Source organism: Nocardia caishijiensis NBRC 108228 (assembly GCF_001612825.1).
GTDB classification, from domain to species: Bacteria; Actinomycetota; Actinomycetes; order Mycobacteriales; family Mycobacteriaceae; genus Nocardia; species Nocardia caishijiensis.
In genome coordinates this window covers 171844-228248 of the sequence record NZ_BDBE01000040.1, presented here as the reverse complement: position 1 = coordinate 228248, position 56405 = coordinate 171844, and the positions used below count along the sequence as shown (strand labels likewise).

General features: G+C 68.6%; 54 protein-coding genes (2 of these 54 only partly in view). 20 read left to right on the top strand and 34 right to left on the bottom strand.

The features are described from left to right. Positions 1–2 carry a 2-nt sliver of an alpha/beta fold hydrolase gene (locus NC7_RS23445; RefSeq protein WP_444980003.1) on the top strand. 973 nt of this gene lie to the left of the window's left edge, so a 2-nt sliver of its 975-nt coding sequence is all that appears in the window; its start codon lies beyond the left edge, outside the window; only part of the stop codon is in view: it crosses the left edge, with 2 bases visible at positions 1–2. A gap of 7 nt (positions 3–9) precedes the next feature. Here NC7_RS23445 and NC7_RS23440 read toward each other — a convergent pair whose 3' ends face one another. The 6 genes from NC7_RS23440 to NC7_RS23415 form a co-directional block, all read right to left on the bottom strand. Further along, a complete protein-coding gene (locus NC7_RS23440; protein ID WP_067986685.1) occupies positions 10–600 on the bottom strand; it encodes a dihydrofolate reductase family protein in 591 nt (196 codons plus the stop codon). Then, positions 597–1391 carry a metalloregulator ArsR/SmtB family transcription factor gene (locus tag NC7_RS23435; protein WP_067986684.1) on the bottom strand — a complete coding sequence of 265 codons (795 nt, stop codon included), beginning with the start codon at positions 1389–1391 and terminating at the stop codon, positions 597–599. The genes NC7_RS23440 and NC7_RS23435 overlap by 4 nt, the downstream gene beginning before the upstream one ends. Before the next feature lie 97 nt (positions 1392–1488). Continuing rightward, complete coding sequence (locus NC7_RS23430) at positions 1489–1662, bottom strand: CsbD family protein (protein ID WP_067986682.1); 174 nt, start codon at positions 1660–1662, stop codon at positions 1489–1491. Positions 1663–1761: 99 nt separating this feature from the next. Beyond that, entirely contained in the window at positions 1762–2478 is a 717-nt protein-coding gene (locus NC7_RS23425) for an HAD family hydrolase (protein WP_067986680.1), read from the bottom strand. Next, positions 2475–4802, bottom strand: coding sequence for a glycoside hydrolase family 65 protein (locus tag NC7_RS23420; protein WP_067986679.1), 2328 nt, complete (start codon positions 4800–4802; stop codon positions 2475–2477). The genes NC7_RS23425 and NC7_RS23420 overlap by 4 nt, the downstream gene beginning before the upstream one ends. Before the next feature lie 33 nt (positions 4803–4835). Continuing rightward, positions 4836–6314, bottom strand: coding sequence for a sugar porter family MFS transporter (locus NC7_RS23415; protein WP_067986677.1), 1479 nt, complete (start codon positions 6312–6314; stop codon positions 4836–4838). Between the two features lie 239 nt (positions 6315–6553). Between NC7_RS23415 and NC7_RS23405 the strand changes: the two genes are divergently transcribed. Next, positions 6554–6874 (top strand): hypothetical protein, encoded by a 321-nt coding sequence (locus NC7_RS23405; protein ID WP_067986673.1) that lies wholly within the window; start codon positions 6554–6556, stop codon positions 6872–6874. A 33-nt stretch (positions 6875–6907) separates the two neighbouring features. On the opposite strand, the gene NC7_RS23400 is transcribed toward NC7_RS23405, so the two are convergent. Together NC7_RS23400 and NC7_RS23395 are read right to left on the bottom strand one after the other, a co-directional pair. Continuing rightward, entirely contained in the window at positions 6908–7276 is a 369-nt protein-coding gene (locus NC7_RS23400; protein ID WP_067986672.1) for a DUF5313 family protein, read from the bottom strand. Beyond that, positions 7273–7734 (bottom strand): MarR family winged helix-turn-helix transcriptional regulator, encoded by a 462-nt coding sequence (locus NC7_RS23395; RefSeq protein ID WP_067986670.1) that lies wholly within the window; start codon positions 7732–7734, stop codon positions 7273–7275. The genes NC7_RS23400 and NC7_RS23395 overlap by 4 nt, the downstream gene beginning before the upstream one ends. Before the next feature lie 111 nt (positions 7735–7845). On the opposite strand from NC7_RS23395, the gene NC7_RS23390 reads away from it, so the two are divergent. Together NC7_RS23390 and NC7_RS23385 are read left to right on the top strand one after the other, a co-directional pair. Continuing rightward, positions 7846–8955: a glutamate--cysteine ligase 2 gene (locus tag NC7_RS23390; protein ID WP_236573636.1), complete on the top strand. Its 1110-nt coding sequence runs from the start codon at positions 7846–7848 to the stop codon at positions 8953–8955. Then, positions 8952–9413 (top strand): VOC family protein, encoded by a 462-nt coding sequence (locus NC7_RS23385; protein WP_067986668.1) that lies wholly within the window; start codon positions 8952–8954, stop codon positions 9411–9413. Before NC7_RS23390 ends, NC7_RS23385 begins: the two co-directional genes overlap by 4 nt. A 6-nt stretch (positions 9414–9419) precedes the next feature. Here NC7_RS23385 and NC7_RS23380 read toward each other — a convergent pair whose 3' ends face one another. Then, positions 9420–11459: a CocE/NonD family hydrolase gene (locus NC7_RS23380; protein ID WP_067986667.1), complete on the bottom strand. Its 2040-nt coding sequence runs from the start codon at positions 11457–11459 to the stop codon at positions 9420–9422. Beyond that, positions 11460–12746 (bottom strand): ATP-grasp domain-containing protein, encoded by a 1287-nt coding sequence (locus NC7_RS23375; protein WP_067986665.1) that lies wholly within the window; start codon positions 12744–12746, stop codon positions 11460–11462. A 121-nt stretch (positions 12747–12867) separates the two neighbouring features. On the opposite strand from NC7_RS23375, the gene NC7_RS23370 reads away from it, so the two are divergent. From NC7_RS23370 to NC7_RS23360, 3 genes are all read left to right on the top strand, one after another. After that, positions 12868–13575, top strand: a complete 708-nt coding sequence (locus NC7_RS23370) for a hypothetical protein (protein ID WP_067986663.1) — start codon at positions 12868–12870, stop codon at positions 13573–13575. Between the two features lie 72 nt (positions 13576–13647). Next, complete coding sequence (locus tag NC7_RS23365) at positions 13648–14733, top strand: PQQ-dependent sugar dehydrogenase (protein ID WP_067986661.1); 1086 nt, start codon at positions 13648–13650, stop codon at positions 14731–14733. A gap of 126 nt (positions 14734–14859) precedes the next feature. Further along, positions 14860–15546 (top strand): type 1 glutamine amidotransferase domain-containing protein, encoded by a 687-nt coding sequence (locus NC7_RS23360; RefSeq protein ID WP_067986659.1) that lies wholly within the window; start codon positions 14860–14862, stop codon positions 15544–15546. A 166-nt stretch (positions 15547–15712) separates the two neighbouring features. Here NC7_RS23360 and NC7_RS23355 read toward each other — a convergent pair whose 3' ends face one another. Then, positions 15713–16435 carry an alpha/beta fold hydrolase gene (locus NC7_RS23355; RefSeq protein ID WP_067986657.1) on the bottom strand — a complete coding sequence of 241 codons (723 nt, stop codon included), beginning with the start codon at positions 16433–16435 and terminating at the stop codon, positions 15713–15715. A 93-nt stretch (positions 16436–16528) separates the two neighbouring features. Here NC7_RS23355 and NC7_RS23350 point away from each other — a divergent pair, with 93 nt between their 5' ends. Further along, positions 16529–17098 (top strand): TetR/AcrR family transcriptional regulator, encoded by a 570-nt coding sequence (locus tag NC7_RS23350; RefSeq protein WP_201449924.1) that lies wholly within the window; start codon positions 16529–16531, stop codon positions 17096–17098. Between the two features lie 302 nt (positions 17099–17400). Here NC7_RS23350 and NC7_RS23345 read toward each other — a convergent pair whose 3' ends face one another. Beyond that, complete coding sequence (locus NC7_RS23345; RefSeq protein ID WP_067986656.1) at positions 17401–17589, bottom strand: hypothetical protein; 189 nt, start codon at positions 17587–17589, stop codon at positions 17401–17403. Between the two features lie 608 nt (positions 17590–18197). Between NC7_RS23345 and NC7_RS23340 the strand changes: the two genes are divergently transcribed. Beyond that, positions 18198–18458 (top strand): hypothetical protein, encoded by a 261-nt coding sequence (locus NC7_RS23340; RefSeq protein ID WP_067986654.1) that lies wholly within the window; start codon positions 18198–18200, stop codon positions 18456–18458. 32 nt (positions 18459–18490) lie between these two features. Here NC7_RS23340 and NC7_RS23335 read toward each other — a convergent pair whose 3' ends face one another. From NC7_RS23335 to NC7_RS29765, 5 genes are all read right to left on the bottom strand, one after another. After that, entirely contained in the window at positions 18491–19291 is an 801-nt protein-coding gene (locus NC7_RS23335) for an alpha/beta fold hydrolase (protein ID WP_067986652.1), read from the bottom strand. Between the two features lie 52 nt (positions 19292–19343). After that, positions 19344–21149 carry an AMP-dependent synthetase/ligase gene (locus tag NC7_RS23330; RefSeq protein ID WP_067986650.1) on the bottom strand — a complete coding sequence of 602 codons (1806 nt, stop codon included), beginning with the start codon at positions 21147–21149 and terminating at the stop codon, positions 19344–19346. Continuing rightward, entirely contained in the window at positions 21142–21597 is a 456-nt protein-coding gene (locus NC7_RS23325; protein WP_067986648.1) for a MarR family winged helix-turn-helix transcriptional regulator, read from the bottom strand. Before NC7_RS23325 ends, NC7_RS23330 begins: the two co-directional genes overlap by 8 nt. Before the next feature lie 70 nt (positions 21598–21667). Continuing rightward, positions 21668–21883: a hypothetical protein gene (locus tag NC7_RS23320; protein ID WP_067986646.1), complete on the bottom strand. Its 216-nt coding sequence runs from the start codon at positions 21881–21883 to the stop codon at positions 21668–21670. Between the two features lie 150 nt (positions 21884–22033). Beyond that, a complete protein-coding gene (locus NC7_RS29765; RefSeq protein ID WP_176579731.1) occupies positions 22034–22801 on the bottom strand; it encodes a hypothetical protein in 768 nt (255 codons plus the stop codon). Positions 22802–23023: 222 nt separating this feature from the next. Between NC7_RS29765 and NC7_RS29875 the strand changes: the two genes are divergently transcribed. Both NC7_RS29875 and NC7_RS23315 read left to right on the top strand, forming a co-directional pair. Next, positions 23024–23242 (top strand): DUF5996 family protein, encoded by a 219-nt coding sequence (locus NC7_RS29875; RefSeq protein WP_201449923.1) that lies wholly within the window; start codon positions 23024–23026, stop codon positions 23240–23242. A 10-nt stretch (positions 23243–23252) separates the two neighbouring features. Next, on the top strand, positions 23253–23927 hold the full coding sequence (locus NC7_RS23315; protein ID WP_201449922.1) for a DUF5996 family protein: 675 nt from the start codon (positions 23253–23255) through the stop codon (positions 23925–23927). Between the two features lie 36 nt (positions 23928–23963). On the opposite strand, the gene cydB is transcribed toward NC7_RS23315, so the two are convergent. The 4 genes from cydB to NC7_RS23295 form a co-directional block, all read right to left on the bottom strand. Next, entirely contained in the window at positions 23964–24989 is a 1026-nt protein-coding gene (gene cydB, locus NC7_RS23310; protein WP_067986713.1) for a cytochrome d ubiquinol oxidase subunit II, read from the bottom strand. Between the two features lie 9 nt (positions 24990–24998). Continuing rightward, positions 24999–26492 carry a cytochrome ubiquinol oxidase subunit I gene (locus NC7_RS23305; protein WP_067986644.1) on the bottom strand — a complete coding sequence of 498 codons (1494 nt, stop codon included), beginning with the start codon at positions 26490–26492 and terminating at the stop codon, positions 24999–25001. A gap of 108 nt (positions 26493–26600) precedes the next feature. Continuing rightward, the gene (locus tag NC7_RS23300; RefSeq protein WP_067986643.1) at positions 26601–27398 is read right to left on the bottom strand and encodes a family 1 encapsulin nanocompartment shell protein; all 798 of its coding nucleotides are present in this window, start codon (positions 27396–27398) and stop codon (positions 26601–26603) included. Continuing rightward, a complete protein-coding gene (locus NC7_RS23295) occupies positions 27399–28451 on the bottom strand; it encodes a Dyp-type peroxidase (protein WP_067986641.1) in 1053 nt (350 codons plus the stop codon). A gap of 97 nt (positions 28452–28548) precedes the next feature. On the opposite strand from NC7_RS23295, the gene NC7_RS23290 reads away from it, so the two are divergent. Next, positions 28549–29979: a hypothetical protein gene (locus tag NC7_RS23290; RefSeq protein ID WP_067986639.1), complete on the top strand. Its 1431-nt coding sequence runs from the start codon at positions 28549–28551 to the stop codon at positions 29977–29979. Positions 29980–30070: 91 nt separating this feature from the next. Here the strand turns inward: NC7_RS23290 and NC7_RS23285 are convergent, their stop codons facing one another. Beyond that, entirely contained in the window at positions 30071–32389 is a 2319-nt protein-coding gene (locus NC7_RS23285) for an FdhF/YdeP family oxidoreductase (protein ID WP_067986638.1), read from the bottom strand. Positions 32390–32674: 285 nt separating this feature from the next. Here NC7_RS23285 and NC7_RS23280 point away from each other — a divergent pair, with 285 nt between their 5' ends. From NC7_RS23280 to NC7_RS23270, 3 genes are read left to right on the top strand one after another with little or no spacing between them, the layout of a single operon-like run. After that, a complete protein-coding gene (locus tag NC7_RS23280) occupies positions 32675–33799 on the top strand; it encodes an FUSC family protein (RefSeq protein ID WP_236573632.1) in 1125 nt (374 codons plus the stop codon). Positions 33800–33805: 6 nt separating this feature from the next. After that, the gene (locus NC7_RS23275) at positions 33806–34732 is read left to right on the top strand and encodes a LysR family transcriptional regulator (RefSeq protein WP_067986636.1); all 927 of its coding nucleotides are present in this window, start codon (positions 33806–33808) and stop codon (positions 34730–34732) included. A gap of 48 nt (positions 34733–34780) precedes the next feature. Beyond that, the gene (locus NC7_RS23270) at positions 34781–35416 is read left to right on the top strand and encodes a DUF1345 domain-containing protein (RefSeq protein WP_067986635.1); all 636 of its coding nucleotides are present in this window, start codon (positions 34781–34783) and stop codon (positions 35414–35416) included. Between the two features lie 71 nt (positions 35417–35487). Here NC7_RS23270 and fdhD read toward each other — a convergent pair whose 3' ends face one another. Then, positions 35488–36324 (bottom strand): formate dehydrogenase accessory sulfurtransferase FdhD, encoded by an 837-nt coding sequence (fdhD, locus tag NC7_RS23265; RefSeq protein ID WP_067986633.1) that lies wholly within the window; start codon positions 36322–36324, stop codon positions 35488–35490. 129 nt (positions 36325–36453) lie between these two features. Between fdhD and NC7_RS23260 the strand changes: the two genes are divergently transcribed. Both NC7_RS23260 and NC7_RS23255 read left to right on the top strand, forming a co-directional pair. Then, a complete protein-coding gene (locus tag NC7_RS23260; RefSeq protein ID WP_084458732.1) occupies positions 36454–37242 on the top strand; it encodes an LLM class flavin-dependent oxidoreductase in 789 nt (262 codons plus the stop codon). A gap of 87 nt (positions 37243–37329) precedes the next feature. Next, complete coding sequence (locus NC7_RS23255) at positions 37330–39732, top strand: excinuclease ABC subunit UvrA (RefSeq protein ID WP_067986631.1); 2403 nt, start codon at positions 37330–37332, stop codon at positions 39730–39732. Here the strand turns inward: NC7_RS23255 and NC7_RS23250 are convergent. Then, positions 39725–40852, bottom strand: coding sequence for an NADH:flavin oxidoreductase (locus NC7_RS23250; protein ID WP_067986629.1), 1128 nt, complete (start codon positions 40850–40852; stop codon positions 39725–39727). The two genes, NC7_RS23255 and NC7_RS23250, sit on opposite strands and share 8 nt — an antisense overlap. Before the next feature lie 109 nt (positions 40853–40961). Here NC7_RS23250 and NC7_RS23245 point away from each other — a divergent pair, with 109 nt between their 5' ends. Continuing rightward, positions 40962–41426 (top strand): MarR family winged helix-turn-helix transcriptional regulator, encoded by a 465-nt coding sequence (locus NC7_RS23245; protein WP_067986627.1) that lies wholly within the window; start codon positions 40962–40964, stop codon positions 41424–41426. A gap of 105 nt (positions 41427–41531) precedes the next feature. Here NC7_RS23245 and NC7_RS23240 read toward each other — a convergent pair whose 3' ends face one another. The 6 genes from NC7_RS23240 to NC7_RS23215 all read right to left on the bottom strand — a co-directional run bounded on the left by NC7_RS23240 (position 41532) and on the right by NC7_RS23215 (position 50315). After that, complete coding sequence (locus tag NC7_RS23240; protein WP_067986625.1) at positions 41532–43808, bottom strand: ATP-binding protein; 2277 nt, start codon at positions 43806–43808, stop codon at positions 41532–41534. A gap of 121 nt (positions 43809–43929) precedes the next feature. Continuing rightward, a complete protein-coding gene (locus NC7_RS23235; RefSeq protein ID WP_157102145.1) occupies positions 43930–44742 on the bottom strand; it encodes a poly(ethylene terephthalate) hydrolase family protein in 813 nt (270 codons plus the stop codon). A gap of 28 nt (positions 44743–44770) precedes the next feature. After that, entirely contained in the window at positions 44771–45934 is a 1164-nt protein-coding gene (locus NC7_RS23230) for a PucR family transcriptional regulator (RefSeq protein ID WP_067986621.1), read from the bottom strand. A 95-nt stretch (positions 45935–46029) separates the two neighbouring features. Then, positions 46030–47955, bottom strand: coding sequence for a sensor histidine kinase (locus NC7_RS23225; RefSeq protein WP_067986620.1), 1926 nt, complete (start codon positions 47953–47955; stop codon positions 46030–46032). Positions 47956–48056: 101 nt separating this feature from the next. After that, positions 48057–49439 (bottom strand): ABC1 kinase family protein, encoded by a 1383-nt coding sequence (locus NC7_RS23220; protein ID WP_067986618.1) that lies wholly within the window; start codon positions 49437–49439, stop codon positions 48057–48059. A gap of 144 nt (positions 49440–49583) precedes the next feature. Continuing rightward, positions 49584–50315 carry a PaaX domain-containing protein, C- domain protein gene (locus NC7_RS23215; protein ID WP_201449921.1) on the bottom strand — a complete coding sequence of 244 codons (732 nt, stop codon included), beginning with the start codon at positions 50313–50315 and terminating at the stop codon, positions 49584–49586. A 61-nt stretch (positions 50316–50376) separates the two neighbouring features. On the opposite strand from NC7_RS23215, the gene NC7_RS23210 reads away from it, so the two are divergent. After that, positions 50377–51219, top strand: coding sequence for an SDR family oxidoreductase (locus tag NC7_RS23210; protein WP_067986709.1), 843 nt, complete (start codon positions 50377–50379; stop codon positions 51217–51219). Positions 51220–51228: 9 nt separating this feature from the next. Here NC7_RS23210 and NC7_RS23205 read toward each other — a convergent pair whose 3' ends face one another. The 4 genes from NC7_RS23205 to NC7_RS23190 all read right to left on the bottom strand — a co-directional run bounded on the left by NC7_RS23205 (position 51229) and on the right by NC7_RS23190 (position 56071). Continuing rightward, on the bottom strand, positions 51229–53124 hold the full coding sequence (locus NC7_RS23205) for an alkyl/aryl-sulfatase (protein WP_067986614.1): 1896 nt from the start codon (positions 53122–53124) through the stop codon (positions 51229–51231). A gap of 64 nt (positions 53125–53188) precedes the next feature. Continuing rightward, on the bottom strand, positions 53189–54940 hold the full coding sequence (locus NC7_RS23200) for a SulP family inorganic anion transporter (RefSeq protein WP_084458729.1): 1752 nt from the start codon (positions 54938–54940) through the stop codon (positions 53189–53191). Between the two features lie 12 nt (positions 54941–54952). Further along, entirely contained in the window at positions 54953–55612 is a 660-nt protein-coding gene (locus NC7_RS23195; protein WP_067986613.1) for a GAP family protein, read from the bottom strand. 84 nt (positions 55613–55696) lie between these two features. After that, positions 55697–56071 carry an SHOCT domain-containing protein gene (locus NC7_RS23190; protein WP_067986611.1) on the bottom strand — a complete coding sequence of 125 codons (375 nt, stop codon included), beginning with the start codon at positions 56069–56071 and terminating at the stop codon, positions 55697–55699. A 322-nt stretch (positions 56072–56393) separates the two neighbouring features. On the opposite strand from NC7_RS23190, the gene NC7_RS23185 reads away from it, so the two are divergent. Further along, on the top strand, positions 56394–56405 hold the beginning of the coding sequence (locus tag NC7_RS23185) for an AI-2E family transporter (RefSeq protein ID WP_067986609.1). The gene runs 1092 nt beyond the window's last position; only the first 12 of its 1104 coding nucleotides appear in the window; it begins with the start codon at positions 56394–56396; its stop codon lies off the right edge, out of view.

Below are 56405 nucleotides of genomic sequence, written 5' to 3'. Positions count from 1 at the left end.
GACCGGGCGTCAACGTGCGCGGTCGTAGACGAGGGCGAGCTCACCGGACGCACCGGCGGTATGGCTGGACAGCGTCCACCGCGAGGCGGGCAGTCCGTCGGTGAAGAACGGCGCTCCACCACCGGCGATCTCGGGAACGATCATCAGGTGCAGCCGATCGATCAGGTCGGCGGCGAGCAGATCGGCCACGATGGTCGGGCTGCTGTTGACCAGGATGTCGCCGGTGCCGGAGCTCTTCAGCTCGGTGATCACCTCGGTGGCGGGTGCGTTCACGACGCGCGTGCGTTCCCAGGGCGATTCGGTGAGTGTGCGTGACAGCACGACCTTGTCCACGTCGACGAGCCATTGCGCGTAGGCGCGGTCGCGCGGGTCGGCGTTCTCGTCGGCGGCGACGGACGGCCAGTAGCCGAGGAACCCTTCGGCATTGGTCCGGCCGAGCACCGCCGTTGTCGCCCCGGCGTGAATTCCGCCGAGATAGTCGCGGGCGGTGTCGGTGCTCGCGTAGGTGACGATGGCGCCGAGATCGGATGGTCCTGCGGCGCCGTGGTAGCGGCCGTCGAGGGTGAGGCTGATGTTGGTGGTGACGCGGCGAGTGCTCATGAGTGCAGTTTCCTGTCGAGATTGTCGAGGACCTGGGACCAGCCGGTGTCGATTCCGGCGATGAAAGAGGCTGCCGCCACTGTTGTTTCGGTGACGACGAGGTCGAGCCGCAACCGGGCGGCCCGCCCGTCGGGCTCCACGGTGAGGGCGTAGCGGCCGGTGAAGGAGACTGCTCCCGCCGCGTCGAGCACCGACAGGTCGAAGGTGAGACGGTGGCCGACGGTGACCTCGTGCACGCGTCCGGCCGACCGGTAGTGTCCGCCGTCGTCGTCGCGGTAGTCGAGCACCACTCGACCGCCCGGGATCGGTTCGATCCGGCAATCGGTGACGGTCATCGACGGCGGCACCCACCACCGGGCGAGCAGTTCGGGGTCGACCCAGTGCCGCCACAGCGCCTCGGGGGCGACGTCGAAGGTCCGCTCGAAGGTGAAGGTGCGACCGTCGGCCCAGCGATTGTGCTGTGCGGCAGCCATTTCCGCGTCGATGGCGGCCCGGTACCGTTCGACCACATCCCGCTCGTCCGCGTGCTCGGCGAGGGTGGCGAGCACCGTGCGCAACCGAGCGTCGAACTCCCGCAACGGATCAGGCTCGAGTGCGTAGACCCGTCGCTGGCCGAGTGGGAACACCGAGACCAGGCCCGCCTTCGCGAGGGTCTGCAGGTGTTTGGTGGTCTGTGGCTGGCGCAACCCGGTGTGGGTGGCGAGTTCGCCGACCGACCGAGGTCGTTCGGCGAGGAGTTCGACGATCCGCCACCGGGCGGAGTCGCCGAGTGCTGCTGCGATCTCTTCCATGGGAAGAAGTATTCTCTAAATGGAATATTCCTGTCAAGGAATATGACTGTGGCCCCCGGCTGGAAAGCCGGGGGCCACATGTCGAACGGGAGCCGGATCAGTCGCGGAACGCGTCCTTGACCTTCTCGCCCGCGTCCTTCAGGTTGGACTTGGCCTGCTCGCCGCGGCCCTCGTTCTGCAGATCGCGGTCGTCGGTCGCCTTACCGGTGGCCTCCTTGGCCTTACCGGCCAGTTCCTCGGCCTTGTTCTTCGCCTTGTCTGCCAAGCTCATGGCATTCCTTCCGGACAGATCGCTCGACCACACGTGGTCGGTGGGCCATCCTTGGGACCCACGGAGCGTCTACCCGGGGTCGTGGAAGACAAACAGGACCTAGGTGAGAAGGTCGGCCAGATCACCGATCACCTCGTCGGCGCCCGCGGCACGAAGCGCGGCGGGTCCGGTGCCGCGATCGACGCCGACCACCCGGAAACCACCGCGCCGACCTGCCTCGACGCCCGAGACGGCGTCCTCGACGACGATTGTGTGTGCCGGTGCGACACCCAGGGCGTCGGCGGCGGCGAGATACATCGCCGGATCCGGCTTGCCCGCCAGGCCGTCCCGCTCGACAGCGATGCCGTCGACGATCACCGCGAACCTGTCGAGCAGCCCGGCGGTGTCGAGCACCAGCACCGCATTGCGCGAACTCGACACCACGCCCATCGGAATCCGCAGTGCCGCAAGGGCATCCACGAGCCGTTGGGAACCGTCGAACACGTGGACACCGTCGCGGCGCACGATCTCGGTGAACCGCCCGTTCTTCCGATTGCCGAGGCCGTGCACGGTGGCCGCCTCGGGCACGTCGTCCTCGGTTCCATCGGGTAGCCGCAGCCCGCGTGAGGACAGCACCGCCCGTACCCCGTCGACCCGTGGTCGGCCGTCGACGAGGCGGTAGTAGTCGTCGTCGGTGAACGGCGCGACCTCCGGTGGCAGGAACTCGGTGAACAGGGTGGTCCACGCCCGTCGGTGGACCGCGGCGGTATCGGTCAGCACCCCGTCCAGGTCGAACAGCACGGCGGCGGCCCGCTGTAGCGGCAGTCGATCGGTCATGAGACGACGCTCTGCGGCGCGCGTACCTCGACGATCTCATTCGGCGGCACCCGCACCGGGTCGCCCCACACGGTGATGGTCTCGGCGGGACCGTCGCCGATCAACTCGAACCGGGCATCCTGGTGGCCGAGGTCGACGCGCACCCTGCGTCCGCGCCAGCACACCGAGAAGCGCAGCCGCTCCCACGACGACGGCAACACGGGGGAGAACCGCAGCCCCGCGCGGGTGGCCTGGAAACCGCCGAAGCCGTGCGTGGCGGCCTGCCAAGTGCCCGCGGCCGCCGCGATGTGGATGCCGTCCTCGGTGTTGCCCTGGTTGTCGTCGAGATCGACGAATGCCGAACGGGCGAAGTATCTTTCGGCGGCGTCCGCTTCACCCACCTGGAGGCCGACGATGGCGTGGATCGACGGGCTCAGTGAGGATTTGTGCAGGGTTCGCGCCTCGTAGAACGCGTAGTTCTGCCTGCGTGTGTCGAGTGAGTACTCCTCCGGCAGCAGATGCAGGAGCATCACCACGTCGGGCTGTTTGACCAGGGAGGTGTCCTCGCAGGTGAGGTGGTCGCGGCCTGCCGGGAATCGGGGCATGCCGTTGTCGTCCCATTCGGTGATGGGGACGACGGTGCGGTCGAAGTAGCCGTCGAATTGTTCGATCAGCCCGCAGTCGGGGTCGACGGGCACGCGGAGGCGTCGGGCCGCGTCCAGCCACTGTTCGGCTTCGGTGGCCGACAGTGCCAGCGATTCACTGTGGGCGGCGAGCAGTTCCGGCTGTTCGGTGGCCATCCGATGATGGACCGCCGCGGCCTGTTCCAGATGCCAGCGCACCAGCCGGTTGGTGTAGGCGTTGTTGTCGACGTGGGAATGGAATTCGTCGGGCCCCATCACGGTGCGCAACACCAGCGCCGCGCCCTCGGGTTCGCACCGCCGCACCCAGTAGCGGGCGGTGTCGAACAGGATCGGCGCGCCCTCGGTGAACAGGTAGGCGTCGTCGCCGGTGACCTCGGCATAGCGCATGACGGCGTAGGCGACATCGGCGGTGACGTGCAGCTCCTCTTCCCTGGTGTAGAAGCGACCCGAGCCGTCACTGGTGTACTGCGGACACTCCTCGCGGCCCGTGTCCGCCGACTCCCACGGGAAGCGTGCCCCCGGGGCACCGTTGTCGGCGGCGACCTCGCGCGCGCCGGGCAACGTGTGGTGCCGGTAGCCGAGCAGCGCACGGGCCGCGCGCGGCTGAGTGAACAGGTAGAACGGCAGCAGCATCACCTCGGTGTCCCAGAAGACGTGGCCGCGATACCCCTCGCCGGACAGGGATTTGGCGCCGATGCTCACCGTCGGGTCGTCGGGGTCGGCGGCGATCAGCAGGTGATAGACGGCGAAGCGCAACGCCTGGGCGACGCGGTCGTCGCCGACTACCTCGCAGTCCGACGCCGACCACAATCGCTGCCACGCGGCCGCGTTCGCCGCACTCGCCTGTTTCAGATCCGCGACCCGTGCCACGGTCGCTCGAGCCCGATCGGCGGGCGCGGCACCGGCTTTCGGGTCGCGACTGGTGGCGATGCCGACGAACTTGTCGACCCCGACGGTCTCGCCCGGCGCGAGGGCGAACTCCGATTCGACCGTGATCGATTCGTGCCCGCGCTGCTCGACCCGGCGCTCGGGAATCCCGGACAGCTCGACGCGCAGTGCGTAGGCCAGATCGATACCGCTGTCGATCGTTCGGCACTCGAGCGTTCCCACGCCGTCGACGAATCCTGTTCCGGTGGAACGCAAGTGCGTGGACAGTGCCCACTTGTCCCACTTGCGGTCGTACCCGAACTCGGTGCCCTCGGGGTAGGCGGGCAGTCGCTCGAGGTTGCGTCGGTGCCCGTCGATGCCGCTCCGGATCGTCACCGAGGCGGTGCGATCGAGGGCGGTCACCCGGACCCGCAGGCAACACAGATCGCGATCGGCCATACTCGCGAACCGTTCGGTGCGCAGCACGAATCTCGCACCGTCGGGCAGGGCGAATTTGGTCTCGCGCGCGAGGACGCCCCGGCGCAGGTCGAGCTCGCGGCGATGGCCGAGCACTGTCGCCGATTCGGTGTCGAGCCGGGTCCCGTCGGCGAAGACCTCGGTGACCAGCCAGTCCGGCGCGTTCACCAGGTCGACGACCGGGGCGTCGAAGGCGTCGTAGACCCCGGCCAGAAAGGTGCCGGGCAGCGAGCCGGTATGCCGTTCCTCGAGCGAACCCCTGGTGCCGAGGCGGCCGTTGCCGACGGTGAAGAGGGTCTCGAAGTAATTGGCGCGGTGCGGATCCCACTCGTTCTCGACTACGGTCCACGGGTTCATGGCGGCACTCCGGGAGCTGATCGAAGGGGTGGATCAGGCGGTCGCGGTTGGATGTTGGTAGCCGGTGGCCTCGTCCATGTCCTCGAGCGATTTGCCCTTGGTCTCGGGCACGAATCTCGCGACGAACAGCAGCGACAGCAGGGCGAAGACCGCGTACATGCCGTAGGCGAAGCCGAGAGAGAACGTCTTGAGGCTGGGGAAGCTCACCGTGATCGCCCAGTTGGCCGCCCACTGACCGGCCGCGGCGAGCGAGAGCGCAGCGCCGCGAATGCGATTGGGGAACATCTCACCCAGCAGCACCCACACCACCGGACCCCAGCTCATACCGAAGAACACCACGAACAGGTTGGCCGCGACGAGCGCCAACACGCCGGGCGCACCGGTCAGATGGGGTTCGAGCACGCCCTCGGAGTTGAGCACCTGGGGTGCGGTCCCGAAGCACACCGCCATGGTGGCCAGGGTGATCGTCATACCGATGGAACCGGTGAGCAGCAGCGGCCTGCGTCCCACCTTGTCGACCAGCATGATCGCCACGATGGTTGTGACGATGTTGACCACCGAGGTGAACACGCTGATCTGGAACGAGCTGGACTCCTCGAAGCCGACCGCCTCCCACAGCACGTTCGAGTAGTAGAAGATCACATTGATGCCGACGGCCTGCTGGAACACCGAGAGCATCAGGCCGATCCAGACGATCGGGTAGATCTTGCCCGCGGGGTTGCGCAGGTCGCGCCACGACGGCTTGGTCTCGCCCTCGAGGCTGTGCTCGATGCGTCCGATCGTGACCTCGAGGTTGCGCTCGCCGAACAGCGTCGACAGGACGCTGCGTGCTTCGGGGAGCCGGTGGGTGGCGACGAGGAAGCGCGGTGACTCGGGGATGGTCGAGGCGAGCAGGCCGTAGACCACCGCGGGCACCGCCATCGACAGGAACATCCACCGCCAGGCCTCGAGTCCGAACCACAATTGCTCACCGGCCCCGCCCGCCAGGTGCGCCAGGACGTAATCGACCAGCAGCGACAGGAAGATGCCGAGCACGATGGCGAGCTGTTGCAACGAGCCGAGCCGACCTCGGATGTGGGCGGGCGAGGTCTCGGCGATGTAGGCGGGCGCGATCACCGAGGCCACGCCGACGCCGAGCCCGCCGACGACGCGACCGAGCACCAGCACCCACAGGTCGGGGGCGAAGGCCGTGCCGATCGCGCTGATCAGGAACAGCAGGGCGGCGATCTTCATGACCTTGATACGCCCGATGCGGTCGGCGATGCGCCCCGCCGTCATGGCACCGGCCGCCGCGCCGAGCAGCGCCGAGGCGACGGCGAAGCCGAGCGCGGCGTCGGCGACGTCGAATTCGTCCTGGATCGCGGCGACCGCGCCGTTGATCACGGCACTGTCGTAGCCGAACAGCAAACCGCCGAGCGCCGCTACCGACGCGATCCGGACGACCTGCCCGTTGTTCGCGGATTCGCCGTCCGGCAGGTCCGGCTGGTTGGTTGTCGCGCCACCCTCATGCATCGGTCGATCCTCTCCGCGGCGAGGCGAGCGCCTCGCGGGCCGACCGTGACCCGGGTCAACGGAAGGCCGTCCGAATGGAACTGTGTACAGGCGGAACTCTCCGCCGATTGTCGCACCCGCGCCGACACACCGGCCGTCACGCGCGCCGGGCGAGCCGCCGTCGTATTCGACCGGCCGAATTCGGGTAAAGCGGGCAACGAGGCCCGGATCGCCGGGCCGATCGCGAAGAAAGGCGAACGATGACGCTACGGAGGAAGGCCTGCGCCACCGCGCTCGCCGCGGCCGCGCTCGGTGTGCTGGCCGCAGGATGCGGCGAGGTGGAGAAGGCGGTCAACAAGGGTGGGGACACCCCGTGCAGTGAATTCACCGGGCAGGACACGGAGAACAAGCGCACCACCGTCACCAAGTTCCTCGAACAGGAACGCGGCGAGGACGCGCAGATCGATCAGAACACCGTCGACCTGTCGATCGGCGCGATCGATTTGATGTGCAGTGCCCAGGCCAACCCGGACACGCCCATCAAGGAGGCTGATCTCACGGGCGCGCTGGTCCCGAAGTAGCCGGATGCGGTAACCCTACGGCCGCACCGTGATTCATCGACGGTGGCGCTGCTCGTAGGCTGCCCGGTCGACATCGGCGCGACGACGTTGCGCGGCGAAGGCGAGTTCGGGGTCGAACCCGTGGCTGACCAGCCGGTGCCTGCGGTAGACGTACACCAGCGCGACGGTGAAGTAGATCAGCGGCAGATACAGCAGCGCCATCATCGACAACCCGATCCACAGCGGCCCGGGGGTCAACAGGAACAGGCACAGCAGCGGCAGGACGGGAACCAGGATGCGCAGCAGATAGCGCCGGGTGGCGCCGGGGCCGGTGAGATCGGCCAGTACCCAGTCCGCCATCGTTGGTGGCAGGGTGGCGCCGCCGATGTAGCGCAGGCGCTGCCAGAGGTTCGGGGTGGTCATCGGTTCTGCCTCGATTCCTCGGCGCGGCGTGCGGCGGTGTTCACCCGGCCGAGCACGTCGCGCAGTTCTTCCAGTTCGGCCAGGCTCACGCCGAGTCGTTCCACCACCGCGGGCGGGATGCGTTCGGCCTCGGCGCGCAGTGCGCGCCCGGCCGCGGTGAGGTCGATCAGCAGGGTGCGTTCGTTGTTCGGGTCGCGGCGGCGGGTGATGAGTCCGGCCGACTCGAGTCGTTTGAGCAGCGGTGACAGCGTGGCCGAGTCGAGCTGGACGGCGTCGGCGACGGCTTTGACCGACATCGGCGTCTCGCCCCACAGGGCAAGCATCACCAGGTATTGCGGATGGGTCAGGCCCATCGGCTCGAGCAGTGGGCGGTACACGGCCAGGACCGAACGGTTGGCCACGGCAAGGGCGAAACACACCTGCCGATCCAGCCGCAGTGGGTCGTCGAAGTCGGTCACGCAGCCAGGTTAGCCCATGAACAGTTAGTGCACAAAGTGTCTGTTGTTTGGCGCACTCACCTGCGGGTACCGTCCCAGCACGCTCGTTCACGCCGGTGGAGGAGGATCGCCGTGGCCAGGTCCGAACAGATACCGACCGTCGGAGTCGAAGAGGAGTTCCTGCTCACCGACCCGGCGACCGGCGCACCCGCACCGAAGAACACCGACGTCGCCGCGACGGCCGAGAAATCAGGCATCGACCTGCAACTCGAACTGACCAGCTGTCAGGTGGAGACCAGCACCGGCGTGCACACCGACATCGGGGAACTGCTCACCGAACTGCGCACCGCACGTCGACGGGTCGCCGAGTGCGCCGCGGAGCACGACGCCCGCCTGCTCGCGGTCGCCGTGCCACCGACGGTTCCCGAGGGGTACCCGGTCACCGACACACCGCGTTATCAGCGCATCGCCCGCACCTTCGGCATGATCGCCCAGGAGCAGGGACTGTGCGGATGCCACGTGCACGTCGCGGTCCCCGACCGGGAGACGGCGGTGCAGGTGAGCAACCATGTGCGTCCGTGGCTGCCGGTCCTGCTCGCGCTCACGGCGAACTCGGCGATCTACCGTGGTCGCGAGACGGGGTACGCCAGCTGGCGCAGCATTCTGTGGCGGCGGTGGCCGAGCGCGGGCCCACCGCCGTACTTCTCCTCGCTGGACGAGTACGAGGCGATCGTGGCCATGATGCTCGCCAGCGGAAGCATCCTCGACAACAAGATGGTGTACTGGGACATCCGCCCGTCGGAATCCTTTCCCACCGTGGAGATCCGGGTGAGCGACGTGCCAGCCACCGCCGAGGAATCGGCGCTGCTCGCCGGGCTGATCCGGGGGATCGTCGGCACCGGGCTCGACGCGATCTCCCGGGGCGAACCGGCGACGGCGGTCCCGAGCGAGGTGCTGCGTGCGGCCTACTGGAACGCCGCGCACTCCGGTTTCGACGGTGACGGGCTCGATCCGATCGAAGGCCGGGTGCTGCCGCATCGCGAACTGCTCGCCGAGCTCATCGATCGCATCGGGCCCGCGTTGCGCGCGACGGGCGATCTGGAGTTCGTCACCGGAGCTGTCGCGGCCCTGGCCGAGCGCGGCAACGGCGCTCGGCGTCAGCTGCGCGCACTACGCTCACGAGACGAGATCGCCGATGTGGTCGCGGAATCGGCGAACGCCACCCTGGAGGGATGTCCATGAGTCGCCACGTGCAGATCACCTTCGACGCGCACGACCCCCGAGCACTGTCGATCTTCTGGCGTGAGGTGCTCGGTTACGTGCACCCCGGCCCGCCCGGTGTCGAACTGTCCGACGGTGCCGATCCGCTCGCCGCGTGGGACGAATTCCTCACCCGGATCGGCGTGCCTGCCGAGGAACGCGATGCGCGATCGGCGATCGAGGACCCCGCCGGGCAGGGCCCGCGCGTGTTCTTCCAGCGGGTGCCCGAGGACAAGGTCGCCAAGAACCGTGTCCACCTCGATGTGCGGGCGGCACCCGGCCTCCAGGGCGAGCAGCGCATGTCCGCCCTGGAAGCCGAATGCGAGCGCCTCGTCGCCCTCGGCGCCACCCGCCTGCGGCGTTTCGAGCCCGAACCGCCCATGAGCGCCGGGTTCATCGTGCTGGCCGATCCCGAGGGCAACGAGTTCTGCCTGGACTGAAGGGGCTCAGACGAGGTCGCGGGGGATCCGGCGGTGCCAGTTCTGTGAGTACACCCGGTTGCGCAGCGTGCGCGGGTCGGCGGGGGAGTCCTCCAGTTCGTAGGCGTCGAGCTGGGCGTCGATGACGAACTCCTCGGCGGTGCAGCGCAATACGGTGTCGGTGACCACCTCGGTCCGCCAGTCGTCGCGTTCGAGGCGGCGCACCGTTCGGGTCTGGCCACGCACCGAGGTGACGTCGTTGTCCTGGAAGCTGAACCATTCCGTGGTGGCGCGGCGCACCGAGGTACCGGTGTCGTCGAGCACCATCGTGCCCTGGTCGTTCTCGATCTCCAGGGTGGACACCCCGCTGGCCAGGTCGCGTTCGACCTTCCAATGGTGTTGTCCCGGTTCGACCTGCGTCGTGGGCGCGGGTGGCGCGGTCTCCGGTTCGCCGAAGGGGCGAAGGGCGGCGTCCTCCGGGCGCGGTGCCCGTTCCGGCAGGGTCAGCGTGCTCGCGCCGGTGTGGACGGCGAGCATCACCGGTTCCGGGGACGGCCACGCCAGCGGCCAGTACGACGACGACACCGACAGTCGGATCCGGTGGCCCGGCGGGAAGGAGTGCGCGATCCCGTTGAGCGGCAACCGCACCCGGTAGGTACGGCCCGGTTCGAGCGGCTGTGGTTCGGCGCTGCCGTCCCGGTGGGTGAGGTTGAGCAGACCGTAGGTCACCCGGGTCGCCTCGCCGTTGGGTGCCACATCCGACAGTCTGGCGGCCAGCATCGCGTTCGGACGATCGGCGGAGACCTCGAGGTCGAGCGTGGGTAGGCCGAGGATCTCGCACGGTTGCTCGAGTGCCTCGGTCTCGAAAACCAGCGAGCCGCCGTCCTCGTCGCGCTGGTCCGACGGCAGGTCGGGGGTCGCGGCATAGGACGCCCACTTGCCCGCGAACATGCCGACGCTCAACGGCGACTGCACGTGCAGGGTGTGTGCCGGTGCGGACTCCTCGGTCAGCGAATAGCGACCGAGGCCGAACCGGCGCGGCTGGATGTTCGCCGACGGCCAGCTCGGTTCACCCACCCAGCGGCCGGGGCGGTCCTCGTAGGACGGATGCGGGGAAACGCTGTCCTGCAACCACACCCGCAACATCGGTTCGTCCATGATCGCGGTGTCACGACCCTTGAGCCAGTGATCCCACCACCGCACCGTCTCCTGCAGGAATCCGATCGCGGGACCTGGCACGCCAAGGTGCGGGTACTTGTGGCCCCAGGGGCCGATCAACCCGAGACGCGGCACGTCGAGATGCTCGAGCAGGCGGAAGATCGCGTTGGTGTACCCGTCGGCCCAGCCGCCGACGGCGAGCACCGGGCACCGCACCGCGCTGTAGTCCTCGTTCACCGAGGCACGCTTCCAATAGTCGTCGCGGCGTTGGTGTTCCAGCCACGGCTCGATCCACAGGCCGCTGCCCGACAGGCGTTCGTGCCACATCTCCCGCCACCGGTCGCCGACGATGGCGGGGTCGGGCGGGAGACTGTTGAACGCGAACATCACCGTCGCCTCGGACAAGTTGTCCGACAGCAGGCAGCCACCCATGTAGTGCATGTTGTCGACGTAGAGGTCCTCGGTCGCCGACGCGCTGATGACGGCCTTGAGCGCCGGTGGCCGACGCGCGGCGACCTGCAGGCTGTTGAATCCGCCCCACGAGATGCCCATCATGCCGACATTGCCGTCGCACCAGGGTTGTTCGGCCAGCCACGCGATGACGTCGCAGGCGTCGTCGTGCTCGGCTCGCAGGTACTCGTCGTGGAGCACGCCGTCGGAGTCGCCGCTGCCGCGTAGATCCACCCGCACCGACACATACCCGTGGCCCGCCAGGTAGGGGTGGTTCAGTGCGTCACGGCCGCGGGTCAGGTCCCGCTTGCGATAGGGGATGTACTCGAACACCGCGGGCAACGGTTCCTCGGTGACCGGCCGCCAGATGCGGGCCGCCAGTCGCGCGCCGTCGCGCATCGGGATGAAAACGTTCTCGGTGACCCGCACCTCGTACGGGAACGACTCGACCGTGTGCACTCAATCGACCTCCTCGAATTCGAACGGCAATGCCGCGAGACAGTCCTGGTAGCGCTGCTCGAGCTCGTCGTGGTCGGCGGCGCCGAGGTACAGGGTGGCCAGTTTGTAGCGGTAGGGGTCCTGGTTGGGCAGCTGCGAGAGCCGATCGCCCGGCGCCACGTCGATGTTCACCACGGTGTCCGGGAACCTGCGGCGCAGCGCATCGATCCGCGACTTGTCGGGGACGCGGGTCACGACACCGTCCTCGTAGCACGGCACCATGCATTGCGCGGCGACCGCGAAATGTCCCTTCCGGTGGGGCATCTCGGGGGCGTGGCCGAGCGCGACGTCGATGGCGACGGTGTGGTTGGAGGTGCCGTCGACCTTGACGAACAGATCGCTGTGCGACTGGGAGATGCGGGTGTTGATCTCGATCAACCACAATTGCCCGGTGTCGGCGTCCCACATGAACTCGGAGTTGAAGCAACCGTTGTCGTAGCCGACGTGGCGCAGATAGCGTTCGGTGACCTCGATCATGGTGTCGCGCACCGACTCCGGCACCGTGCGCGCGGGGTAGTCCAGGTGGGCGAAGCTGTGACCGGTGGCGTCCTTGCGCATGTCGAACACGCCGTGTATCCGGTACTCGCCGTCGGCCATCGAACCCTCCGGCGCGGCCTGGGTTCCGGTGACGATCTGCTCGGCCAGGCACGTGCGGCCCCCGGCCACCCGCACTTCCTCCGGCACCGTCACGCGGGCGAGGGCCTGATCGAACGGGTCGGCGATGCGGCCGATCTCGGCGCGGATGGTCTCGACGGCCGCCGCGAATTCCGCGCGATCGCGCACCTCGAAACCCAGCTGTGACGAGTGGGCCTTCACCGGCTTGACCCAGAACGGGAAGTCCAGGTCGATGCTGTCGAGGGCGTTCGGGTCGAACGGATCGAAACCGCAGAAGTCGGGCACGCATTCGGGCACGGACTCGCGTTGCAGCACCCGGCTCCACAATTTGTGCTCCGAGCGCAGCACGCTGTCCAAGCTCGGTGCGGGCAGGCCGTGCTCCGCGGCGAGGATGGGCACGATCACGCTGGTGGGGAAGTCCCAGTGGGCGATGATGGCGTCCACCGATCCGTCGAAGGCCCGCAGTTCGGCGCGGGCCCGGTCGAGCAACTCGTCGAAATCGAACTCCTCGGCCTCCACCAGCGACTCGTAGTCGAGCAGGCCGTGCAGGCGCAGACCGCCGGAAATCTCCACCGTGCTGATCTCGGCGCGCTGCAATTCGGTCAGGCCGGGTACGAAAACATTCTTCGTCATGGGTGGCGTCTAACCGGAACGGGTGGTCCGAAACAGTGCATGACCTTGCGATCTCTGGTCGTTTCCCGGCGGCGGATGCGGGAACGCGCGGGCAGTGAGATGTTGTGCACGGCGAGGACAGGTGGTCGACGGACATCAGGTCGCGCTGCTGCGCTCGCGCGACCGGGCGGGCCTCGCGCCACCGGCTCCGCACGGGCTGCGGGTGGTGGAGCACGAGGGTGAATGGCGGATGGTGCGGTCGGGGCGGTTCGGCTCGCTGTCGCTGCTGGCGGGGATGGTGCGCGCGAACCGGCCGTGGCAGCTGGTGATGGGATTGTCCTCGGCGTTGGCCGGGGCGATGGCGGGGACAGCGTTCGGCGTGCTGTACTCGTCGATCTGGTCGCTGGCCACGGCGATGGGGCCGCTGCGGTTGGCGGGGATGACGGTAGCGGCCCTGAGCGCCCTCTCGGCGTGGATCATCGCCGGGCACGGCCTGTGGGAACAACGGACGATCGGGCGCGACGATCGCTACCTCGCCCTGCGCAACGCGGGAACGGTGACCACGGTCGCTGTCGGCACGATCGTGTTCTTCCTCGCGCTGTACGCCATCACCCTGGTGGCGGTGGCCGTCGTCGTCCCGCCGGACTACCTGAGCACCACCCTCGCTCGGCCCTGCGGCCCGTCCGACTATCTGACGATCGCGTTGGTGGCGACGGTGCTCGGCACGGTGGCGGGCGCGGTCGGCTCCGGTCTCGAAGACGACGTGACCGTGCGCAAGGCGACCTACGGTTATCGCGAGCAAGAGCGTCGCCGAGCCGTCGAAGACCAGCGCCGCGAGCGGGAGCTCTAGCGCAGTCGCCCCGGATATCCTCGATGTCGGTGGTCGGGTGAAGGGGCGCCCACCGGGACGGAGCGCTGGCTGATGGGCGGCAGAGCGGTGGCACGGCGGCTGATCGCGGTCGTCGCGGCGGTCGTTTCGGCGACGGCGTGCGCGAGCGAGCGGACGAGCCCGCCCACCTCGCCGATCGCCTCCTCGACCGCGCCGAGCCGGACCGACGGCCTGCCAGATCTCGGGGCACCCGAGGTGGTCGCGCAGGGCATCGAGGTGCCGTGGGGCCTCACCTTCCTGGCCGACGGTGCCGCACTGGTGGCCGAACGGGACTCCGGGCGGATTCTGCGGGTGGTGTCGGGGCGTCCGCCCGAGCCGTTCTTGGAGGTGCCGGGTGTGGTGGCGCGCGGGGAAGGCGGGCTGCTCGGGCTGGCGGTCCGCGAGGACTACGTGTACGCCTACTTCACCTCGGCCGACGACAATCGCGTCGTCCGGTTCCGGCCCGGCGGTCCAGTGGAGGTGGTCTTCGCCGGAATCGCCAAGGCGGGCAACCACAATGGTGGGCGTATCGCGTTCGGGCCCGACGGAATGCTGTACGTCGGCACCGGGGACGCGGGGCGGCCGTCGCTGTCGCAGGACCCGACCAGTCCGAACGGCAAGATCCTGCGGCTGACCGCCGAGGGGGCGCCCGCACCGGGAAATCCGACACCCGGTTCTCCGGTGCTGAGCACAGGGCACCGCAATGTGCAGGGGTTGGCCTGGGACGCGACCGGCGCCCTGTACGCGGCGGAGTTCGGTCAGAACCGCCTCGACGAGATCAACCGCATCGAACCCGGCCGCAACTACGGGTGGCCCGACGTGGAAGGCGGAGGCGGTGCCGACCGGGGGTTCACCGATCCGCTGCTCACCTGGTCGACCGAGGAGGCCTCGCCCTCCGGTATCGCCATCGCGGGCGACACCCTCTACGTCGCCGCCCTGCGTGGCGAAAGACTCTGGACGGCAAAGCTTTCCGGTGAGGTCCTGGTCGCGCCCCGCGACTACCTGCGCGACACCTACGGCAGGTTGCGCACTGTCGTCGTCGCTCCCGACGGTGCCCTCTGGCTCACCACCTCCAATACCGACGGTCGCGGTGACCTCCGGGACGGCGACGACCGGATCCTGCGCTTCCCCGCCCGCTGATCGACCCATCGTTGTTTCGATGTCCGGTATCGGCAAGTCTATTGGTCAACGGATGCGACCGGGCCTACCTTCGGGTGGCGGAACCGTTCGACAGGTGGTCTCCCCACTCAGCCCGAAGGAGCTTCGATGGCGAAATTTCTGTTCGTGATGACCGGCGCGGATCACTGGACCCTTGCCGACGGCACCGAACACCCCACCGGCTACTGGGCCGAGGAATTCGTCGCGCCCTACGAGGCGTTCACCGGGGCCGGTCACCAAGTGGTTGTCGCCACCCCGGGTGGCGTCGTCCCGCCCGTCGACGCGGGCAGTCTCGAGGCCGAGGTCAACGGCGGCGCCGCGGGAGCACAACGGATCAGGGACGTCGTCGACGGCGCGAAGGAACTGCGCGACCCGGTGCGCCTGGAAGACGTCGACCTGGCCGAATTCGATGCCGTCTACTACCCGGGTGGCCACGGGCCGATGGAAGACCTTGCCGTGAACAAGGATTCGGCCGAGCTCCTCACAGCCGCCCTCGCCTCGCGCAAGCCGCTCGCTGTCGTCTGCCACGCGCCCGCCGCGCTGTTGGCCACCGGCGACGCCTCGCCGTTCGCCGGTTACCGTCTCACCGGTTTCAGCAACGCCGAGGAAACCCAGGCGGGCTTCGCCGACAAGGCGAAGTGGTTGCTCGAGGACCGCCTCGTCGCCCTCGGCGCGGACTACAGCTCGGGTCAACCCTGGGCCCCGCACGTCGTCACCGACCGCAACCTGTTCACCGGCCAGAACCCCGCTTCGTCGGCCCCGCTGGCCGCCGCGGTGCTCAAAGCGCTCGCCTGAACCCGGAAGCGATCGCCGACACCGGTCGCATCCAGCGCTCGCGCCCTACCGAGTGATCCAGGTCGAGCGCCCATGCGATCAGAGTGTGCTCACACCTGCTCGACGGCAGCACCTCGACGTCGGCGCCGAACCGACTGGTAAGCGCCGCCGTCGGGGAACGAAGCGGTCAGCGGCGGACGGTGCCCTCGGCCGCCGTCGCGGCCTCGAGTACCAGCTCGGCGAACCGTTCCGTGTGGATGAGGGGCAGATAGTGTCCGGCGCGCGGGACGACGACCAGTCGGCCGTCGCGGCAATGCCGCAGGAAACGGTGCTCCTGCAGACGGAAGTGGTCGTGGCGGCCGTTCACCAGCGTCGTCGGTCCCGAGTAGGAGTCCAGGGCGGCGAGTACATCGAAGCCGCACAGCGCCTCGACGACATCGGGGATCACCTCCGTAGCGATACCCGCGTCCACGACGGCGTGGGCGACAGGCACAGGCAGCACGCGGTGAAACAGTCGTGAGCTCGCCCGGTGACCGCCGTCGGCCCGTCCGGACAGCACGCGGTGCATCAGGGTGAACGGCGTCATCCGCACGCGTGTCGGGACACAGGTCGACCCCGCGACCACGAGCCCCGCCACCTTCTCCGGAGCGCTGCCCGCACCGGCGATGCCGAGGTAGCCGCCCAGCGAGTGCCCGACAACCAAGGCCTGACCGCCCACCGAATCTATTGCCCCGCAGATCGTTTCGACCGAACCCGCGACAGTGAACCGTTCGCCGCGGCGGCTTCCGTGGCCGGGCAGGTCGACCGTGGCGACGGGGCGCACCCGGTCGACACGGTCGGTGACCGCCGTCCAAGCCGCTCCACTCATCCGTATTCCGTGGACGAACACCACCGGTAGTCGTTCCGGCATAGCTACCCCTCCTTCGATAATGCAACGCAACGTTGCGTTGCAAATGTAGCGCTGGGGGCTGTGCAACGCAACGTTGCGTTGTATCGTTGCCGAGTGACGACCTCGGGCCCGCGAAAAGCCGAAACCATCTACCTCTGTGCCCTCGAGCTGCTGGCACGCGACGGCTACGACAACCTCACGATGGAAGCGGTCGCCCGGCAGTCCGGGGTGAACAAAACAACGCTCTATCGCTGGTGGCCGTCGAAAGACGCGCTGCTGGCCGCCGCGCTCACTGTTGCCGCGCCCCTGCGCCTTTCGATCCCCGACACCGGTGGCTTCGCGGGCGACCTCGTCGCCCTCGGGCTCGAGATCGGGCGGCTGCTGAGCTCCGAGGACACCTCGCCCATCGTCAGGGCGGTGCTGTCCGCGTCGGCCGCACGCCCCGAACTCGCCTCGGTGGGGCAGCGCTTCTTCGGTGACCGTCTCGCACGTGAGCGGGTGATCTTCGACCGCGCCGTCGCCCGGGGTGAGATCTCGGCCGGGCTCGATCCGGCGTTCGTCATCGACCTGCTCGCGGGGTCGTTGTGGACACATGTCGTGTTGCGCGGCGAAACGTTCAGCGAGTCCTATGTCCGCACGGTGGTGGGGGTCATCCTGCGCGGGGTGAGTTCGCCGACGGTGTGAAGCGTGGTCGACCGGTGGCTGCCGTCCGCGAGCGTCGTGGTCTCCGGCTACGCCTGGTACCGCTACGAACTACGCGCCTCCGCCACCGAACCACCACGCTGCGCGCGAACCGAACCGCGGTGAAACGGTGCGTATCAGCCGATCGCGCGAATCGACCGCACCACCGTCGGTGTCGGTCCTTCCGAGCCGGGAGTGGACAGAATCTGTTCTTCCCACGGTGAGCAGTCGGGGTTGGGGAAGAATTCCCACGTCCGGTGCGACCGGTTGGACTCATAGCGAGCCCCGTCGATTCCGCCCTCGGGTCAGAGCAGCACGTTGCAGAGGCTGCTGTCGAGCTGCGCCCAGTATGGACCGGTCTGATCGGGGTTCGCCCACAGGCAGAGGTTGAAATCGCAAGCATTTTCGGCGGTCGCGGAGGTGGTGGCGGCGGTGAGTCCGCTGAGCGCAATCAGGGCAGCGGTCGCGGCAGCGGCGGCAGGTTTCTTCATCATGAGTCAGGCCTCCAATTCGGATGAGCGGGCCCAGAGGCGCCCTACTCCCTGAGATGTCAGCCAGGACTCCGTCGGTTCACCATTCGCAGTCGTTCGGCGGGCAATCCCCGCGCGGCACCCCTCTGCACACCCGCGCACATCTTTCGCGGCAGCCTCTCCTCACGTGTGCTCGGTTACGAGCCTGCGAACCCGTAGTGCCGATCCCGGTAGAGGCCGGAATTCTTCCAGAAGCGAGAATTGTGACCAATGACATACGCACGCGCCAATGGCGTCGAATGGTCGTCGAATAGCACACTTGATGGCACCTGGGCGGTGTCCGGATAGCGCTGAATGGTCACCGGAGGGGCGCGGAACGATCCCGGTTTTCCCGCCCGACAAGGCTGGTCACGGTCGCCAGGGGTGTCGCCTCGTGCCTCACCGGCGCCGCTCGGTGGCTGGGTGAGATGAGACACGAAAGTGGTTGGCGTGCAACGCAATTGGTACACTCCTGGCTGGTGGAGCGAGCGGCGGGGACCGCAGACCTCGACGCTCCCTCCACCTCCGATCTTGCCCGCCGCAGGCGTCGAACACGATGTTTGGGGCGAGGAATCCGTGGGCAAGCGCCCACCATGGCAACTGACGAGCACGAAGGCACCGCACCGGACCTGGTCACTGTCGACCTGCTGCGTGAACTCCTGAGCGCCGAGGACGCACAAGCCTGCCTGGTTCTCGAAGGCGGCCGAGTGCGGATCGCCGAGGACGGGCGGAACGGGATGGTCGTCGCCACCCGCGCCGACGTGGTCCAGCGACTGGGCCGCAACCCCGACCCGACCGCGCTGACCGAACAGGCGGCCCTGCTGGACAGCGAAGTCCGCCTGCTCGGGGCCTGACCACCCCGCGATGCGCGAAATCTCTCAGCGCCTCACGCGGTGAGGAACTCGATGAGGACGCGGTTCACCTCGTCGGGGCGTTCGAGGTAGCCGTAGTGGCCGCAGCGCTCGATCTCGGTGTAGCGGGCGGTCGGGATCGATTCGGCGACTTCGCGGCAGAACGTGGGCGGGACCATCTGGTCGTCGGCGAAACCGACCACCAGGCTGGGGACGGTGATATGGCGGTAGGCTTCGCGCCGATCCTGGGAACGGTCGAGACCGAGCTGGGCCCGGGTGCCGGGAGTGCCCTTGCCCGAGGTGAATTCGAAGATGTCGAGCCACTCCTGGGCCTTGGCCGGATCGGCCAGGGTGTGCGGTGACAGGTTGAGCATGGCCTTGACCGCGGCCGCGTATTCCGGCGGCAACTGAATTCCCTTGTCGAACAACGCTTGCTCGCCCCGGTTGAGCGTGCTCGACACCGGGTGCGGGCGTGCGGTCGCCGCGAACATCACGGCCTTGCCGAGCAATTCGGGACGAGCCAGCGCCAGCTCGGCGACCACCCGCGAACCCATGGACGTGCCGACCACGTGGGCAGGTGCGCCGAGATGCTCGATCAGCGCCGCGGTGTCACCGACCAGGTCGGCCATGGTGATGCCCCGCGCCGACTCCGAGGACGGCGCGATCCCACGATTGTCGACGGTGACGACTCGGAACCCGGCTCCGACGAGCGCGGGCACTTGATAGCTGCGCCAGACCCGGCCGGGGCTGCCGCTTCCCATCACGAGCAGGACGAGCGGGCCCGAGCCGGTGACGTCGTAGTTGAGCTGGATGCCGTTGAGCGAAGCGAGGGGCATCGTCGAACCTTACCGTCAGCGTGGCACGCGCCGAGCTACGGTGCCCGGCTCCTCAGGCCCCGTACATGGCATCGATGTCATCGGCGAATCGCTGCGCGACCACGTGCCGCTTCACCTTGAGGGTGGCGGTGAGTTCCCCGGATTCCTCGGTGAGGTCGCGGTCGAGGACCACGAACTTCTTGATGGATTCGGCGTGCGACACGGTGCTGTTCGCGTCGTCGATCGCCTGTTGGACCTCGGCGAGCAGCGCCGGATCCGTGCGCAGGTCGGCGACGGTCGCGTCGGCCGGTCGATCGGTGGCCGCCTTCCATGCGGTGAACGCCTCCGGGTCGACGGTGATCAGCGCCGTGATGAACGAGCGAGCGTCGCCGAGCACGACGGCCTGCGAGATCAGCGCGTGCGAGCGGATTCGGTCCTCCATCGGCCCGGGGGAGACGTTCTTGCCGCCCGCGGTGACGAGCAGGTCCTTCTTGCGCCCGGTGATCGACAGGAACCCGTCGGCATCGATGGCACCGAGATCGCCGGTGCGCAACCAACCGTCGTGCGACGCGGAGGCGGTGGCGTCCTCGCCGCGCCAGTACCCGGCGAAGACCACGCCGCCGGACACCTCGATCTCGCCGTCCTCGGCGAGCCGAACGGCGTTGCCGCCCAACGGTCGTCCCACCGAGCCGATCTTCACCGCGCCCGGCACGTTCACACAGTGCGCCGCGGTGGATTCGGTCAGGCCGTAGCCCTCGTAGACCGGCACACCGACACCACGGAAGAAATGCCCGAGCCGAGGTGTCAACGCGCCGCCACCGGAGATGACGAATTCGCAATCCCCACCCAGCGCCGCCCGCAGCGGGGCGTACACCAGCCGGTCGCACAGCGCGTACTCGGCCCGCAGCAGCGGCGAGGGCCGCCGGGCGAATCCGCCGGTGTGGTCGAGGTTCTCACTCCAGCGGACCGCCGTCCGCTCGGCGAACCGGAAGACGGCCGCCCGCACCGCGCCGCCGTCGCGTGCCTTCTTCTCCGCACCGTCGCGCACCTTCTCGAAGACGCGTGGCACACCGAGGATCGTGTGCGGGCGGAAGCGGGTGAACTGCCCGGTGATCGTCTTGAAGTCCGCCCAGTGCGCCTGCGTCATGCCCGCTTCGAACGCGGCCAGCGACACCGCCCTGGCCAGCACGTGCGCGAGCGGCAGGAAGGTGAGCATCCGTTGCCCCGGGCGGGCGACCTCGCCGATGGTCGCGGCCAGGATGCCTCGGACCTCGGCGAGAAAGTTGCGGTGGGTGAGCATGCAGCCCTTGGGGCGCCCGGTGGTGCCGGAGGTGTACACCAGCGAGGCGAGGTCGTCGGCGCGCAACCCGGCGAGCCGTTCGCGCAAGGAGTCGTCGGATCGGTCGGTGCCCTCGGCGATCAGCAGTGCTTCGGCGCCGTCATCGATGACCAACACGCGTCGTAGCGTCGCCGGTGCGTTCGCGAGCAGATCCTTGTGCCGGGCGGTCTCGACGATCGCGAGCACCGCACCGGAGTCCTCGAGGATCCACCGCACCTGCTCGGCGGAGGACGAGTCGTACACGGGGACGGTGACCGCACCCGCGGCCCAGATCGCGAAATCGAACAGCGTCCACTCGAAACGGGTCGCCGACGCGAGGACGACCCGGTCGCCCGCCCGCACACCGTTGGCGATCAGGCCCTCGGCGACCGCCGACACCAGGCGCGCGAACTCCTCGGCGGTGACGTCGACCCAGCGGTCCCCGACGGGACGGGAGAACAGCACCCGCCGCGGGAACTGTTCGGCCTGGGCGTAGACGGAGCCGACGATGGTGTCGTCATCGGCGATGGTGAACGTGGCCGGTGCGGTGAACTCACGCATGCTCGCCTCCAAGGTGCTGATCGGGTCGCTGGAATCGCCGCAGGGCGCGGGCGAAGTCGGTGATGTCGTCGACGGTCCAGTCGTTCATGCGCTGATCGAGCAGCACGAGATCCTGCTCGACCGCGGCCGCGTGGGCGCGTCGACCCGAGTCGGTCAGCGTGAGCGGATACCCCGCGCGGGAATTTCCCTCACCCGCCGTCACCCAGCCCGCCTCGATGCAGGTCCGCAGCTGCCGCGACACCGTCGATCGGTGCACACCGAATGCCTCGGCCAACTCGGTGGCACGACAGCCGGGATTCCGCTCGATGTAGGACAGCGCCGAGCGCTGCGCGAACGACGGTATCCCCTCCGACGCGGGCCGCGCCGCGATGACTTCGCGGACGATCTGCGTGAGCGCGTCGTGGACCGCGACGAGCTCGGCCGACCATCCACCCGATCGGTGTTGCATGACGCAACTATATCGCCGGGTGATCGCCGACGACGCACTGCCCCGGTGTGGTGTCGATGACCCCCGGGTCTCAGCGGCCTCGGCGTTCGCTGCCCCGGAGCAGCCGCGACACCGCTCGTTCGACGATCGCCCGACGTTGGCTGTCGGTCCCGGCCCGGGCGGCCCGGTCCAGCGCCCGGGAAATCGTCGTGCCCCCGGCGAACGCTTCGGCGACCCTCGGGTCGATGTAGGAGGCGCGGGCGACGGCGGGCGTATTGCCCAGCGCGGCGGCCACATCGGCGATCACAGCTCGCTCCGTTCGGGCGCGGGCACGCTGGGAAGCCGGGGGTCGCGCCCGCGCGAATCCCTCGGCGGCCAGCACGGTGGCCTGCCACCGGTTGCCACGGGGTACGAACGCAGCTCTACCGGCTACCGGCGGTGCCGACTGCTTCTACGCTCACGCACGGGAGCCGAAGAACTCGGCTCGGGCGGCGGTGATCCGCGCTTGGGCCTGGGCCGCGCCCTGGAAACTGACCGCGGCCGAACCGCCACCGGCTAGGCCGAGGGCCAGCAGGCCGCCGATCACCGAGAGGAGGTTCGGGTCGGGGAGGATTCCCGTGTCACTGGTGGGCGTGACGTCGTGGGCCGGAGCTCCGGGACCGCCGCCGGGTGCGGGAGCGGCGGGTGGATCGGCGGCTCCGCCGGGGGCCGGTGACGCGGGGGAGTCCGGGCCGGGAGCGGATCCGCCCGGCGGAGCGGCGGGGGCTCCGCCCGGTGCGCCCTCACCCGGTGCGCCGCCGGATTCGTCCGGGTCGGGCTGGGGTGCCTCTGGTTGTGGGGCCTCCGGTGCCGCAGGCGCGGGAGCTGCTGGAGCGGGAGCTGCTGGCGCGGGAGCGGGTTCGGGGGCGGGCGGTGCAGGTGGATTGCCGGGGTTGCTTCCTTGGTTCCCACCCCCGTTCCCCTGGTTGCCGTTTCCGTTGCCGGGGTTCGGGTTGCCGTTGTTGCCCTGGTTTCCGCCGCCGTTTCCTTGGTTGCCGTTTCCGTTGCCCGGGTCGGAGTTTCCGTTGTTGCCGCCGTTGCCGTGATCTCCTGGTTCGGCGACGAACCGGATCGTTGCGCTGTCAGGAGCACCGGGCACGGACACCGGCTGCGCCGCCGCGAGGCCGCCGTAGCCGAGGAGCCCGAGGACTCCCACGGTTCCGGCCGCCGCAGCTGTTCGTCTCATTCGGCCCGCTGCCACTTGCCCTCCGTCCTGTCGCTCGAGGCCAACCACGCACCAATGCGGTCGGATCCCGAGGCCGTGGTGTTACGCGAGTCGACGGCCGGACGCTGCGCTGAGGCGAGATCCACCGGTCGTGCGCTGAAAGGGCGCGGCGATCGCGTCCGGTGATGTTCCGGTTCTGTCACGGCCTCGGATCGCGGCCCTCCGCAGCGTTAGGTTACGACCATGTCTTGGCCGACGCTCGACTATTCCTCGTGGCACGCGACCTGCGACACTCTCCACGCCTACACGCAGATCCTCGGCAAACTCGCGGTCGCGTCGGCACCACCGCAACCACAACTCCAGCACGCCGCCCTACGGCTGACCGCACGGGGCTGGGAGACCGATCCGCTGCCCGCCTCCGACGGGGCCGGGCGCGCTCGTCGTCGCCCTCGATCTGCGTAGGCACGCCGCGGTGGTGGAGTACAGCGACGGTCGGGAGTGGTGCGTTCCGCTCACCCCGAACCGCGCCGTCGCCGACGTCACCCACGACGTCCTCGCCGCGGCGGGCAACCCCGCCTTCGATCCGACGCCGCAAGAGGTGCCATGGACCGACCCGCTCGACGAGGACCGCGAACACCACACCTACGACCGGGCCGCCGTCGCCATCTACTTCGCCGCGGCGACCAGGGCGGCGCAGGTGCTGGCGGACTACCGTGCGCCCTTTCGTGGCCGGTCGACGCCGGTCAATGCCTGGTGGGGCAGTTTCGACCTGTCGGTGAGCCTGTTCTCCGGGCGCCACGCGACCCCGCCCTCGGACGACTTCATCATGCGCAACGCCATGACGGCTCAGGAGATCGCCGTCGGTTGGTGGCCCGGCGATCCCCGCCACCCCCGAGCCGCGTTCTACGCCTACGCCTATCCCGCGAACAAGGACTTCGCCGCGGCGACTCTCGAACCGTCGCAGGCACGCTGGGTCGACACGCTCGGCGAATTCGTGCTCGACTGGAACGACGTGTGCGCCGCGTCCGATCCGCATGCCGTCGCGCTGTCGTTCGCCCGCTCGGCGTTCGCCCACGGCTGCCGCACCTGTGATTGGGACGAGACGCTGGCCGACAGCGGGTTGGGGAAGCCACCGCCGGTCTCGTGAACGGGTACCGCGCTTCACCAGCGATTCCGATGGGCGTTACGGCCGCTTGATCGGCAACCCTGTCGGCGCGGGGATCTGTTCGACGGTCAACCGCTTGCGGAACACCCAGTAGGTCCAGCCCTGGTAGATCAACACCACCGGCGTCACCAGTACCGCCGCCCAGCTCATCACCTGCAACGTGTAGTGCGACGACGAGGCGTTGTCGACGGTGAGGTCGAACGCCGGGTCGATGGTGGAGGGCATCACGTTCGGGTAGAGCGAGCCGACCAGCAGGACCGTCGCCGCCGCGATGGTGAGCGTCGTACCGACGAAGGCCCAGCCGTCGCGGCCGACTGTGGTGGCGCCACCGGCGGCGAGCAGCCCGAGCACCGCGGCGGCGACCGCACCCCAGGTCCAGCCGCTGCCGTAGGCGAGCTGCGTCCACAGGGCGAAGCCGCCCGCGATCACCGCCGCGGGAACGAACAGCACACGCACGGCCCGCCGGGCGCTGTCGCGGACCTCACCACCGGTCTTGAGCGCCAGGAAGATGGCACCGTGCAGGGCGAACAGCACCGCTGTCGTCACACCGCCCAGCAGCGCGTACGGACTGAGCAGGTCCGACACCGAACCGACGACCTGGCGGTCACCGTTCAACGGAACACCGCGCACGAGGTTGGCGAACACCCACCCCCACGCCAACGCGGGCACCCATGAACCGATCCCGATGCCCGCGTCGCACCATGCCCGCCAGCGCGGGTCGTTGATCTTGGCCCGGTATTCGATGGCGCAGATCCGCAGAATCAGGGCGACCAGCAGCAGGAGCAGGGCCAGATAGAACCCGGAGAACAGGCTGGCGTACCACTCGGGAAACGCGGCGAACATCGCACCGCCCGCGGTGATCAGCCAGACTTCGTTGCCGTCCCACACCGGCCCGATCGTGTTGAGGACGACCCGTCTACGGGTATCGGACCCCTTCCCGAGGATCGGCATCAGCATGCCGACACCGAAATCGAAACCCTCGAGCACGAAGTAGCCGGTGAACAGGATCCCGATGAGGACGAACCAGAACTGCGCGAGACTCATCATCGGCTCCTAGTAGGCGAACGACAGTTGTTCGACTGGTTCGGCCCGGTGCCTGCCGCCGCCACCGTCGTCGTCGGGGCCCGAATCATCCTGTGTCGTGGATGATTCCGGTGCCGGGCCCGCGACGGTGTACCGGTGCATCAGGTAGTACCAGACCACCGCGAGCGCACCGTAGAGCACGGTGAACACGATCAGGGAGAACAGCACGGTACTCGGCGCGTGGTCGGACACGCCCTGGTCGACGGTCATCCGGATGGTGAGGTCACCGGTGCGGTTGGGAACGACCACCCAGGGCTGGCGGCCCATCTCGGTGAACACCCAGCCCGCGCTGTTGGCCAGGAACGGGGTGGGGATGGCGAGCAGACTCAGCCAGGAGAACCAGCGCTGGTCGGGGGCCCGGCCGCGTCGGGTCACCCAGAATCCGGCGAGCAGCAACACTGCCGGGCCCGCGAGCAAGCTGACCATGGCGCGGAAGGACCAGTAGGTGACGAAGAGGTTCGGCCGATAGTTGCCCGGCCCGTACTGCTCGACATAGGAACGTTGCAGGTCCTCGACTCCCTGCAAGGTGACACCGGTGAACTGGTCCTTGGCCAGGAACGGCAGCACGTAGGGCACCTCGATCAGATGCTCGACACTGTCGCAGTTGTTGTGGGTGCCCACGGTGAGCACCGAGAACTTCGGGTCGGTCGCGGTGTGGCACAACGATTCAGCCGACGCCATCTTCATCGGCTGCTGGTCGAACATGATCTTGCCCTGGATGTCGCCGGTCAGGGCGACCACCACGATCGAGGCCGCTACGACGTACAGGGAACCGCGGGCCGCCGGCCGCCACAGCGTGACGGCGTCGGACTGTCTCGCCGGGTCACCGCTGCGCATATCGCGCACCATGAACCAGCCGCAGATGCCCGCGACGAACACCGCGGCGGTGAGGAACGCGCCACCGACCACGTGGGGAAAGGCGGCCAGCGTGGTGTTGTTGGTGAGCAGGGCCCAGATGCTCTCCAGCTCGGCCCGACCGGTCTCCGGGTTGAAACGCGCGCCGACCGGATGCTGCATGAACGAGTTGGCCGCGATGATGAAATACGCCGAGGCATTCACCCCGATCGCGACGATCCAGATCGTGGCCAGGTGAACGAGTTTGGGCAGCCGGGTCCAGCCGAAGATCCACAGCCCGAGGAACGTCGATTCCAGGAAGAAGGCGACCAGTGCCTCGAAGGCCAAGGGCGCGCCGAAGACGTCTCCGACGAAGCGGGAGTACTCGCTCCAATTCATCCCGAACTGGAATTCCTGCACGATGCCGGTGGCCACGCCGATCGCGAAATTGATCAGGAACAACCGGCCGAAGAATTTGGTGAGCCGATACCATTTCTCGTCACCGGTGACGACCCACGCTGTCTGCATTCCCGCGACGATCGGCGCGAGACCGATGGTGAGCGGCACGAAGATGAAGTGATACACCGTGGTGATACCGAATTGCCACCGCGAGATATCGACCGTGCTCATCGCCAACGTACTCATCGTCGGTCTCCTGCCGTCGTCGTGAACTGTCGCCGAACCGGGCGCGCGTGCGCCGCGTGTTCCGAGGAGCGTCGAGCCGTGGTGGTACGGGGTTCAGGACCCCAGTGAGACCGCTGCCTCGGAGGTCTCGACCAGGAAGGTGAAGGTCTCCTGGAAGTACAGCTGGACGGTCTCGGCGTCGTGGCTGAGGTAGCCGATCGACAGGTCCTGGCCGATGGCGAGTTCGAAGTCGCCGCCACGAGTGGTGAGCGCGAATCCGCCGGTGATGGCCGGTGCCCAGATGATCTGGCCCTCGATGAGCCGCTCGATGTGGGTGCGGATCGGGTAGCCGTGGTCGGAGGTCTCACTGACCTTCGTGTACAGCTCGGCGCTCAGCAGCACCGAATACGGTCCCTGTACGCCGGACAGACGCAGTTCGGTGAGCGCGTGGGAGATGGCGTCGGGAATGTCGACCACATTGCTCGGCAGTGCGACAGGGGAGTTGGAGGCGGCGGCGCGGATACCGGTGATGCCCGCGGCGGCGTAGCCCTCGAAGATGGCGCGGTCCTCGGCGAAGGCGATCTTCTGGGCGGCGTCCTTGAGGTTGTCGAGGTCGGCGTCGGGGGCGCCGCGTTCGACGTCGTCGAGTTCGGAGCGCTTCAACGTGAAGGGCACCCGGAGTTCCACGAGCGGCTGCACCACACGCTGGTGTGCCCGCACACCGTCGTCGGGGGAGTCGATCGGGGTGAGCCTGCCCCGGTTGAGCGCCGAATAGGCCACACCCCGGGGACCGGACACGTCGACCACGCGGCGTCCGGCGACATTGCGCTTGAACGTGCGGGTGGCTTCTTCTTCGATCTCTGTCCAGGCCTCGTCGGTGATCGGCGCGAGTTCGCGATGGAGGTTGCTCATTCAGTGACTCCCTTTCATGGACCCGATGGAGAGCGAACCGTCCGACACCCGCTGGCTCGGCTCGGCGGCGATGACGGGAGCGAACTCGGGAACGTCGATCTCGGCGTCTTCGTCGGCGATGGAGGCGGGGGCATCGGGCAGGTCGCCGAGAAAATCGGCGGACGGAGCGAAGAACAAACTGCCGGTGACTGCGGTGGAGAAGTCGAGAATACGGTCGTAGGGGGCGTCGTCGGTCCCGAGGAACATGCGCTCGAGCATTTTCTCCGGCACCGATGGGGTGGCGCAATAAGCGATGTAATAGGTGCCGAGTTGTCCGTCCCCGACGGTGCCGAAGGGCATATTCGCGCGCACGATGTCGTGCTCCACCCCCTCGGCATCGACGATCGTGTTCATGGTGACGTGCGAGCTGGGCGGTTTCACGTCGTCGGGGAGCTCGTAATCGCTGAGCTTGGTCCGGCCGATCACGAGTTCCTGCTCCTCGATCGTCAGGGCATTCCATTCATCGAGGGGATGCAGGTACTTCTGCACGATCACGTAGCTGCCCCCGGCGAACGCGGGATCCTCGGTGGCGACCAGAACCGCCGCCTCGGCCGCGCTGCCCTCCGGGTTCGCGGTCCCGTCGACGAAACCGAGCAGGTCGCGTTGTTCGAAGTAGCGGAATCCCGATGTCTCGTCGACGACTGTCGCCGCCTCGCGCAACCGGGTCGCGATCGCCATCGCCAGTTCGTAGCAGGTGCCCGTCATCTCGCTCCTGATGTGGAACAGTAGATCGCCGGGCGTCGCGGGGCAGGAGTGCACCGGCCCGGCATAGCCGGGGAAGTCGTGCAGCTCGGCGGGTTCGGGCCCGGTGAACAACCGGCCCCAGGCGCGGTGCCCGATGCCGATGACACAGCTGAGGTTCTGTTCCGGGGTGCGGAAACCCACCGACTTGCGTAGGCCGTCGACGGCGGCCAGTAGCTCGCGGACTGCTGCCTCACCGCCCTCGTCGATGGTGGCGACGAGAAAGATCGCCGCCTGCGTGAGTGGTTCGAGGACCTTTTGTGGCTCACCCATGGCGGTCAGCCTACGGCCGACCGTTGTTCGTGATGTTCTTCCTGGCTGCGTGTCCGGCGAAGTGTCCCCTTCGCCGGAATGCGGCAGTATCGGGCTCATGTTCGTTCGTCACGCCGGTCGGTCGCTGTCGGTTCTGCTCGTGCTCGGGGTGATAGCCGGATCGTCGCCGGGTGCGGGTGCGGCTCCGGGACGGGGGCCGCTCGCCGGACCGAATCCGTTTCTTGGACCGGCCGGTACGGCGACCATGCACGGCGATGCGGGCTCCTCGGACGTGGTACCGCATGCCGGACCGGGGATCGAGGCGCGTGGCGTCGGAGGCTTCCCGCTCGGCGCGGCCTGCCCGACCCTGCTGCAAGGCTCGGACGGGCTCGTCGTCGCGCTGTGCACCGCGGTGACCGATCGCGCGCCGGTGGTGCACCTGATCGACCCGGGCACCGGCTCGGCGGTGTCCGGGTCGCTGGCACAGTCGTCGCCCGCCAAGGGTGGTCTGCTCGGCGGGGTGTACGCCTATCTCGACCACGCCGACCGGCTGGTCATGGTCGACGGAAATCGCGACCTCCTGCGCATCGCTCACGAACGGGGTGTCCATGGCTGGGAACTGCGGGTGGTCGAGGCCGTGGACCTGACGGCGGCCATTCCGGCCGACGACAATGTCACCGGCCTGGTGCCCGACTGGTCGGGCACTGTCTGGTTCGCCACCGAGAACGGGGTGGTCGGGACAGTCACGGTCGGGGGTGCGATCTCCACCCTGACGCTGCCGCTCGGGGAGACGGTGGCCAACAGCATCTCCTCCGCACCGACCGGCCGGGTGTCGGTGGCCACGACACACGCGCTCTACGAATTCGGCACCGACGCTTCGGGTCACCCGGTTCAGCTGTGGCGCGCGGCCTACGACCGGGGGCCCGCCCGCAAACCGGGGCAGCTGTCGTGGGGCACCGGGTCGACGCCCACCTACTTCGGCCCGGATACCGGCGCCGACTACCTCACCATCGTCGACAACGCGGCCGATCGGGTGAAGGTGCTCGTCTTTCGTTCCGGCAGTGGCGAACTGCTCTGCGAACAAGCCGTGCTCACAGAAGGCGGTGCGGGCAGCGAGAATTCGCCGATCGGCATCGGCGGATCAGTTTTCGTGGCGTCCACCTACGGCTACCCCTACCCGGCGGTCCCGGCGGGCGCCGGACCGGCGCACCCCGAAACCGCCCCGTTCGCCGGTGGAATGACGCGCGTGGACGTGGACAGCGGAGGCTGCCGGACGGTCTGGGAGAACACCGTGCGCAGTGCCGCGGTCCCGCACCTCTCGACCGAGGACGGATTGATCTATACGGTCACCCGCGACGGCACACCGAACACGACACCGCTGGACGGATACTCGTTCACCGTGATCGACCCGAACAGCGGCGCGGTAATAGGCCGAAACCCATTGCCGCCGACCATGATCGCCGACCCGCTGCAGACGTCGCCGTTGATCCTGCGCGACGGCGACGTCCTGCAAGGCGTCACTACGGGCATCGTGCGCGTCGGTCGATGAGTCGGCGCCTGGACCGTCGAAGGCGACATGGACCCGGCCGTCGTGCGGACGGTGGAACACCTCGCGGTGACCGTGGCCTCCTGGGTGGGGTTCAAGCCGAGCGGTTGACGGTGACCTTCACGTTCTTCATGATCGGCTGATCGCTCTGCGTGCTGATGTCACCGATGGCGCACAGCACATTGAGTTCGGGCATGTATCCGGCCGCGCAACCGCGCGGAATGTCGTAGGGGACGACCTTGTAGTTGTGGACCGACCGGGTGCTGCCGTCGCGGGCGATGCTGGTGATGTCGACTTCGTCGAATTCCGACAGACCGCGTTCTCGCATGTCGTCGTTGTTCATGAAGACCAGCGTGCGCAGATTCTTGATACCGCGGTAGCGGTCGTTGTCGGAATAGATGGTGGTGTTCCACTGATCGTGGGAACGCAGCGTCGCCAGTCGCAGCGTGCCGGGTTCCTGGGTGAGATCGGGCAGTTCCACCGACGAGAATTCCGCCTTGCCCGACGGTGTGAGGAAGATCAGTTCCCGGGCGGGTTGTTTGATGCGGAAACCCAGTGGCAGGCGTACGCGGCGATTGAAGTCCTCGAATCCGTCGAGTACCTCCGCCATCTTGTCGCGGATGCGGTCGTAGTCGTCGACGTAGTGATCCCACGGCGTTTTGCTGTGGGGGAGTGCGGCTTTCGCGATTCCCGCGAGGATCGCCGGTTCCGAGAGCAGATGTCGGGAGGCGGGTTTCTTCATGCCTTTGGACAAATGCACCATCGCCATCGAGTCCTCGACCGAGGTCTGTTGCAGGCCGCCGCGCTGGATGTCCTTCTCGGTGCGACCGAGGCACGGCAGAATCAGGGCCTCGGTGCCGTGCACGAGGTGGCTGCGGTTGAGTTTCGTGCTCACCTGAACGGTGAGTTCACATTTGCGCAGGGCGTCGTAGGTGTAGGCGGTGTCGGGTGCGGCGAGGGCGAAATTGCCACCCATCGCCATGAACACCTTCAGCTTTCCGGCCTGCATGGCCTCGATGCTGGCCACGACGTCGTAGCCGTCGGCGCGGGGCGAGGTGATACCGCAGGCGGCGTCGAGCCGGTCGAGGAATCGCGCGGGCGGATTGTTGTCGATACCGCAGGTCCGGTTGCCCTGCACATTGCTGTGCCCGCGCACCGGCGACGGGCCCGCGCCCTCGCGGCCGAGATTGCCGCGCAACAGCAGCAGGTTCACGATCTCACGCACGGTGTCGACACCGTGCTCGTGCTGGGTCACCCCGAGGCACCAGCTGATGATGCTGCGGTCGGCGTCGCAGTACACGCGGGCGGCCTTGCGCACGTCGGCCTCGGTGAGCCCGGACTGTTCCTCGATCGACGACCACGGCGTGGCCTCAACGGCGGCGCGGTATTCCTCGAAGCCGTGGGTGTGGCGTTCGATGAACTGGTGATCGAGCGCCTTCGGGTCGGATTCGGCTTCCTCGAGTACGGCCTTGGCGATGCCACGGATCAGGGCGAAGTCGCCGCCGATGCGTGGCTGCAGGTTCAGGGTCGAGGTCTTGGTGGAGTGGAAGGTGGCCATGCTGAGGATCTCGTGCGGGATGATCGTGCGGGTCGCACCCGCCTCGACCAGCGGGTTTATGTGCACGATCCGCGCTCCACGACGGTCGGCCTCGGCCAGTGCCGTCAGCATGCGCGGCGCGTTGGAGGCCGCGTTGACACCGAGGATGAACAGGGCGTCGGTCGTTTCCCAGTCCTCGAGGTCGCAGGTGCCCTTGCCGGTTCCCAGTGAGGCCTGCAGTGCGCGCCCGCTCGCCTCGTGGCACATGTTCGAGCAGTCGGGCAGATTGTTGGTGCCGAGTTCGCGGGCCATCAGTTGGTACAGGAAGGTTGCCTCGTTGCCGAGTCGCCCGGAGGTGTAGAACGCCGCCAGATTCGGGTCGTCGAGTTCGCGAAGAGCCTTGCCCGCCATCTCGAACGCGTCGTCCCAGCTGATCGGAACGTAATGGTCGGTCGCCGGGTCGTAGCGCATCGGCTCGGTGAGCCTGCCCTGATTCTCGAGGTCGAATTCGCTCCAGGTGGACAGTTCCGACACCGAGTGCTCGGCGAAGAATTCGCGCGTCACCCGTTTGTGCGTCATCTCCCAGGTGACGTGTTTGATGCCGTTCTCACAGATGTCGAGATGAATGCCCTTGATCGAATCGGGCCACGCGCACCCCGGGCAGTCGAAACCGCCGTTCTCGTGGTTCATCTTGATGATGGCGCGGGTGCCGAGCAGTGGCTCTTTCTCCTTGCCGATCATGAACTCGGTGACGGCTTTCGCGGCGCCCCAACCGGCTGCCGGGTGATGGTACGGCGTGAATTCGGGGGTGGCCGCACGGTCGCGAGCACCGCTCGGGCCGCCGTCGAGGTCGAACTCTCGATCCGCATCGCTCATGACAGTCCCTTCGACGATTTCGAGGCCGGTCTTCGCGTCCGCCGGGAATTCTCTCCCCTGCGGGTCACGATTCGAGGTAGGCAGGCCGTCATCATCGTCGCGGTCCCACGGTGGTCGTGGCCAAGACCGACTTCCGACCGCTCGATAGGCCCGATTTATCGGCGCCGCCCACGGGGGAATTCGGCTGATGTGCCCGGTTTCGGCCGGTTGACGGTGTGAGAGCCGCTGGGGCACTGTGATCCCTCGGCCCTACGGGCGTGCCCGCGACCGACCCTCGGAGGAATCTTGCGCACCACGGTGAATACGGCGCGCGCGGTGTTTCGGCGATTCGTCACCGATATCGATCATCTGCCCGCCGCCCGCGTCTTCGTCGGTTTGGCGATCCCGGGACTGGTGCTGGTCGCTATCGGCCGCACCGACCTGCTCATCTACGCGGTGTTCGGATCCTTCACCGGCATGTACGGCTTCGCCGAGGCGCCGAGGCAACGCCTCACCCACCAGTGTGCGGCGGCGGTGCTGCTCGTCGGCGCGGTCGGGGCGGGCATCCTGCTCGGTCGCCTGCACACGCCGCCCGCGGTGCTGGTGTCGGCGGTCGCCGTGTTCGCCGCGCTGGCCTCACCGGTCACCGACCGGCTCGGGCTGCGGCCGGAGGGTCCGTTCTTCGGGATCTTCGCCTTCGGGGCCATCGCGATGGTGGCCGACACCCAGCGCCAGCCGCTGCTCGCGCTGCTGATCTGCGCGGGCACCGCGGTGCTGTGCATCGCTGTCGGATATCGGGAATCCGCCCGGAAAGTACGCCGTGGTACGGCCTCCGCCGCACCGATCCGGTGCCGACCACATCGCCGGGGCATCGACTCGACGACCCACGCGGCGCGCTACGCGCTGGCGATCTCGGTGTCCGGTGGCATCGGGCTGCTGCTCGGTGTGGGGCACGCCAATTGGGCCATGGCCGGGGCGGTCGTGCCGTTGGCGGCGGCGACCGCGCGCGACCGGATGACCCGAGGCGTGCACCGGGTGGTCGGTACGTTTCTCGGCCTGCTCGTCGCCGCGCCGTTGCTGATGCCCGGACCGAGCCCGGCGATCCTTGGACTGGCGATCATCGCGCTGCTGTATCCGACCGAACTGTTCATGGCCCGCCACTACGCGGTGGCGCTCGGTTTCTTCACGCCGCTGATCATGGCCATGACCGAACTGGCCGAGCCGACCGATCCGCTGACCATGCTCACCGAACGCGGCCTCGACACGGTGATCGGGGTGGCCGTCGGATCAGCCGTCGCATTGCTGATTCGGGATCCGGCGCCGCATACTGACGACATGGCTGATGACGATCAGCGGTACCACCGCGCCGCACACGCGCTCGAGATCGCCCGGGTGCGCACCGCGGCGGCCGACGCCCGCGACGACGGCTAGGCAGGCGTGCTCTTCCGTCAGCTCGAGTACTTCGTGGCGCTCGCCAGGGAACGTCACTTCGCCCGCGCGGCGTCGTCCTGCTACGTCTCCCAGCCCGCGCTGTCCGAAGCGCTGCGCAAACTCGAGCGCGAACTGGGCGTGCCGCTGGTCCGGCGCGGACATGCCTTCGAGGGACTCACCCCGGAGGGGGAGCGGCTGGTGCTGTGGGCCCGGCGGATCCTGGCCGACCGCGACGCGCTCGAGCACGAAGTCGCCGCCCTGCGAACAGGTCTGACCGGTGAAGTGCGGATCGGGGTGATTCCGGCGGCGGCGAGCACCGTCGCATTGCTCACCGATCCGTTCTGCGTCGAACATCCGCTGGTCCGGGTACGGCTGGAGACCACTCTGCGCTCACTGGAGATCGTCGAGCGAATCCGCCGGTTCGAACTCGACGCGGGCATCATCTACGAGCGGGGAGTCGACACCGGTGGACTCACCCGCACCCCGCTCTACACCGAACGGCACGTACTGCTGGCGGGCGCCGACCTCCTCGCCGGGCGGACCGGGACGATCACCTGGTCCGAGGCGCTGGAAATGCCGATGTGCCTGCTGCACAAGGAAATGCGGGGACGCCAACTCCTCGACGAGGCGCTGGCCGCACGCGGTCTGCGGGCCGCACCGCAGGTCGAGGCCGACTCCGTGGTCGCCTTGCTCGCGCACGTGAGCACCGGGCGCTGGGCCTGTGTCGTGCCCAAGCCCTGGCTGCGCGGCCTGCCCGCGCCCGCCGGGGTGCGCGAGCTCGCCCTCGCCGATCCGGTGGTCACCGCGCGGATCGTGCTCGTCACCGCGGCGGGGGAGCCGGGTTCGGTTCTCGGCTCGGCACTGGTCAGGACGGCGGGCGAGATCGACCTCGCTGCCACCCTCGGCGATCCCTCGGACACCGCACCGAGCTGACCGTCGATCAGCCCGACGACACCGCCCCGTTGGGTACGCTCCTCCGGCATGAGCAGTCCGTTGCTGTTGTCGGCGGTCACCCGCTTGCTCGGGTCTGTCGTGATCGGTGTCGCGGTGGGTGCGCTCACCGGCGTCGGTAGCGGTTCCGCGCTCGGCGTGCTGGTCGGCATCGCCACTACCGCAACGGTTTTCGTCGTCACCGGCTGGTTCGCGCTCTGGCCGATGGATGCCGAGCGGACCAGGACCAACGCCCGGCGCGAGGACTTCCGGCCACTGATCGAAGAGACCTCCGTCGTCGTCGCGGCACTGAGCGGGCTCGTCGCCATCGTGCTCATCCTCGTGCTCGGCAAGTCCGGGGAGGGACACGTCGCGGCGGCGACGGCCCTGGCCGGAGTGTTCGCGGCCTGGGCGGCCGTGCACCTGATGTACGCCGCGCGGTACGCCTACCTGTTCTACGAAGCGCCGACCGGCGGCATCGACTTCAATTCCGACGCGCCGCCCGCCTACCGGGATTTCTTCTATTTCAGTTACAACCTGGGCATGACCTACCAGGTCTCCGATACCGACGTCACGAAGCCGCGGATCCGGTCCATCGTGCTCCGGCACTGCCTGCTGTCCTACGCCTTCGGCACCGTCATCCTGGCTACGACGATCAATCTCGTCGCCGGGATCGTCAGCACCTGAGCGGCGGTGACCGAATACGCCTCGATGATCTCGGTCGCGAGGTGTGGGCCTTGGTTTTCCTCGTTCGACGCTCAGGTGACCGCGTGCAGAGCCAACCGCCGCGCGCCGGTGTACACGTTCATCGACTCACCGCGCAGGAACCCGATCAGTGTCAGCCCGTGGTCGGCGGCGAGATCCACGGCCAGCGAGGACGGCGCGGACACGGCGGCCAGCACCGGGATACCGGCCATGAGCGCCTTCTGCACCAGTTCGAACGAGGCCCGTCCGCTGACCATCAGCACGGTTTCGCGCAGCGGCAGCGCGGCGGCTCGCACGGCGGCGCCGATCACCTTGTCGACCGCGTTGTGTCTGCCGACGTCTTCGCGCAGCGACATCATCGATCCGTCGGCGGTGAACAGTCCGGCCGCGTGCAGGCCGCCGGTGGTGTCGAAGACCCGCTGCGCGTCGCGCAGGCGGTTCGGCAGGGTCGCCAGGAATTCCGGCGTGCAGCGCACCGGATCGTCGGCCACCGACCAGGTGGTGGCGGTGCGTACCGCGTCGAGACTGGCTTTGCCGCACAGACCGCACGAGGAAGTGGTGTAGAAATTGCGTGCCAGCGACGGGTCCGGCGCCGCGACACCGGGTGCGAGCACCACGTCCACGACGTTGTAGGTGTTGGCGCCGTCTGTGGTCGCCCCCGCGCAGTAGCGGATCGCCGCGATCTGATCCGGCGAACGCACGACACCTTCACTCACCAGGAAGCCCGCCGCCAAATCGAAATCGTTGCCGGGCGTGCGCATGGTGACGGTGAGCGGGCGGCCGCCCACCCGGATCTCGAGCGGTTCCTCGGTCACCAGGGTGTCGGGACGTTCGCTGTGGACGCCGTCCCTGATGCGCAGAACTGGTCGTCGCGCGGTCACTCGCCCCACTGTGTTCTCCGCTTCTCTGGTCGGATCGCAGGTGCTGCTCGAGACAGTCAAGGGCGCCGGGCGATCGGCGTCAAAGTCGCCTCACCGATCAGTCGACAACCGTGACCTATCGTCGCCTATCCTGCGGATATGGTCATGCGTCACGGGGTGTACCTGCCGCCGTTCGGTGAGCTCGCCGATCCGCGCGTGCTGGCCGACATCGCGGCCGAAGCCGAATCGGCCGGTTTCGACGGCGTCTTCGTCTGGGACCACGTCGCCAGGGCCGATGAACCCGACCTCGCCGTCGGCGATTGCTGGATCGCGCTGGCCGCGATCGCGGCCGCGACGAGTCGGGTGCTGTTCGGGCCGAGGGTGACGCCGCTGTCGCGGCGGCGACCGCAGGATGTGGCCAGGGAGACCGTCGCGCTCGACCTGCTCAGCGGTGGTCGGCTGGTGCTCGGTGTCGGACTCGGTTCCGACGCGACCGGTGAGTTCTCCCGGCTCGGCGAGGTCGACGGTGGACGTGAGCGCGCGGCGCTGCTCGACGAATCGCTCGCGGTGATCACCGCGCTGTGGTCCGGTGAGACCGTGCACCACCACGGACCCGCCTACGAGGTGGACGGCCTGCGCTTTCTGCCGACACCCGTGCGGCAACCGCGCATACCGATCTGGGTGGCCGCGCAGTCGGTGCGCCGCGCGCCGTTGCGCCGTGCCGCGAGATACGACGGCCTCTGTCCGGAGGCGAGCCCGGACAGGCTCGCCGACATGCTGGCCGTCGTCGCCGAGTATCGCGGCGACCTGGACGGCTTCGACGTGGCGGTGGCCGCGACCGAGGATCGCGACGCCTACGAACGCGCGGGCGCGACCTGGTGGTTGCGCTCGCTGCCGATGGGCGTTTCCCGCGCGGAGGCACTGTGCGCCGTCCGGCGTGGGCCGTGACTCGAAGACCTGAACTCTGTCTGCCGGTGGATACGCGCCGCGACTGAGGACCGTGCGGGTAGGGGCGCGGGGGTAGGCTCGACAGCTGTGGATTCGCACGAGGTCGATTCTTCGGTTCGGGTGCGTGGTGCCCGGGTCCACAATCTGCGGAACGTCGATGTCGACCTGCCGCGCAACGCTCTCGTCGCGTTCACCGGCGTGTCCGGGTCGGGGAAGTCGTCACTGGCCTTCGGCACGTTGTACGCCGAGTCGCAGCGGCGGTATCTGGAATCGGTCGCACCGTATGCCCGCCGGTTGCTGAACCAGGTGGAGGCGCCCGATGTGGACGAGGTGTCGGGGATGCCGCCGACGGTGGCGCTGGCTCAGCGTCGGTCCACGCCGTCGTCGCGCTCCACCGTCGGCACGGTGAGCGCGCTGTCGAACACGCTGCGGTTGCTGATGTCGCGCGAAGGTGATTACCCCGATGGACCCGCGCGCACCGGGCCCGGACATTATCCCGAGGGAACCAACCGGCTGTACTCGGATGCGTTCTCGCCCAACACTGTCGAGGGGGCGTGTCCGCGATGCCACGGGCAGGGCGTGATCCACGAGGCCACCGAGGAGTCGATGGTGCCCGACCCGTCGCTGAGCATCGCCGAGGGGGCGATCGCCTCCTGGCCCGGCGCCTGGCAGGGCAAGAATCTGCGTGATGTCGTCGCCGCCCTCGGCTACGACATCCACCGCCCGTGGCGCGAACTCGACCCCGCCGACCGGCAGTGGATCCTGTTCACCGACGAACAACCCGTGGTCACCGTGCATCCCGAACGCGAGGCGCACCGAATCCACCGCCCCTACCAGGGCACCTTCAGCAGCGCCCGTCGCCTGCTGCGCAAAGCCCACGCCGAGTCCAAGAGCGAGAAGACCAGGGCGAAGGCCGCCGAATTCCTGCACACCACCGTGTGCCCGCTGTGTCACGGCCGCAGGCTCAAGCCCGAATCGCTCGCGGTGACCTTCGCCGGTCACAACATCGCCGAACTCGGCGAGCTGCCGCTGCACGAATTGGCCGAGGTGCTGCGGCCCTACACCACCGGCACGGGCGCCCTGGCCGTGCTCACCCAGGACCTGACCTCCCGGCTGGACGTGCTGATCGAACTGGGACTCGGCTACCTCGGCGTCGACCGCGAGAGCCCCACTCTCTCCGGCGGGGAACTGCAGCGCCTGCGGTTGGCCGGTCAGTTGCGGTCGGGGCTGTTCGGCGTCGTCTATGTGCTCGACGAACCCTCGGCCGGGCTGCATCCGGCCGACACCGCCGCCCTCACCACTGTCCTGCGCAGACTCGAGAAGTCCGGCAACAGTGTCCTTCTCGTCGAACACGACATGGATGTGGTGCGCCACGCCGACTGGGTGGTCGACGTCGGTCCTGGCGCGGGCGTCAACGGTGGGCACGTGCTCTACAGCGGGGAAGTGGCCGGTCTTCGCGAGGTGCCCGATTCGGTGACCCGGCGTTATCTGTTCGGCGAGGTGGCGCGCGAACCGCGGGTGCCGCGCGTGAGCGTCGCCACGCTGGCGTTGCGTGCGATCGAGATCAACAACGTGCACGGTGTCGATGTCGACCTGCCGCTCGGCGTGTTCACCGCGGTGACCGGGGTGTCGGGTGCGGGCAAAACCAGTCTGCTGCGGGCGATTTCGGCGGGCGCTGCCGCTGATCCGGTCGTCGATCGGGTGGTCGAGGTGGATCAGGCGCCGATCGGTCGCACCCCTCGGTCGAACCTGGCCACCTACACCGGGCTGTTCGACACCGTTCGGGCGTTGTTCGCCGCCACCCCCGAGGCGCGCTCACGCGGCTACGGCGTTGGCCGGTTCTCGTTCAATGTCGCCGAAGGGCGCTGTCCCACTTGCCAGGGCGAGGGCTACATCACCGTGGAACTGCTGTTCCTGCCGAGCACTTACACACCCTGCCCGGACTGCCACGGCGCCCGCTACAACCCGGAAACCCTCGAGATCACCTACCGCGACACGACGATCGCCGGTGTCCTCGACCTGACCGTCGAGCAGGCCGAGCCGTTCTTCGCCGACGTCCCCGCGGTGCACCGCGCGCTGCACACGCTCCTGGACGTGGGTCTCGGCTATCTGCGGCTCGGTCAGCCCGCCACCGAACTGTCCGGGGGCGAAGCCCAACGGGTGAAGCTCGCCACCGAACTGCAACGCACCCGGCGCGCGGGCACGCTGTACCTGCTCGACGAGCCGACCACCGGTCTGCACCCCGCCGACACCGAAGTGCTGCTCGCCCAACTGAATTCGCTCGTCGACTCGGGCGCGACCGTGGTGGTGGCCGAACACGACATGGTGGTGGTCGCCCAAGCCGATCACGTGATCGACATCGGGCCCGACGGTGGCGCCCGGGGCGGCCGGATCGTCGCCAAGGGCACCCCGGAGCAGGTCGCGGCCGCACCGGGCAGCCGTACCGCGCCCTATCTGGCGGAAGCGCTGGGAGTTTCCGGCCCTAGCTGAGCGTCTTCAGGGCCGCGGCGTCGTAGGGCTTCAATTCGTCGAAGCGGCCCGCGAGGACCTTCGAGGCCCACTCGGGATCCTGCAGCAGCGCGCGTCCGATCGCGACCATGTCGAACTCGTCGCGCTCCATGCGTTCGAGCAGATTGTCGATGCTGCCCAGTTCCGCGCCCTGCCCACGGAACGCGTGCAGGAAGTCGCCGTCGAGACCGACCGAGCCGACCGTGATGACGGGCTTGCCGGTGAGCTTCTTGGTCCAACCGGCCAGATTCAGATCCGAGCCGTCGAATTCGGGGAGCCAGTAGCGTCGAGTGGAGGCGTGGAACGCATCGACCCCGGCCGCGACGAGCGGGGCGAGGATCGCCTCCAACTCCTGCGGCGTCTGCGCCAGGCGCGCGTCGTAGGCTTCCTGCTTCCACTGCGAATACCGCAGGATCACCGGGAATTCCGGCGAGACGACCGCACGCACGGCCCGCACGATCTCGGCGACGAACCGGGTCCGGGCCACCGCGTCCCCGCCGTAGGCGTCGGTGCGGCGGTTCGTGCGCGACCACAGGAACTGGTCGAGCAGATAGCCGTGCGCGCCGTGCAGCTCCACGCCGTCGAATCCGAGGCGCTGCGCGGCCGCGGCGGCGTCGGCGAAGGCGGCGATCACGGCGTCGAGGTCGGGCTGGGTCATCGCGTGGCCCGCGCCCTCGGTGCCGTCGACCCGGATACCGGAGGGGCCCATGGGAGGCGCGTCGGGGTAGGGCGCTTCACCGTGGTTGCGGACCATGCCGATGTGCCACAGCTGCGGGACGATGGTGCCTCCGGCCGCGTGCACATCGGCGACGACCTTCGCCCACCCGGCCAGCTGGTCCTCCCCGTGGAAACGCGGGACGCGATCACTCTGGCCCGCCGATTCATGGCCGACATAGGTTCCCTCGGTGACGATCAGGCCCACGCCTGCCGCGGCGCGGCGGGCATAGTAGGAGGCCACATCGGCACCGGGGACACCGCCGGGGGAGAACATCCGGGTCATCGGCGCCATGGCGATCCGGTTGGGGACGGTCAGCCCGTTCAGGGTGACGGGTCGTGAGAGGACCTGCGTCGCGCGGGTGGCGTCGGACACGGTGACGGTCATGAATACTCCTGCTTACTTGAGAAAGTCGAAGGTTGAGAACTTCAAGCAATGCCGCCACCGTAAGCCGAGATATTTGAGATCGTCAAGTTTTTGGCGCTAGGCTTGACCCATGCCAGACGCTCCCCGCGACGATCCCGCCCAGCTCATGGAGCTGTTGTCGGTGTCGCTCGGCGTGTACTACGGAGATTTCACCGCCGCGGCGGCGGCCGAGCAGCTCACCGCGAGCCAAGCCAAGACACTGACCGTCCTGCGCCGGGGGCCCATCGCCATGCGGGCGCTGGCCGAGACCCTGTCCTGCGACGCCTCCAACATCACCGGCATCATCAACCGGCTCGAGAAGCGTGGGCTCGTGCGGCGGGAGACCAGCGCGGCCGATCGGCGCGTCACCCACCTCGTCATCACCCCGGAGGGCGAACGGGTCACCGACACGATCCGCGCGCAGATGCGCGTCACCCGCGCCGGTCTCGAGCGTCTCGACGCGGAGCAACGCCGCGAGCTGTCGGCCCTGTTGTCGGAGGTGTTTCTCGCCCGTCCCGACCGCGCGACCTCCTGCCGGTCACCGATCGGCGGGTGAACACCGCACGGACGTTTCGTCAGTTGTCGGCACCGAGTGCGCGGCGCCTTTCGCGGTGTCACCGTCGGCGATCCGAGTCGGGCGCACGTCGGGGTACGGGAAGACTCAGGTGGCGCCTCGGGCGGCCACCCAGGTGGCGATCTGGGCCCGGTTCGACGAGCCCAGTTTGGTGAGGATGTTGCCCACGTGGGTGTCGGCGGTGCGGGGCGCGATGACCAGGCGGGCGGCGATCTCCTTGTTCGTCAGCCCCGTCGCGACCAGGCTCGCCACCTCGTATTCGCGAGGGGTCAGGGGCGCGATGTCGACGGGATGGCGGATGGTCGGGTCGCGGTGCGGGGTCAGCGCGAACTCGACGGCCTCGGCGATCGGCATGGCCTGTCCGGCCAGGAACGTGGTCTCGAACCGGTCGGCGCCCAGCGCCCGCATCGAGGCGTCACGGAACAGGGTGTGTGGGCGCACGAGGACCACCTCGGGGTCGGCGCCGAGCTGGTCCCAGGCGGCCGCCGCGACACCGAAGAGGGTCGCGGCGCGCAGGTGCTGGTCGCGCGCCGAGGCGACCCACGCCAGTGCCTCCACGTGGTAGGCGTCGCCGAATCTGCTGCCCCAGCGGCGCGAGATCCGCAGGGCGGTGTGTCCGGCTCGCTCGGCGGGGTCGGGATTGCCGAGCATCACTTCGATCAGCGAGATGGCGAACAGGTAGAGGCCGCGATAGTAGTAGTCGCCGTGCTCCTCGCACACCCGCACCGCCTCGCGCAGTTCCTGGAGCCGCCCGGTGGGGTCGGCGGCGGCCGTCGCCAGCGCGTAGATGTTCCAGGCCCCCATCGATTCGCGCAGGTGCCCGTGGCTGCGCAGGGTGTGGGTCGCGTCCCAGGCGAGCGTGGCCGCTTTCTCGTTGTCGAGGTCGATCTTGGCCGCGGCGGCCCGAGCGGCGCGGGCGAGGGCGATCACGACCGGGTCGCCGGAGCGGGCCGCCGCGAGGTCGGCCTGATCGAGTTCGCGATAGGCGCTGTCGCGGTCGGTCATCCAGATCGAGTGCAGCGCGAGCACAGCCCACCCGCGCGCCGCGTGCGGTGAGTCCGGCGCGGCCCGCAACGCGCGCTGCAACCAGACCTTCACCAGTTGATCCGAGCCTGCCATGCGCCAGAACTCATCGACGCAGGCCGCCATCTCCAGCGCGGTCTCGGCCTCGCCCGGCGTCTCGAGCGACCATTCCAGCGCCAATCGCAGATCGTGCTGGGACAGCTGCAATCGCCGCACGTGTTCGTACTGCTTCTTGCTGAAGAACTCCCGGTCGGCCAGCAGGGTCAGCTCCCGGAACCAGTCCCGGTGCCTGCGGGTGACGACGTCGGTCGCACCCTCCTCGGTCAACTTCTCGGCACCGAACTCGCGCACCGGCTGCAAGAGGCGATAGTGCGTCAGGTCGTCGCCGCGCCGTTCGAGGATCGATTTGTCGACCAGCGAATCGACGACCGCCACCACCGGCGCGGCCGATCGGGTGTCGGCGCAGACGTATTCGGCGGCCTCCAGCTCGAACCAGTCCTGGAAGACCGACAGGCGTGCCCACACCTGCTTCTCGTCGTCGGTGCACAACCGGTAGCTCCAGTCGACTGTGTTGCGCAGCGTCTGATGCCGGTCGGGCACCCCGTGGGTCCAGGCCGTCGGCAATGTCAGCCGACACGGCCAGCGGGCGAGGACCTGCGCGGGCGACAACGAGCGATGCCGGGCCGCCGCCAGTTCGATCGCCAGCGGGATCCCGTCGAGCAACCGGCACAGGTGCGCGATGTCGGCGGCGTTCGACGCGGTGACGCGGAAATCCGCGCGCACCGCCCTGGCCCGGTCGACCAGCAGGGCGACCGCCGGATACTCGGCGATCCGGGTGGGATCGTCGAGATCCGGCGGTGGGACCGCCAGCGGCGGCAGCCGATACACCTGCTCGCCCGCGACACTGAGGGTCTGCCTGCTGGTGACGAGCACAGTCACCCCGGGGCAGGTCGCGAGCACCTGGATGACGAAGTCGGCGCAGCCGTCGAGCAGATGTTCGCAGTTGTCGAGGACGAGCAGCGGCGCCCGGCGAACCAGATGGTCGAGCACCCGCTCGGTGGCGGATTCACCGGCCTTGATCCGCAACCGGAGCGCTTCCGCGACCGCTGTGCCGACCTCGTGGTCGTGACGCAATCCGGACAGCTCCACGAAGTGGACGCCGTCGTCGTAGTCGGCGGCGAGCTGTCCGGCGACCTTGCGGGCCAGGCGGGTCTTGCCGAGTCCGCCCTGGCCGGTGACGGATACCAGGGGGCCGCTGTCGAGCAGGGCGCGCACCGCAGCTACCTCGGCATCGCGGCCGAGGTAGCTGGTCGCCGCCGGGTCGAGCGTGCTTCGAACCATCTGCCGTTTCGGGTCGTACCGGACGACTACGGGTGTCGATCCGGCTCACGGGGGTGATCGGTCTCGGCGATCGTACTCAGCCCCGCTGGGGATGACGGCCCGAATTCGGCGAAGTGGTCATTCAGCTCAGTGCCTGCGCCTCGGCGTTGTGCAGAACCCTCGTCCAGGCGGTATCGGTGCACAGTCCGCAGTCGACACCGAGGAAGCGCGCCTTGGCGATCGTGTCGCCGAGCAGCTGGTACCGCAGCCAGTCGGCCATCACCTCCGCGTACCGTGCCCAGGCGAGGTGTCCGGCGCCGCCGAGCTCGGCGAAGATGGCTGGCACCTGGTCGGCCTTGTCGAACAGCGGCATGACGATGCCGTCGGCGTCGACGATGCGGTCGGTCTCTCCGGCGAGGAACAGTGCGGGCCCGACCATCTCGGCGGGTGCGGCCAGCGGGCCGGGTTGCAGGGCCAGCACGGTGCGCACCATCGCGTCGTCGCCCGCGTTGATCGCGCCCGCACCACCCTGGGAATGACCCGCCGCCGCCACCTGGTCGGTGGCGACCCTGCCCGAGTACACCGTGCCTGGGGCCTCGTTGCGCCGCAGCAGTTCCCGGCCGCCCGCCAGCATCTCCGCCCCCGAGTTGGCCATCGTGGTGTTCGCGGCGACGACGATGAAACCCGCCGCGGCCCAGGGTTTGAGCAGGGTGTCGGCGTAGACGCCCGGACCGGCGCCGGTGCCGTTGCCCCAGAGCACGACGGGGTGGCGGGTGGTGCCGAGGTCGGTGGGACGGTACACCGTGTGGTCGGCCCAGCGGTCGACCGTCACCGCGCTCGTCGGGTCGGCCACCGGCGAGAATTCTGGCGCGGTCGGGCTCGCCATCGCCGGTGCTCCTGCCAGCAGGCCGGTCACCGCGACCGCCGCCGCCAGGGTTGTGCATCGGAAAAACATCGTTGTCCTTTCCTACGGTGCCGCGGTGTCACGCGGCCGGATCGTGCAACCCGGACACCACCAGCGCGGAGCGCAGGTACCACAGATCGGCGCACCGGGTGGCGTCGTAGCCGGTCAGTTCGGCGATGCGTTTGATGCGGTAGTCGATCGAGTTGGTGTGCAGGTGCAGCATGGTTGCGGTGCGTCGCCGGTTCAGGTTGTTGGCGACGTGGCAGCGCAGTGTTTCGAGGAGCTCGGGGTGTCCGGCCAGCGGCTCGAGCACGGTCTCGAGGTGGTCGCGGGCCGGACCTGGCCGGGTGAGCTGGTACTCGAGCGCGTAGTCGCCGAACCGGTGTACGCCGCCCGCGCGGCCGAGCCGCCGGACGATCTCGAGCAGTTCGTGGGCGCACTCGGCGGCCTCGGCCACGTCGTCGAGGTCGGCGAGCACGACCGCCACCGTCACCTGACGACCGGCGGCACGGGTGAGAGCGGCCGCCAGGACATCGATGTCGGGATCGGTGTGGCTCGGCACCAGGGCGGTCCCGCCGCGCGGTGACAGGGTGAGCAGGCACTCGCCGTCGCAGCGGCGGTCGAGTTCGGCGCGCATGCGGGTGAGCGCGCGCCGGGCGCGCACCCGTTCGTCGACGCCGTCAGCGGGGCCGTTCGTCGGCTCGCCCGCGATGCTCAGTGCCAGCACCCAGTACTCGTCGGCCAGCTCGACACCGCAGTCGCGGGCCACGGCGCGCGACTGGGTTCCCGCGATGATCTGTTGGGCCAGCGCGTCTTTGGTGTGCTCGGTACGCCCGGCCAGCTCCAGGGTGTGACGCACGTAGGCACCGGACACCGTCGCGGTGGCGTGGTCGAGCAGGTCGACCACGTCGATCGCGGCTCCGGTCAGCTCGAGGGCGATGCGCGCGCACCGGTGCAGGGCGTGCAGGATCTCCTCCACCCCGATGCCGTCGCGCGCCCACTCCACCGTCGCGTGTTCGAGGCGGGCGAGCGGGTCGGTGGTGGCCGCCGCGGCGCCCGAGGCCGCGATCAGTTCGAGACAGACCCGGCCGATGGACCGGATCTGCTGGGGGCGCAGAGTATTTCGACCAGTCGATCGGGCGAAGGCGGTCCGGACCAGACGGTCGATCGTCGGTTCCTGTGCGGTGTGTACCGGCGCCGATCTGCTCAGGAGGACGGTGCCGGAGGGTGTCCGAGGGGCCATACGTCGAGCGTGCCGGGTGGAGTGCGTCGGCGACATCGGTAGAACTGCGTATCTCCGCACCAGCGGATGCGTAGTCGGTCGCAGCGGGACGGGCCTCACCGGGACACGGTCCGTGTGCCGGGGTCGGCGACGGTGGGCTGGGGTCCGTCGATGAGGGTGGTCGGGACGAGCACGATGGCGCGCACCCCGCCGTACGGTGAGTCGGTCAACCGCACCGACACCGCGTGGGTACTCGCGAGCTGGGCGACGACGAACAAACCCATCCGCGAATCGCGCGACAACGTGGCGAACCCGAAGTCCGGTGGGGCGGCGAGCAGGGTGTTGTACCGCTCGAGTTCGGTGTCGGTGAGGCCGATGCCCTGGTCGGTCACCTCGACCGCCACACCCTTGCCGACCACACCGGCGGTGACCTCGACCATTGTGGTCGGCGGGGAGTAGGCGGTGGCGTTGTCGACCAGTTCGGCGATCAGATGGATCAGATCGGCCACGGCGGTTCCGCGCACGCGCGCCTCGGGCACCCCGCTGACCCGCACGCGCACATAGTCTTTCGTCTCACCCACCGCGCTACGCAGCACGTCGAGCAGTGGCACCGACGTGGTCCAGCGGCGCCCCGGCCTGCTGCCGCCGAGGATCAACAGGTTCTCGGCATTGCGGCGCGCGCGGGTCGCGAGGTGGTCGAGCTGGAAGTACACCTCGAGCAGGGCCGGGTCCTGCTGTCTGCTCTCGGCCTCGTCCAGGATCTCGAGCTGACGGTGCACCACCACCTGACTGCGATGGGCGATATTGACGAACACCGACCGCACGCCCTCCCTGGTGCGCGCCTCCTCGACCGCCGCGCCGACCGCGACCTTCGCGGCCTGTTCGAAAGCGGTGGCCACCGCGCCGATCTCATCGGTGCCGAAGTCGAGGACGGGAGCGAGTTCGGTACTCTCCCCGGCTTTCGCCCGCCGGATCGCGCGGGGCAGTTCGGTGTCGGCCACCGTGAGCGTGGCGTCGCGCAGGCGCCGCAGTCGGCGGATGATGCGATCGGCCAGCACCACCGCGACGAGCATCGCGACCACGCTGCCCACCAGCACGACGGCACCCGTGATCCAGGCGGACCGTTCGGTGCGTTGCGCGGCCTCGATGGCGGTGCCCCGGGCGCGGTCGAGATGTTCGGCGTAGGCGGCGAAGAGTTTCGTGTTGACCTCGGTGGCCGCGTCCTGCCACCGCGGCAGTGTCAGCGGCGGCTCCGGTGTCCGGGTCCGATCGGGGGCGGCGAGCCGCTGGGTCAGCGCCGACTCCATCGCCGAAACTCGCTGCCACGCAGGGGACGCGACGATCTCGGTGAGCAGCCGGTTGCGCGGCTCGCCGAATTCGGTGATCAACTGGGCGATCTCGGCCTTGTAGAACCCCACCTGCGTGGTGAAATCCTCGACCGGGAACGCCCGCCCGTCCGAACCCCAGAGCGCGACACCCATCGCATTGCCGCGCGACATCGCTTCCGTCGCGGCGAGCAGCCGCACGGCCTCGGAGATCCGCGTGGCGAACAGCGGGTCGGGTGCCACCTGCTGAGCACGCTGGAAACCGGTGTGGAACAACGCGAACGGCGCGTTGAAGTATCGGTACACCTCGACCGGCGCGAGCGTACGGCCATCGATTCCGGCCCGCACCTCGGTGATCGACGCCTGGAACTTCGCGTGCGCGGCCGGAATGTGGGGTGACGGCTCGTGTCGGCGCGCATCGGCGCGCACCAGCGCGTCGAATCCTCGGTCGACCCGCGCCCGCGCCGAAACCAGTTCCGGCACGGTCTCGCCGGTGGTGAGTCTGCGCAGCGACAGCACGCGCTCGGCCTGGGCGGCGGCGCCGAGTTCGGACGCGGCGGGACGGATCTGTTCGAGATCGTCCATCCACTCGCGGACCTGGTAACTGTCGCGGATCAGGTTGCCCGCGGTGAGCAGGCCGAGGCCGAGCAGGGTGAGGCTTGGGATGAGTGCGATCGCGAGGATTCGGGTGCGAACGCCGAGCCGTACGGAGAACATCGGGCGAACGTAGGTGCGCGCCCGGTGCTCAGTGCGGCATACGTTTCGCTCTTTGTGCCGAAATCCCACCCCGACTGTGGTTGTTCATGAAACCCACCATCTCAGGCGTTGGTGACCGTGTGCCGCCAGGCCTCGATCTCGCGACCGATCTCGGTGGCCGGTGGTTCGTCGTAGAGCCATTCGCGGGCCAGGCGATGCCAGTTCTGGGTCGCCTCGAGCTGACCGAGCGCGGTGAGGGTGAAAAGGTCGGCGCGGCGGGAGAAGACGTGTTCGGGTGGCAACAGCAGGTGGCGTACCTCGCGCCGCTGCGCCGCGCGCGGGTCGGTGGCGAGCACGACCGCGCTGGTGGCGATCTCCGGGGTGAGAGTGATCTCCTCATCGATCAGATGCCAGCCCGAGGCCGCCCACACGTATTCGAGCACCGACTCCGGCGTCACCGGCGAATCCGGGGCGATGATGCCCCGCTCCGACCAACGCCGGAACACCTCGTCGCTGTCGTAGCGGTGGGCCGCGCGGATCACCTGCCGCTCGAATTCGAGATCGGCGCGCTCGATCGTGTTGTACAGGCCGAAATCGACGAAGCCGACGCGGCCGTCGTCGGCGAGCAGCACATTGCCCGGATGCGGGTCCGCGCAGTACTCCCCGTCGCGGAACATGCCGGTGAGGTAGAAGCGGTACACCAGTTCACCGATTCGATCGCGGCGCGTGGCGGGCAGGTGGCGGATCTGGTCGAAGGAGATGCCGTCGACGAACTCGGTGACCAGGACGTTGTCGGCGCAGAACTCCCCGACGGCGTCGGGGACCAGGATGAACGGGTGGCCGCGGTAGCGCGTGGCGACCCGGTGCTGGTTGACCGCCTCGCGCCGGTAGTCCAGCTCGGCGACGATATTGCCGGAGATCTCGGCGAGCACCTCGGTATCGGCGGCCGAGGGCAGAAACGACTTCCACAGCCCGCTGAAGAACTCGAGATTGCGCATGTCGGCGTGCACGGCGCGATCCACGCCGGGGTACTTCACCTTCACCGCCACCACCCGCCCGTCGCGCAGCCGCGCGCGGTACACCTGGCCGATCGAGGCGGCCGCCACCGGTTCCTGGTCGAAATCGGCGAACACCCGGCTCAGCCTGCCGAGGTCCTGTTCGATCACCGCGCGCATGTCGGCGAAGGGCACCTCGGGCGCGCTGTCACGCAGACTCGCCAGCTTCGTACGGAACATCTCCCGGTGTTCTTCCGGGATCAGGTCCAGATCCAGGACCGAGGCCATCTGTCCCAATTTCATGGCCGCGCCCTTCATTCCGCCCAGCACGGTGACGATCTGCTGGGCCGCTTGCAGCGTCGACCGTTCGGCCAGTGTGCGGCGCGCCTGTTCGGTTCGCCCGATCATCGCCAACCGGGTGCCGAGCCCGCGTGCCGCCTGCCCCGCGGCCAATCGACCCAGCCGCGCGCTGCGGGACAGCCGTCCGGTCGGTACCTGCTTGTCTGCCATGGGTGCCTCTTCTCCCGCGATACCCTCTGCGGCATTCTCTGCTGTCGCCGCGGTTCTCACAGGCAGACCCGCGCGGAATTGTGCCGGATCACCAACGCTGTCGTGGCCGAGCACGAAGGCCGCGCGGGGGAGTGCCGCCGCGTGTCAGTCCTCGCTGGCGCGACTCAGTTCCTGGAACCACCGCAGATACGACGTCGTCGCGTCGCGGAGTGCGTCGACCGCCCAGTGCGTGGGGAGCAGGTCGGCGGGCAGTGCGGGGTCGGTGGTGAGCAGATCCAAACCCGCGCACACGGCCGTGAATCGGGCATCGCCGTCGGTGGTGCCGATGACCGCGAGCAGCGTACGGGCGCGGTCGGCGATGTCGGTCAGCGGCCACAGCCGAGCACACAGCGCGGCCGGGTCGTCCACCGCGCGCAGCCGCAGCGCGAGGGTGGTGTCATCGAGGTCGCGCAGGTCGCGCGCGAGGTTGGCCGGGCGCATCCAGACGCCTTCGCGCAGTTCGCCCAGGCGCAGCGAGAGCAATCTCGCACGCAGTGCCGCGCGGTCGGCGGCGGACCGCCCGGTCGCGGTGATGACGACCTGTTCCCAATCGCCCTGCCACGGCACCGTCGGGGGCGCCAGGAGATCGTCGCGTCGGGCACGCAGGTGTGGGGCCAGGGTGTAGACGCGGTTCGCGCGCACGAGGTCACCCGCCGCGACCATGCGCGACACCGCGACGCGCACCGTGGCCTCGGGGTATCCGGCGGCGGTCGTGGCGGCGCAGATCTGGTGTGCGGTCATCGTCGGGGAGTCGGCCGCGATGAGGATGCGGATCAGCGCCGATCGCGCCGACACCGGGCGGATCCGCACGTCGGCGCCGGTGACATCGGATTTCACGGCTCGAGTGTACATATTTCACTATTGCTACAACTGTTCTGGATATGTAATGTCGCTGAGCATGACGACATCTTCCACCCCGTTGGCCGGACGCACGATGATCATGTCGGGAGGCAGTCGAGGCATCGGGCTGGCCATCGCCCTCGCCGCCGCGCGCCAGGGCGCCAACATCGCACTGCTGGCCAAGACCGATGTGCCCGACCCACGGCTGCCCGGCACCATCCACACGGCGGCGGCCGAGATCGAGGCCGCTGGCGGGCAAGCGCTGGCGGTGGTCGGCGACGTCCGCGACGAAGCGTCGGTCGCCGACGCGGTGCGCCGGACCGTGGAACGGTTCGGCGGCATCGACTACTGCGTCAACAACGCGTCGGCCATCGCGCTCGCCCCGACCGAAGAGTTGCCGGTCAAGCGGTTCGATCTCATGCAGCAGATCCAGGTGCGCGGCACCTACCTGCTCACCAGCGCCTGCTTGCCGCACCTGCGCCGCAGCGACAACGCGCACATCCTGAGCCTGTCGCCCCCGTTGAATCTCGCGCCCGCCTGGCTGGGCGCCCACCCCGCCTACATGGTGGCGAAGTACGGCATGTCCCTGTTGACGCTCGGTTGGGCGGCCGAGTACGCCGAGCACGGGGTCGCCGCGAACTGCCTGTGGCCCGAGACACTCATCGCCACCGCCGCGGTACAGAACCTGCTCGGCGGCGACGAGGCGATCGCCAAGGCCCGCACCCCGCAGATCGTGGCCGACGCGGCGGTGGCGATCCTCGGCAAGGACGCGCGAACGGTCACCGGCAACACCTTCCTGGACGTGGAGGTGCTGCGCGCCGAGGGCCAAACCGACTTCTCCGGCTACGGCGGTGGTGACGCTCTCGAATATGACATCTTCGTCGACCCGCCGCAGTCCTGAGCTCGCCGCTCAGGGAGTGACGATGGCGAAGTCCGGGTCGGGGGCGTCGAGGTAGCCGACCAGTTCGGTCAGCGCGCCCGCGTTGCCCTCGACGGTGACCTGGCCGGTCGCGATCATCGCGGCCAGGTCGCCACCGGCGAGCAGCGCGCTGCCCAGGTCGGCGGCGCTGAGGGCGAAGGTCGTCGGCGCGGGTGGGAGGTCGGTGTCGACATCGAAGTGGACCAGCAGGCCGTTGCGCAGGTGAGTGCGGTGCACCACGCCGGTGTCGGTGATCCGCCAGTCCACGACGATGTCGGCCGACCAGGCACGCGGCCCGTCGATCAGGAGCGCGACGGCATCGAAGACCTGCTCGACGGTCAGCTGGTTCATGAGGTCGGGGGCGGCCGCGACGGTCGGAGTGCCGATCCCGCCGTTGCGCAATTCGTAGGCGCCCATCAGGAAGAAGTTGCGCCAGGTGCCGTTCTCGCAACCGTAGCCGAGCTGTTCGAGGGTATCGGCCTGCAACGCCTTGGCCTCGGCGTTGTCCGGTTCGGCGAAGATCACGTAGTTCAGTACCTGGGCGGCCCAGCGGAAGTCGCCGTCGGCGAAGGACTTGCGCGCTTTGGCGACGACCTCGTCGGCGCCGCCCATGAAGTCCACGTGCCGGACAGCCGACTCGACGGTGCTGTGCTGCCACAGGTCGGCCGGGTTGCCGTCGAACCAGCCCATGTAGCGCTGATAGATCGCTTTGACGTTGTGACTGATCGACCCGTAGTAGCCGTGGGCCGACCAGTTGTCCGTCAGCGCCGGGGGCAGGGGGAAGTCTTCGGCGATCTCGGTTCCGGTGGCGCCCTTGTTGATCCAGCGCAGGGTCTGGTCGTGCAGGTAGCCGTAGAGGTCGCGCTGGATCGACAGGTACTCGGTGAGCCGTTCGGTGCCCCAGGTCGGCCAGTGGTGCGAGGCGAACACCACGTCGGTCCTTGCGGCATAGCGGTTGATCGCCTCGGTGAGGTACTTCGACCACACGTGGGGATCGCGCACCAGGGCACCGCGCAGGGTGAGCAGATTGTGCAGGGTGTGCGTGGCGTTCTCGGCCACGCACAGCGCGCGCCGGGCGGGGAAGTAGAAGTTCATCTCCGAGGGCGCCTCGGTGCCGGGAGTCATCTGGAATTCGATGGCCACCCCGTCGATGGTGACGGCCTGACCGGTGTGGTCGATCGACTCCGTCGGCGTGATCAGGCTCGGTAGACCGGTCGAGGTGGTCTGGCCGAGACCCGCGCCGACGGCGCCCCTCGGTCCGCGTGGCAGTGCGGCGCCGTACATGTAGGCCGCCCGCCGGGCCATGGCGGTCCCCGCGTAGACGTTCTCCTCGACGGCGTGCTCGGTGAACCCGGCGGGAGCGACGATCACGCAGCGTCCCGCGTCGACGTCGGCCTGGGTGGTCACCCCTTTGACGCCACCGAAGTGGTCGATGTGGGAGTGCGAGTAGATGACTCCGACCACCGGGCGATCACCTCGGTGTTCGCGATACAGCGCCAGCCCGGCGGCCGCGGTCTCCACCGAGATGAGGGGATCGACAACGATCACCCCCGAGTCGCCTTCGACCAGTGTCATGTTCGACAGATCGAGCCCTCGGACCTGGTAGATGCCGTCGGTGACCTCGTACAGCCCCTGCTTGGCGGTCAGTTTCGACTGCCGCCACAAACTCGGGTGCACCGTCGGCGGGCAGTCGTCGTCGAGGAAGGAGAACGACGCGCAGTCCCACACCACCTCGCCGTCCGCGTTGCGGATCTCCGGTGGGACGAGCGCGGCGATGAACCCGCGATCGGCGTCCGCGAAGTCCTTGGTGTCGCCGAACGGCATCGTGCGCAGTGCCTCGGCGTTGCCTGCCTCGACGCTCTCGGAAGCTTCCCGCGGACTGGTCATCGGATCCCTTTCCCCTGCGTTCGGTCCTCTCCCAGCGATGTGCCGGAGGTCTGCTCCCGCAGCATCACATCGAAGGCGGCCGTGGCGCCTCACCCGCTTCGGGTGAATCGCCGCCCCCGGCCTCTCGTCGGTGGTCCTGACCTGAGTCGGGGAGGTCGGCCGCCGCCTCGGCGACCGTCGGGTACACCCGGATGGGGGTCGCGCCCTCGACGGCGGAGCCGAGTTCGGCCCCGAACTGGGCCACCGAGCGGGCGATGCGGAAGTCGATGCGTTTGCGTGCCAGCTCTTTTCGCAGGTCGAGTAGCATGTCGGCGGCGGTGACGTCCAGGGACGGCGAGGTCTCGGCATCGAGCACCACCAACTTCGTCGTGTCCGTGCACAGTGCCTCGACGCGTTCGCGCACGAAGTCGGCATTGGCGAAGAACAGCCCGGATTCGACCCGCACCACCAGCAGGTCGGGGCGGGTGGGCAGGTCGGGGTGTCTGGCCCTGTCCACCCAGAGCGAACCGTCCCTGCCCAGTTCGGCGACGTGCGGTTGGGAGGCGCGGTAGACCAGCAACAGAACCGCGACACCGATACCGATCAGCAGTCCTGGCAGCGTGTCGAACAACAGCACACCGAGCAGGGCCGCCATGGCGGCGACGAAATCGGCGCGCGCGGCGTGTCCGTAGATGCCGCCGAGCAGGCTGTTCCACACCCCGTAGAGCCTGCGCAACGCGCGGACATCGACGAGTTCGACGACCGCGGCGATCACCACCGCCGCGAGGGTCGCCTCCGGCAGCTTTTCGAACAGGCCGGTGAGAAACAGCAGCGTGAGGATGGTCAGCCCGGCCACCACCAGGCCGCTGAGCTGTGTCTTCGCCCCCGCGCCCCCGTTGACGGCGGTCTTGGACAAGCTGCCGTTGACGACCATGCCCGAACTCATCCCGGAGCCCAGATTGGCGGCGCCGAGGCCGAGCAGTTCCCGATCGGGGTCGATCTGGTAACCCGCTTTGGCCGCATAGGTTTTGGCGGCACCGAGCCCCTCGGCGAAACCGATCAGGATCACGCCGACCGCCGGACCGAGCAGGTCGAGATAGTCGCCGAGCGAGAGCGCGTCGGGCAGACCGAGCCGGGGGAGACCGGCGTCGATGTGCCCGACGATGGCGACACCCTCCTCGTCGAGACCGAGCACGTGCACGGCGGCGATCCCGAGCACCACGGCCAGCAGGGAGCCGGGCACCATCGGCAGCCAGTGCCGCACCGCCAGCACAAGAGCCAGACTCGCGATCCCGATAATCGTTGTGCGCCAATCCATTCCGCCCAGGTTGCGCAGCACACCCCAGGCTTGCTCGAAGAAGTTGCCGTCGTGCTTGTGCAGTCCGAGCAGCTTGGGTACCTGACCGATGATGATGACGAGGGCCAGCCCGACGATGAACCCCTTCAGGACCGGTCCGGAGATGAAGTTCGCGATGAACCCCAGCCGAGCCAGCCCGGCGAGCAGGCCGACGATGCCCGCGCAGATCGCCAGGGCGGCGGTCAACGCGATGTAGCGGCCGCCGTCGGCACCGGCCAGCGGGGCGACGATCGCCGCCGACAGCGCCGCGGTCGCCGACATCGGCCCGACCACCAGGTGCCGCGAACTGCCCGCCAGCGCGTAGAGCACCAGAGCGGGCACCGCCGCGTACAGTCCGACCACGGGTGGCACGCCCGCGATGGAGGCGTAGGCCAGCGCCTCGGGTACCAACACCGCCCACACCGTGAGTCCGGCGATCACATCGGGACGCACCCAACCCCGGCGATAGCCCCGCAGCGAGGAGAAGACCGCAACCGCCATCGGCCGCACCCCTTACAATCCGCCCAGCCCTTTGCCGAGGACCACCGCGCCCATGATCAGCAGCACAATGGCCAGCACGGCATGGTTGTTGTCCTGCAACCACACCCGGAGGTGGTCGAGCGCCGGGCCGAGTCGCTCGGCCGCGAGGAGATAGCCCAGCACCACGGTCAGGACGGTGGCCGAGGCGAGCACCGTGAACACCACGATCGCCCCGATCGTGCCGCCGGTGCCGAGACCGGCGGCGCCGATCGCGACCCCCGCCGACACACACAACAGCAAGTTCTTCGGGTTCACGCCCGACAGGAGCGCGCCGAGTCCCGCCGCCTTCACCGGGGTGAGGGTGTCGATCGCCCGCATCCAGCCGGGCACCTCGGTGTCCGAGCGCGCCTGCCACTGTTTCACCGCCAAACCGACCAGCAGCAGCCCGAGCACGACCTTGATCCACGATGCCGCCGTCCCCGGCTCACTGTCGCCGGGGCTGTCGAGGGCACCGGCGAAGATCGTCACCACGCCGGTGACCAGGAGAATGCCGAGCACCCAGCCGGTGGCGAAACCGGTTGCCGCTCCACGCCCGCGCGCGGACAGAATCATCAGGATCGTCGCCACGACGGGGATCGGCGACAACGCGACACCGATGGCGAGGGGAAGCAGATCTCCGATTACCTGGCCCATAGCGCGACGGTAGACCCGCAGGTCGACGCCTCGCCTCACACGCGAGGGGTGAGATCGCGACGGCCGCCCGTCCCGGTCGGGAGATCAGGCGAGCGCTTTGGCCTTGAGCTGTTGGAATTCGCCCTCGGTGATGGCGCCCGAGTCCAGCAGCTTCTTCGCGTCCGCGATCTGGGCGGCGGAACTGGTGCCCGCGGTCTGCCGGATGTAGTCGTCGGTCGCCGCTTTGGCCTGCTGCTCGGCTTCGGCGGTGCGTTCGCCCATTCCGCCACCGCGCACGATGAGATACACCAGCCCGGTGATCAACGGGAAGATGAACAGGCACAGCACCCAGATCGCCTTCACCCAACCCGAGGTCTTCCGGTCCCGGAACAGGTCGGTCAGGATGGTGAAGATCAGCAGCAGGTACGCGATGAACGCGAAGCTCACCACGATGGCCCAGATGACATCCCAGAAATCCATGGTCGATCCCTCACTTTCGTGCGGTGTGTCCACCGGTCGGTGGCCACAACGGGTTTTCCGATGACCGCGCTGTCACCGTGGTCGCACCCGGCCGCCGACGTTGTGCACGACCACGACGTCGGGTTGCCAGGGCACGAGATCGTCGACTCGGCGACCTGCGCGTCCGAGAGGACTCGCGGTCCTTTCGCCATGTCCGGCCAATGCTAGAAAGCGCTCGTGCCCGTGAATTCACCCGGAACGGATGAATTCCGCCGGTCCGGCGCCATGCGATTCACCCTGAACGGGTGATCCGGAGCTGTGCGCGCGTGGTTAGCGTCGCCGCATGGACACCACG

Bases quoted from the DNA above. Each gene is read 5' to 3' on its own strand.
- NC7_RS23430 (WP_067986682.1), bottom strand. From the start codon at position 1,662: ATGAGCTTGGCAGACAAGGCGAAGAACAAGGCCGAGGAACTGGCCGGT.
- NC7_RS23230 (WP_067986621.1), bottom strand. From the start codon at position 45,934: ATGGCCCCTCGGACACCCTCCGGCACCGTCCTCCTGAGCAGATCGGCG.
- NC7_RS23250 (WP_067986629.1), bottom strand. From the start codon at position 40,852: ATGACCGTCACCGTGTCCGACGCCACCCGCGCGACGCAGGTCCTCTCA.
- NC7_RS23220 (WP_067986618.1), bottom strand. From the start codon at position 49,439: ATGGCAGACAAGCAGGTACCGACCGGACGGCTGTCCCGCAGCGCGCGG.
- NC7_RS23375 (WP_067986665.1), bottom strand. From the start codon at position 12,746: ATGACGAAGAATGTTTTCGTACCCGGCCTGACCGAATTGCAGCGCGCC.
- NC7_RS29765 (WP_176579731.1), bottom strand. From the start codon at position 22,801: ATGAGACGAACAGCTGCGGCGGCCGGAACCGTGGGAGTCCTCGGGCTC.
- NC7_RS23245 (WP_067986627.1), top strand. From the start codon at position 40,962: ATGCCAGACGCTCCCCGCGACGATCCCGCCCAGCTCATGGAGCTGTTG.
- NC7_RS23435 (WP_067986684.1), bottom strand. From the start codon at position 1,391: ATGGAAGAGATCGCAGCAGCACTCGGCGACTCCGCCCGGTGGCGGATC.
- NC7_RS23335 (WP_067986652.1), bottom strand. From the start codon at position 19,291: ATGCCCCTCGCTTCGCTCAACGGCATCCAGCTCAACTACGACGTCACC.
- NC7_RS23305 (WP_067986644.1), bottom strand. From the start codon at position 26,492: ATGAGCACGGTCGATATCTCGCGGTGGCAATTCGGTATCACCACGGTG.
- NC7_RS23345 (WP_067986656.1), bottom strand. From the start codon at position 17,589: ATGATGAAGAAACCTGCCGCCGCTGCCGCGACCGCTGCCCTGATTGCG.
- NC7_RS23385 (WP_067986668.1), top strand. From the start codon at position 8,952: ATGAGTCGCCACGTGCAGATCACCTTCGACGCGCACGACCCCCGAGCA.
- NC7_RS23260 (WP_084458732.1), top strand. From the start codon at position 36,454: ATGGTCATGCGTCACGGGGTGTACCTGCCGCCGTTCGGTGAGCTCGCC.
- NC7_RS23205 (WP_067986614.1), bottom strand. From the start codon at position 53,124: ATGACCAGTCCGCGGGAAGCTTCCGAGAGCGTCGAGGCAGGCAACGCC.
- NC7_RS23425 (WP_067986680.1), bottom strand. From the start codon at position 2,478: ATGACCGATCGACTGCCGCTACAGCGGGCCGCCGCCGTGCTGTTCGAC.
- cydB (WP_067986713.1), bottom strand. From the start codon at position 24,989: ATGAGTCTCGCGCAGTTCTGGTTCGTCCTCATCGGGATCCTGTTCACC.
- NC7_RS23285 (WP_067986638.1), bottom strand. From the start codon at position 32,389: ATGAGCGATGCGGATCGAGAGTTCGACCTCGACGGCGGCCCGAGCGGT.
- NC7_RS23340 (WP_067986654.1), top strand. From the start codon at position 18,198: ATGGCAACTGACGAGCACGAAGGCACCGCACCGGACCTGGTCACTGTC.
- NC7_RS23405 (WP_067986673.1), top strand. From the start codon at position 6,554: ATGACGCTACGGAGGAAGGCCTGCGCCACCGCGCTCGCCGCGGCCGCG.
- NC7_RS23440 (WP_067986685.1), bottom strand. From the start codon at position 600: ATGAGCACTCGCCGCGTCACCACCAACATCAGCCTCACCCTCGACGGC.
- NC7_RS23420 (WP_067986679.1), bottom strand. From the start codon at position 4,802: ATGAACCCGTGGACCGTAGTCGAGAACGAGTGGGATCCGCACCGCGCC.
- NC7_RS23330 (WP_067986650.1), bottom strand. From the start codon at position 21,149: ATGCGTGAGTTCACCGCACCGGCCACGTTCACCATCGCCGATGACGAC.
- NC7_RS23240 (WP_067986625.1), bottom strand. From the start codon at position 43,808: ATGGTTCGAAGCACGCTCGACCCGGCGGCGACCAGCTACCTCGGCCGC.
- NC7_RS23210 (WP_067986709.1), top strand. From the start codon at position 50,377: ATGACGACATCTTCCACCCCGTTGGCCGGACGCACGATGATCATGTCG.
- NC7_RS23365 (WP_067986661.1), top strand. From the start codon at position 13,648: ATGGGCGGCAGAGCGGTGGCACGGCGGCTGATCGCGGTCGTCGCGGCG.
- NC7_RS23290 (WP_067986639.1), top strand. From the start codon at position 28,549: ATGTTCGTTCGTCACGCCGGTCGGTCGCTGTCGGTTCTGCTCGTGCTC.
- NC7_RS23400 (WP_067986672.1), bottom strand. From the start codon at position 7,276: ATGACCACCCCGAACCTCTGGCAGCGCCTGCGCTACATCGGCGGCGCC.
- NC7_RS23235 (WP_157102145.1), bottom strand. From the start codon at position 44,742: ATGTTTTTCCGATGCACAACCCTGGCGGCGGCGGTCGCGGTGACCGGC.
- NC7_RS23190 (WP_067986611.1), bottom strand. From the start codon at position 56,071: ATGGATTTCTGGGATGTCATCTGGGCCATCGTGGTGAGCTTCGCGTTC.
- NC7_RS23300 (WP_067986643.1), bottom strand. From the start codon at position 27,398: ATGAGCAACCTCCATCGCGAACTCGCGCCGATCACCGACGAGGCCTGG.
- NC7_RS23360 (WP_067986659.1), top strand. From the start codon at position 14,860: ATGGCGAAATTTCTGTTCGTGATGACCGGCGCGGATCACTGGACCCTT.
- NC7_RS23195 (WP_067986613.1), bottom strand. From the start codon at position 55,612: ATGGGCCAGGTAATCGGAGATCTGCTTCCCCTCGCCATCGGTGTCGCG.
- NC7_RS23325 (WP_067986648.1), bottom strand. From the start codon at position 21,597: ATGCAACACCGATCGGGTGGATGGTCGGCCGAGCTCGTCGCGGTCCAC.
- NC7_RS23415 (WP_067986677.1), bottom strand. From the start codon at position 6,314: ATGCATGAGGGTGGCGCGACAACCAACCAGCCGGACCTGCCGGACGGC.
- NC7_RS23225 (WP_067986620.1), bottom strand. From the start codon at position 47,955: ATGTTCTCCGTACGGCTCGGCGTTCGCACCCGAATCCTCGCGATCGCA.
- NC7_RS23270 (WP_067986635.1), top strand. From the start codon at position 34,781: ATGAGCAGTCCGTTGCTGTTGTCGGCGGTCACCCGCTTGCTCGGGTCT.
- NC7_RS23295 (WP_067986641.1), bottom strand. From the start codon at position 28,451: ATGGGTGAGCCACAAAAGGTCCTCGAACCACTCACGCAGGCGGCGATC.
- NC7_RS29875 (WP_201449923.1), top strand. From the start codon at position 23,024: ATGTCTTGGCCGACGCTCGACTATTCCTCGTGGCACGCGACCTGCGAC.
- NC7_RS23200 (WP_084458729.1), bottom strand. From the start codon at position 54,940: ATGGCGGTTGCGGTCTTCTCCTCGCTGCGGGGCTATCGCCGGGGTTGG.
- NC7_RS23355 (WP_067986657.1), bottom strand. From the start codon at position 16,435: ATGCCGGAACGACTACCGGTGGTGTTCGTCCACGGAATACGGATGAGT.